This window comes from Burkholderia puraquae, assembly GCF_002099195.1.
GTDB lineage: Bacteria > Pseudomonadota > Gammaproteobacteria > Burkholderiales > Burkholderiaceae > Burkholderia > Burkholderia puraquae.
In genome coordinates, this window is record NZ_NBYX01000009.1 from 1 (window position 1) to 56497 (window position 56497).

The window sequence follows — 56497 nt, forward strand, 5'->3', positions numbered from 1 at the left end:
ACGGCAAGCTGCGCGACGAATTGCTGAATCGCGAATGGTTCCGCAGCCGGGCCGAGGCCAAGGTACTCATCGAACGCTGGCGACAGTTTTACAACGAGCGTCGGCCCCATAGCGCTCATCGCTATCAACCTCCTGCCACGGTCCGTCGAGCCTGGCTGGATTCCGATAATATCGACGCGAGACTCACTGCCTGATTGGTCACAAAATTCCGCCTCAGGTCAAGGTCACGATCGTGAGCCTCAATGACCATCCCGACATTCGGCGCGTGTTCGACGGCTTTCACATCGAGACCGTGCCGATTCAATACACGGTCGGCGGTGGGAGGGGCGTTGAGCGAAACGAGTTGATCATCTTCAGTTGGGATGATGCCGCTCAGCCGGTTGGATTGTTCTAACCGATGATGCCGGGGCGTGCAATCGCGCCGGCATCATACTCACGGATAGGCGAAGGCGGGATAGGAGGCGCTTAAGCAGATGAACATGTCAGGAACGCTGCTTAACGTCGCGCACAGCAAAATATAATTTTTTGGTTTTTGAATTCAGGAGATATCCACCGTGTACATTTTGAAACGAGCCACTCTGCCCAAGCCCTTCAAAGTTAAAGCTGACGCAGACATATCGCTGATTGCCGTCTTTTGCAATGCTCCATTGGGCCAGTGTTGGGTTAAATGAGGTGGGTTTAATTTCACCGTTATTCCGAACGGATATGGATCTGGAAAATCGGTAAATATTACCGGAATAGATCAATGCTTGATCGGATTTTCCGTCTGCGTATCCAATATCGATGCCTTTGTATTTGAATAGGTAACTAGCGTTGAATCCGTCTGCGTAATCATCCTGTTGTAGAACCTCATCCACATCGATGTTTTGGATGGTGACGGAGGGCGCAACCGACTGCGCTAGAAGACAACTTTTAACCAAGCTTTCGCTCGGGGGGGCAGCCCATCCGATGCTGGCGACGACCATGATCGATACAGCGAAAATACTCTTCTTCATCGGTATTCGCTCCCGCGCGTAACGTCTAGGTACTGCTGGTTGTATTTCCAAAAAATTGTGCCGCCGACACCTGCTGTTGAATCGTAAGCGTGATCGTAACGTCCCGTTTCCACCTTTTCGGTCTCCACTTTTTTAGTCTTCTTGTCTTTCTTCTTTATTATTTTGTATAAAATTACGAGTTTTGTCGAATCCTTGATATCGTATATATTGTGGCTCGGGTCGGTAATTTTAATTCCGTGCCTCACCTTAAAATGGTTGTTGTAATTTGTTTTGATGTCCGCGCCATCCCAAAAATAAGCGCCGTTCGATTTATCTGGGCCGCCCGCAAGTGCGTTGCGGGCAGCGTCGATCGCGGCCTGCATGGCGGGATTCTTCGCGATTTGGTCATCCGTCGCCTTCATCATGCTGTTGTAGCGTGCATTGCCATCGCCAACCACGAATGAGAATGTTGGATCGTTTTTTGTAAATGTGGCCATGTCGGAATAGCCTCGCGCATCACGTTGTCGAACAAGCACACTTGCGATAGCCATCATTTCATCGGAATTGTTCTGCAAAGATGCTTCTCCGTAAGCCATCGCTGCAAGTAGCTTTGTCTGGGCATCGACAGGCGGTGCTGCCGCTGGAGCACTGGCAGGCGCTGGAGCACTGGCAGGCGCTGGAGCACTGGCTGGCGCTGCGGGGCTGGCGGGCGCTGGAGAGCTGGCTGGCGCTGCGGGGCTGGCGGGCGCTGGGGTGCTGGCAGGCGCCGCGGGACTCGCAGGCGCTGCAGGACTGGCTGGCTGCTGTGTGCTAGAGGGATTTGAATTGCTCATGCGCTTTTCCTTGCTGAATCTCCTGCAATCCACGTGACTAGTTTTAGGGAAGATTGCCCTGAAACACTCACCGTTTCTCCGGAGGCATATTTTCCTTTTTTCGTGTGGAGATCGTCATCGCTAAACAGGTCGTAGTGATATCCTTCGACCGGCGTGGTTCCATTCTCCAATAACACGAAACTCTGTTCGACAATCTCGTCATCAGAGGAAGTCGCAGAGAAAGCTGGCAACGCATAGCTCATGCTCGCTGGGCCACTAAACGAGTGCTGGCTGCCCTTAATATCGATTTTACCCGGCGCATGAATTTCGATATTGCCATCCTTGATTCGAATATATGCTCCGCCGGATGTCAGCAGAATTTCCTCTTTGGCTACTCCCTCAATCGTCGCCGTGGCCGACAGCACCTTCACCGTCTTCTGCGCGATCAACTCGATGTTGTCGTCCTGCGCGTTCACCTCCACTTTCCCCTTCGCAGCAAACAGCTTCATCCCGGCGTTCTGCACAAACAGGCTGATTTTCTCTGCGACGCTCGCAACTAGCGATTTCCCGCTGGCAATGAATACGCTCTGCCCACTAACGAAATTGGTATGCTGATCGCTCGACACGTGCACCGATTGCTGAGTCGACAATGCAATACCGGAGGGGCTCGCAATCAGCATGAGGGGCTGCCGGAATCCGTTCGCACTGCCGGTGCCACCACCTGCTGTCCTGCCTCCAGCATGTGAGCCTTCTATACGGTCTTGTGTCGCATCGGTAAATTTCTTCAGCGCATCGTGCCCCTCTGCCAGACTTTCTGCCTGATGCGTCTGGCTGGCCTGCGACATCGCTTCGATGGTGCTTTCTGCGTCCACGAGTTGCTGTTGCGCCTCGCGGACGTCAAGCTGCAGGCTGTTTGCATGCTTCTGATGTGTCGTAACGTACAGCCCCTTTGCGGCACGTACGGCACCAGACAAGTCCGTCTTCAAGTCGAAGCCTGAACCAAGAATTGCACCGCGTGTGTTGCCGTTTTGCTCGATCAGATATCCGAGGTGAAGCAAGCTGTTCCCCGTACTGCTGAACAGTCTGGCTCGATTCTGTCCTGTCGCATCGTCAAGGACCATCTCGTTATAACCGCTCCCCGAATACTCCTTCGAACGGTAGCCGGACAAGATGCCATTGCTATGCCATTGCGGCTGAACGCTACCGTTGTAGACACGATGCAGGACTATAGGCCTATCACAATCTCCGCCTATGTAGCCCACTAGGACTTCCTCACCGACTCTCGGAACGTGCACGCTTCCGTAGCCGCCGCCGGTGTCTGACTGCGCGACTCTCACCCAGCACGAGGCATTTGCGTTTCCTGAGTTCTGTCGGTCCCAAACGAACATGACCTTTACGCGATTCAATGCATCCGTGTACACCTCTTCGCCCTGCGGCCCAACGACGATTGCCGTCTCTAACTCCATCGTTGGCTTCTTGTGCTCGAACGGGCTCCTATACGGAACCGTCACGCGCTGCGCCTCGACTTCGACTAGATAAAAACCAGCCGAGCCGTCTTCGTGAGTGACGACCTCTCCCGTTTGTTCGAACTTCGCCTGCGCTAGTTCGCTCTGCAAGCTATACGGAAAGTTCGCTTCGTGATTCGATAACGGCAGGTTGTTCTCAATGTACCGACGCACTTTGATCGCAGCGAATTCTCGCTGCCCGGCTTGATCTTGATCGTGCTCAGGATGGCCAGTGAGAATGAAGCGACGGCCGGCATCGATAGCCCGAACACCTCCGATACCGAGGAATCGCTTTGCCCTCGACTCCCATTCTTCTAGGTGAATCTTCGAAAGATGCTCACCGCGATCCTGGTTCAAATAGGTGTAGGCACCGGTATATTCGTAGACTTCAGTCTGCTCCGGCAAATTTCCTTGACCGGCCGTCGTCGGCAGCGTCGTACCTTTTGGATTGGCCAGAGAGGACGGCGCTTTATAGTCGAACGTGCGTGTCGTGTACACGGTACTCTGCAATGTCCGCGACCCTGCCCATTGCGTAAATGCGGCCGTTTCTCTACTTGTGCCCGATCTCGAGAATCCGACTTGTTTGGGCAAGACCTCATCAAGCGAGTAAATGTCGTCGGTCACGATAAACCTATGCGACTTCCCTTCGTTGTCGTGACGCCAAAAGCCGAACAAGCCTTCTTCTTCCATCAATCGATGGACAAAATTCCAGTCCGTCTCACTCTGACGGCAATACGAGCGCGAGGGTAACGTCTTCACCAAGGCGAATTCGAATTGCCCTCGCGCTTGCGGATGCGCATTGAATACATCGGTGAGGATGGCGTCAACGCTTGTGTCCTGCCAGTACCGCATATCGCTGCGGAATTTGAGGAAATGCATCCATGAAGCAAAAGCCAACTGGTAACTTGAAAGGCTTCCGTCAGAACCAAGTTTGCGAGCTGTATGGATGTATCCGTTGATGGGTAGATAAGACTTGTTCGCTTGCTGCAACCAAAGGGTCATCGGCTGAGCGATCAACGTTTTGAGCTCGATATCGCCTGCCGTGGATACCATGTCGAGCGTGACACTGAAGTCACGGCCAAGCTCGGAATAAGTCACAGCTCTGCGCGGAACAAGCGCATTCTCCGGCAGCGATGGGATGCTCGTCTTGAGCAGGCGATCTTGCTGGATCAGGCCGCCACGAATCGCCTGAGCCACTTCGGTCATGTTCATGCGTTTTCCATCTTGTTGTTTTTTTGCAAGCCCTTGATGGCCCGCGCTCTCACGGGGACGGCTTCCCCGGCTATGTAGCGGCAATTTTAGCAGCGTCGCCCGGTCATGAAATGAAAAGCGGTGTGAGGTTGCGCGTAATGATTCTGACGAACTTGCGCGCAAGCGTGGCGAGGCGCACATGAACATTTTTATGCGAACGTGATTCACCGATCAAAGTCACTTTGGGGGTGGGGTGCTGGGTGGTTAAATTGGATGGTTATTGCGCATATGCCATTGATTAATAATAGATAATGACGGCCTGCAAAGCCGTTTAGGCCGGTTCGACTCCGGCTCGCGCCTCCAGATAAAGCCCCGCTTCGGCGGGGCTTTTCTTTTTTCTGCGTTCGTTGCAGAGGTGGGTCGTGATGCGGGCGGGGCGGGTGCGGTAGCATGGCGCGATCGGCGGGGGGGGAGTCCTGCGCGAGACGTCGAGGCTGTCGATGGCGATACCAGGTGAAGCGAATTGAATACTCCGGGGCTCGAAACGAGAGAGGCGCGGCTATCCGATTGCGCCGCAATCGCGAGGCTGCTGTGCCAGCTTGGATATGAGGCGACGCCCGCACTGATTCATGAAAAGTTGCAGTTCCTGGCCGACAAGCCGGGTGGCCGGGTTTGCGTGGCGACTCTGGGTGGCGAGGTCGTCGGCAGTATCAGCCTGCACATCCTTCCGCTCTTTCATGCTGCCGGAAATCTCGGGCGCGTCACGAGCATGGTCGTTGACGCGCATCACCGGGGATGCGGAATTGGCGGTGCACTGATGGCGGCGGCAGAACGTTGGTTTGAGAGCGGCCGATGCGTGAAGCTGGAGGTGACGAGTGGCGATCAACGCCCGGACGCTCATCGCTTTTATGCGCATCATGGTTTCGTGCGCGACGGGCAGCGGCTCTCCAGGAGCATGCACCCGTAGCACGGTCCGAAAGACAAAAAGCCCGCTATGAGCGGGCTTCTTTTATTTTCGGTGCATGAAGCGAGATGCTCGAGCGGGCTCCGGCGACGCGATGCCGCTCGTTTGTCGCGCGATTCGTTCAGCCATCCACCGGCTGCGTCGGCGTTTCGAGCGTCAATTGATAGAACGCCGCGTCGAGCCACCGGCCGAACTTGAATCCCGCCTGCGTGATCGTGCCCGAGTGCATGAATCCGAGCTTCGTATGCAGTGCGATGCTTCCGGCATTGGTTGCATCGATGCAGCCGACCACCACGTGCACTTGCGCTGCGCGCGCGCGCCGGACCACTTCACGCAGCAGCACCTCGCCAAGCCCGCGGCCGCGCTGGTCGCGATGCACGTACACGCTGTGTTCGACCGTGTACTTGTAGGCGGGAAACGCGCGGAACGTGCCCCAGCTCGCAAAGCCCAGCAGCGTGCCCGACGCGTCGACCGCACCGATGACCGGGAAGCCGCCGGCGCGCTTCGCCGCGAACCAGGCGGCCATCGCTTCCGGCGCACGCGGCTTGTAGTCGTACAGCGCGGTCGAGTTCGCGATCGCGTCGTTCAGGATCTCGAGGATGGCCGGTGCATGCTCGGCCTCGCTGCAATCGATCAGGCGCACGTCGTCGCGCTGTTTCGGGGAATTCATACCAGCTCCTGTGGGCAGTAAGAAGGGCGCGCGCACGGCTGCTGCGACGACGCGTTCATCAGAGGTTCCGCACGCCGGCGGCGGACGCATCGCAGATCACGACGACATAGCGCGCGGCATGCGACGACGGGTTGCTGAAAATCAGCGGCTGGTCGAGCCGCATGGCCAGGCAGTCGCCTGCGTGAAGTTCGTGAAGCGCGTCGCCGAACGTGACATCGACGCGGCCGCTGATGATCCACACCTGCTGATGCAGCGCGCTTTCGCGTCCGCCACTGTCGTACGCGACGCGCGCACCGGGCGGGAAATCCACTTCGACGAGCTGAATCGGCGACGGCCAGCCGGCCGGGGAGAGATTGCGGCGCACATAGCCGGACGCCGGATCTCGCCATTCGGCCTGCTGCGCGCGGCGTGCCAGCGGCTGCGCGGGCGTGTCGCCCTGGTCGCCGCCGAACAGCCCGGCCAGCGAGACGCCGAGCCCGGCGGCAAGCTTGTCGAGCACGACGGCCGTCGGGCTGGCCGATGCGCGTTCGATGAGCGAGATCATCGAACGGCTGACGCCGGAGCGAGCGGCCAGCGCATCGAGCGTGTAGCCTCGTACGGTGCGCAGGTCGCGTACGCGCCGGGCGATGCGTTCATTGATCCCGGTGTCGTCGGCAACGGCGGTGACTGATTCTTTCATGGTGGATTTATTTTCCAGCAAACTGGAATTCGATGTCAACGACACGACGGAATCCGAATGGCTTGCCCGGTGGTCGTGTGCGGCGTAATATACGAATCGACTACGTTTCGTTTAATTGGGGATATATGGGCATCATCAAGATTTCCGAGCATATGCACGAACGGCTGCGCTCGACCAGCACGGCGCTGAGCCGCTCGATCAACGCGCAGGCCGAACACTGGCTGCGCGTCGGGATGCTGGCGGAACTCAATCCGGCGCTGTCCTACGGCGACATCTGCCGGATGCTGATCGAGGCCGAAACACGGGGCGGTGAGGCGGGGCCGGCGGAACCGGTCGAGCACCGCATCGAGCAGGTGGCGTAATGGCGAAGCGCGAAATCCCGATCCGCGGCGCCGCAGAAATCGCCAAGTCGCGCGAAGCCGCGAAGCTCGCGTCGCAGGTGCTGACGATGATTACCGAGCACGTGAAGCCGGGCGTCTCCACCGATGACCTGGACGCTCGCTGCCGCGAATACATCGTCGACGTGCTCGGCGCGATCCCGGCGAACATCGGCTACCACGGTTATCCGAAGACGCTGTGCACGTCGGTCAACCACGTGGTGTGTCACGGCATTCCGACGTCGCGGCCGCTGCGCGACGGCGACATCGTGAACCTCGACATCGCGGTGATCAAGGATGGCTGGTTCGGCGATACGAGCCGCATGTACTTCGTCGGCGAACCGAACGAACTCGCGCGGCGGCTCGTCGCGACGACCTATGAGGCGATGCACGCGGGCATCCGCGCGGTGCGTCCGGGCGCAACGCTCGGCGATGTCGGCTACGCGATCCAGCAGGTCGCGCATCGCGAAGGATTCAGCGTGGTTCGCGAGTATTGCGGGCATGGCATCGGCGATGTCTATCACGACGAGCCGCAGGTGCTTCATTACGGCCGCCCGGGCACCGGCGTGCCGCTTCGGCCGGGGATGATCTTCACGATCGAGCCGATGCTCAACGCGGGCAAGCGCGACACGCGCATGCTGGCGGACGGCTGGACGGTCGTCACGAAGGACCATTCGCTGTCGGCGCAATGGGAGCACATGGTCGTGGTGACGGAAACGGGCTTCGAGGTGCTGACCGAGGATGCGACGCCGCAGGCATTCCCGGCGCTGTCCGGCACGCACGCCGCCTGACGGCCGCTGCGCGCCGCGAAGGGCGGTGCGGCGGCACAGTGGAACGGGCCCCTTTTGCGGGGCCCGTTTCGTTTGCGTTCGAGGTCGCGCGGCGCGATTCACGCGCGAATGCGGCGCCCGGCGGCTCGGGAGATGAACGCGACTCGGCCGCCGCTCAACCGCGCGCCTTGTGCCATGCGGATTCGACAAACACGCGGCACAGCGCTTCCATTCCTCGGCGGTCTTCCTCGTCGAAGCGCGCGGCGACCGGGCTGTCGACGTCCCACACGCCGATCAGCGTGCCGTCGCCGGCCACCAGCGGCACGACGATTTCCGATTCCGACGCCGCGTCGCACGCGATATGGCCGGGGAAGTCATGCACGTCGCGCACGACCTGTGTCTCGCGCGTTTGCGCGGCGGTGCCGCACACGCCCTTGCCGAGCGCGATCCGCACGCAGGCAGGCTTGCCCTGGAACGGCCCGACCACGAGTTCCGTCCCGTCGAAGAAGTAGAAGCCGGCCCAATTGAGACGGTCGAGCGAGTGGTAGACGAGTGCGGAGAAATTGGCCGCGTTCGCGATCAGGTCGCGTTCGGACTCGACGAGCGCGCGCGCCTGCTCGACGAGCGTCGCGTATTGATCGGCCTTGGAGGCGTTGGGGTCGTTGGACAGCGTGAACATGGCGGGAAGCGATCAGGGTGGTGGAATGCGCGATGCGCGTACCGGAGTCTACGGCACGCGCGCATCGTTTGCAGCGCCCGGTCGTGGTCGGTCACGCGTGAAGCGGCGTGCTCAATCGGGTTCGAGCTCGGCAAACCGCTCCGCCAGAAAATCGAGCAGCGCGCGCACCGCGGGCAGCAGCCCCCGGCGCGATGCGAATACCGCATGCACGATCTCGCGGCGCGGCGCCCAGTCGGGCAGCACGGCTGCCAGCTCGCCACGCGCGACCTCATCGCGCACCATCATCGTCGGCAACTGCACGATGCCGACGCCCGCGACGGCCGCCGCGCGCAGCGCGAGCATGCCGCCCGTCACGAAGCGCGGCTGGTGATGGATTTCCGCGTGAGCGCCGTCGGGCCCGCGCAGCCGCCACACGTGCGCGGACTGCGGGGCGCCGTGATCGAGGCTCGGCAGGCGCGCGAGATCGGCGGGAACGGCCGGTGCCCCATGCTCGCGCAGCAGCGCGGGGCTCGCGACGAGGCACTGGCCGCGCTCGGCCAGCACGCGCAGCGCGAGATCGCTGTCTTCGAGCGGCGGCGGGCGCACGCGGATCGCGACGTCGATCCCTTCGCCGACCACGTCGACGCGCCGGTTGGTCGCTTCCAGGTGAATCTCGACGCGCGGGCACGCGACCATGAACGCGGCGATCATCGTGCCGACCAGCGAATCGAGCAGCACGATCGGGCAACTGACGCGCACGATGCCGCGTGGCTCCTCGTGCAGCAGCGCGATCGCCTCGTCGGCGGCATCGGCCTCGACGAGCATCGCGCGGCAATGCGCGTAATAAGTCTGGCCGACGTCGGTGACCGTGAAGCGGCGCGTCGAGCGCTGGATCAGCCGCATCCCGAGCCGTGCCTCGAGCAGCGCGATGCGGCGGCTCAGCTTCGATTTCGGCATGTCGAGCGCACGCCCGGCCGGTGCGAAGCCGCCGTGTTCGACGACCTGTACGAAGTAATAGAGATCGTTCAGATCCCGCGCTTTATCGTTCATGAAATGGAACGCTGAGTGCGATTTTGGCAGTCTACCGGATCGATCGTTCCACCTCTATATTCCTGTTCAGGATGCGAAACACGTGTTTCGCCGCAATTCGGAGAAGGCAATGAAGAAGATCCAGGGTGTGTACAGTGCGCCGCGCGGCCATTGGGTCGGCGACGGTTTCCCGGTGCGTTCGATGTTCAGCTACCAGTCTCACGGCGCGCACCTGAGCCCGTTCCTGTTGCTCGATTATGCCGGCCCGACCACGTTCGAGCCGGGCTCGGCCGCGGCACCGCGCGGTGTCGGCCAGCATCCGCACCGCGGATTCGAGACGGTGACGATCGTCTATGACGGCGAGGTCGCCCACCGCGACTCGACCGGCGCGGGCGGCGTGATCGGCCCGGGCGACGTGCAGTGGATGACGGCCGCGAGCGGGATCCTGCATGAGGAATTCCACTCGGAAGGGTTCACGAAGCGTGGCGGCCCGCTCGAGATGGTGCAGCTGTGGGTGAACCTGCCCGCCGCGGACAAGATGGGGGCGCCCGGCTACCAGACGCTGCTGAACGCCGACATCCCCGTGGTCGAGCTGCCGGACGGCGCGGGGCGTGCGCGGATCATCGCGGGTGAGCTCGACGGGCGACGCGGCCCGGCCCGCACGCATACGCCGATCGACGTGTGGGACGTGCGGCTCGTGGCCGGCGGCCATGCGCGGTTCCCGGTTGCCGAAGGGCGCACGCTCGCGGTGGTCGTGCTGAGCGGTACCGTGCAGGTGAACGGCGAGACGGTCGCCCGTGAAGCGCAGTTCGTGCAGCTCGGCCGCGACGGCAGCGACGTCGAGATCGAAGCGAACGGCGACGCGAAGCTGCTGATCCTGAGCGGCGAACCGATCGACGAACCCGTCGTCGGTTACGGGCCGTTCGTGATGAACTCGCAAGCGGAGATCCGCACCGCGATCGAGGACTTCAACAGTGGCCGCTTCGGCCAGATGCCGGCATGACAGACAGGCCCCGCGCAATGCGGGGCCTTTTTTTGCGCGCGGGCAGCCGGTCGCGCGTCGAGTGCGCTTCGAGGCATAATCGACGATTGCCGCGCGCCGGCCGGCGCGCCCGAATCAGGATCGACCATGAACGCATCCGCTGCATCCCTGAGCGCCGCCGATCTCGACTGGCGCTGGAAATCCTTCGGCGCGCTGACGGCGCGCGAAGTCTATTCGATCCTCGAAGCACGTAGCGCGGTGTTCGTCGTCGAGCAGAACTGCGTGTATCGCGACATCGACGACGCGGACCAGGCCGCATGGCACCTGGCTGCATTCGATCCGGCCGGCCGTCTGGCCGGCTACCTGCGCGTGCTGCTGCCCGATGCGCAGAACACCGACGTGCGTATCGGCCGCGTGCTGACGACCGCCGCATTTCGCGGCGCGGGCCTCGGCAACGAACTGTTGTCGCGCGCGCTCGAGCATATCCGTGCGCAGTGGCCGGATACGCCGGTGAGCCTGCATGCGCAGGCCCACTTGCAGCGTTTTTACGGGGCCTTCGGCTTCGCGCCGAGTTCGGACGTGCACGACGAGGACGGCATCCCGCACGTGTGGATGAGCAGCGCACGCGCGTAATGCGCGATGCGCTGCGCAGCGGTCAGTGCGTGGCGTGTGCCACCGACGGCCGGTCCGCGCGCGGCGCGGCCCGTTCATCGATCAGGCGGCCGCGAGCGGACAGCCGCAGCCAGTGCCGCAGCGCGATCAGCGCGCCGATCACGCTCATCATCGAGCCGGGGATCCACAGCAGCAGGCCGCCGATCTGCTGGTCGCGCAGCGGGCTCAGCCACGTGAACGCACGGCCGCAGATCGAATAGATCGGATACAGCTCGTGCGGCGTGAAGAAGATGAGCGCGCCGAGCGCGATCTGCGGCGGGATCGCCGCGACGACGATCAGGATCCGGCGGCCCGGCGACAACCGCGCGGGCGGCGCGGGACGCGGATCGACGACGAGCCACCAGAACAGCAGCCCGTCGATCACCATGCTCCAGTTCATCACGCGATAGAGGCGCCAGTCGAGCATCGCGATGAAGTGGATCGGCGACAACAGCCAGAAATAGATCAGCCCGACGAACAGCACGACCGCGACGACGGGATGGAACACCACGTCGAGCGTCGCGCGCACGGGCGCCCACGCGAGCGCCGGGCGCACGAAACGCTGCCGCCAGCGAAACGGGATGCCTGCGCGAATCGCCGCGCCCGGATAGGACAGCGCGATGAAGAACGGCCCGAGGTGGTGCAGCACGAGATGCTGCGCGCGATGCAGGAAGAACTCGTGCTCGAAGAAATAGTCGAGCCGCGTATGCAGCGCGATGTAGAGCGCCGTCAGCCCGAACCAGAACGAGAACTGCCGCAGCGGCGACACCTTCGCCTTCTTCACGCCGCGCGCGAACAGCACGGCAGCGGCCAGCACCGCGATCACCACGGTCGGCGACGGTTCCCACGGATCGAGCCAGTACAGGAGGTTCATCGCGCGCGCATCACTTCGCCTGGGCCGGCGATTTCACGGCGAACGGCGCATCGACCGTTTCACCGTCGGAGAATTTCAGGCGCAGGTGCACGGTGTCGCCCGGCTTGATCGCGTGCTTCGGCTCCTCGAGCATGAAGTGGTAGCCGCCCGGCGCGATGTCGACCTTGCCGCGCGCGGGGATCGTCAGCTTGTCGACCATTTCCATCTTCTGCGTCGAGCCGTTCGAAACGGTCTGGTGCAGCATCGCCATTCCGTAGTCGGGGCTGTCGACGTCGACGAGGTCGACCGGCTTGTCGCTGGTGTTCACGAGCGTCACGTAGCCGCCGGCGGGCAGCTTGTTCGGCAGCCAGCGCACCCATGCGTTCTGTGCGGTGATCGCGCCGGCGGCATACGCGTGGGCGCCGGCGCACAGCGCGGCGAGGAGGGCGAACGTCTTGAGTGTCGTTTTCGTTTTCATTTTCATGTCGGGATGAATTCAGGTCGTGGAGGCGGTGTCGATGATCCGGCGCACATCGGCGGCGATGGCGTCGGGTGAGTCGCGGTCGGTCGCAAGCAGGCGGGCGCGGCCGCTCGCGTCGAAGATGTAGACGGCCGAGCTGTGCGTGACTTCGTAGCCGCCGGACGGATCGCGCTTTTCCATCTGGTACGCGACGCGATAGCGCTTCGCGAGCGATTCGATCTGGCGGTCGGTGCCGGTCAGCCCGTGCGCATGCGCGGCGTCGAATGCGGCGACATACGATTGCATTGCCTGCGGCGTGTCGCGTGCAGGGTCGACCGACACGAACAGGATGCGCACGTCGTTTGCCTGCGGGCCGAGCTTCGCCAGCACTTCCATCAGTCGCGCCATCGTTTCGGGGCAGACATCGGGGCAGTGCGTGTAGCCGAAGTAGACGAGCGCGACCTGGCCGTGGAACGCATCGGCGTCGACGGGGCGGCCGTCGCCGCCCGTCAGCGTGAACGACAGGTCGGGCAGGTGGCCGGTAACGTTGGTCAGGTTCCAGCGCGGCTCGTCGTGCGTGCACGCGGCGAGCGCCACGGCGGCGGCGAGGGCCGCGGCCGTGCGGATGAAGCGGGAGAAGCGCCGGTGCGGCGCGCGACGGGCAGACGACATCCTGGAGCTCGATCGGACGGAATGGTAGCCGCGGCGCCATGCGTCGCGCGGCAGGCGGTTGGGACTGTAGCGCAATTCGCTCGCCCGCGCCCTTTCGAAACCCGTACGCGGCGGGCGAGCGGGGCAATATGTCGCAGTTGACGCAGGCGGCGGCGCGATGCCGGCGATGCAGCGGTTTCGCCCATCTCGATGCGCAGGCGCGGTAAGATGCGCACAATTCCATTCGCGCAGTGGCGGCCCGGCGCTTGCCGGCCGACCCTCAGACTATCGAATCGATGCAATCCGTTCCGGCTTCCCTGTCCCTGACCGATACCGCGTTCTTCTTCGACTTCGACGGCACGCTTGTCGAACTGGCGCCGACGCCCGACGGCATTCATGTTCCGCCGTCGCTGCTGACGCTGCTCGACGAGTTGCAGCGCCGCTCGAACGGTGCGGTCGCGATCGTGTCCGGGCGCGGTATCGACAACCTCGACACGTTCCTGAAGATGCCCGGCCTGCCGATGGCCGGCCTGCACGGCGCGGAGCGCCGCGATGCGAACGGCGACACGCAGCGCATCGGCTTCAACGACGAACGCCTGCTGCGCATCGAGCGCGAGCTGGCGGCCGTTGTCGACCGTCATCCGGGCATGCTGCTCGAAATCAAGGGCGCGGCCGTCGCGCTGCACTACCGCAACGCGCCCGAGCGCGAGGCGGCTGCGCGCGCGGCAACCGAGCGCCTCGTCGCCGACTATGCCGACGCGTATGTCCTGCAGCCCGGCAAGATGGTGTTCGAGATCAAGCCGAAGGGCGTCGACAAGGGCCGCGCGCTCGCCGCGTTCCTCGACGAGCCGCCGTTCGCGGGCCGCGTGCCGCTGTTCGCGGGCGACGACCTGACCGACGAGAAGGGTTTCGCGGTGGTCAACGCGCGCGGAGGCCTGTCGATCAAGGTCGGCGCGGGCGAGACATCCGCCCGCATGCGGCTCGATTCGGTCGACGCGCTGCATGAGCAGATCGCGTGCTGGCTCGGTGCGGGGCAGCCGGACGCATGAGTCGCCTCATCATCGTTTCAAACCGCGTCGCGCCGATTTCGGAAGGCGAACCGGCGGCGGGCGGCCTCGCGATCGGCGTCTACGATGCGCTGAAGGAGACGGGCGGCATGTGGTTCGGCTGGAGCGGCGAGGTCGTCGCGTCCGGCGCGCCGCAGATCCGCGTCGAGGAGCACGGGCCCGTCACGTTCGCGACCATCGGCCTGTCGCGGCGCGACTACGACCAGTACTACCGCGGCTTCTCGAACGCGACGCTGTGGCCCGCGTTTCACTACCGTGCCGACCTGATCCAGTACGACCGTCACGAGTTCGAAGGCTACAGCCGCGTGAACGTGTGGCTCGCCCAGCAGCTCGTACCGCTGCTGCAGGACGACGACGTGATCTGGGTGCACGACTATCACCTGATCCCGTTCGCGCGTGCACTGCGCGCGGCCGGCGTGAAGAACCGCATCGGCTTCTTCCTGCACATCCCGTTTCCCGCCGCGCAGGTGCTCGTCAACGTGCCGCCGCATCGCGATCTCGTCGAGTCGCTGTGCGCGTTCGACCTGCTCGGTTTCCAGACCGAACCCGACCTGCGCGCGTTCTGCGACTACGTCGAATCCGAAGCAGATGGCGCGATCGAGCGCGACGGCCACCTGGCGACGGTGCGTGCGTTCGGCCGGACGCTGCGCGCGGCGGCGTATCCGATCGGCGTGCATCCGGACGAGATCGCGTCGCTCGCGCAGGCAGGCGAGCACGGCAAGGCGGTGCGCACGCTCGCGACGTCGCTGCGCGGCCGCAAGCTGATCATGAGCGTCGACCGGCTCGATTACTCGAAGGGGCTCGTCGAGCGCTTCCGCGCGTTCGAGAAGCTGCTCGAGCACGAGCCGTCGCATCGCAATCGCGTGTCGTTCCTGCAGATCGCGCCGTCTACCCGCGCGGAGCTGCGTGCGTACCAGGACATCCGCCTGCAGCTCGAAGGGGAGTCGGGGCGGATCAACGGACGCTTCGCCGAGCTCGACTGGGCGCCGATCCTCTATATCCATCGCCAGTACGACCGCCAGCTGCTCGCCGCGCTATACCGGCTCGCGCGGGTCGGCTACGTGACGCCGCTGCGTGACGGGATGAACCTTGTCGCGAAGGAGTACGTCTCCGCGCAGAATCCGGACGATCCGGGCGTGCTCGTGCTGTCGCGCTTCGCGGGCGCGGCGCGCGAGCTGACGGGGGCGCTGATCGTCAATCCGATCGATATCGACGGGATGGCCGATGCGTTGTCGCAGGCGCTGACGATGCCGCTCGCCGAGCGGCGCACGCGTTATGCGGACATGATCGCGCAGCTTCGCGAGAACAACGTGTCGGTGTGGCGCGACAACTTCCTGCGCGATCTGCAGCACGCATAAGCGGCGGTTTCCCGTGCAATAAAAAAGCCGCAGCGCGCGAATGAACTGAACCCCAAAAGTTGGACGCCAACTTTTGGGGTTTTTTTCATGGCGACACAGACCGAGCAATTCAAGCGATCAGCGGTGAAGCGCTGCGCTTTTTGCCGGCGGGGGCCGGCGCGTCAGGCCACGCGTTCGCCGGTCGGCGTGCTGCCGTCGGGGGCCGGGTGATGGCGGCCGTGCTGTTTCGCGAGCAGGTCGCGGTACAGGCCCGGGCGGTTGCGCAGCACGTCGGGCGCGCCGTCGTCGATCACCTTGCCGTTGTTCATCACGATGATTCGGTCGAAGTTGCGCAGCGTCGACAGGCGGTGTGCGATCGCGATCACCGTGCGGCCGACCATCAGGCGGTCGAGCGCGCTCTGGATCGCTTCCTCGGATGCGCTGTCGAGCGCGGACGTCGCTTCGTCGAGCAGCAGGATCGGCGCATCCTTCAGGATCGCGCGCGCGATCGCGATGCGCTGGCGCTGGCCGCCCGACAGCTTGACGCCGCGGTCGCCGACGATCGTGTCATAGCCTTCCGGCATCGCTTCGATGAACTCCGCGCAGCGGGCGTCGCGCGCGGCGGCGAGCACTTCGTCGCGGGTCGCGTCGGGGCGGCCATATGCGATGTTGTCGTAGATCGTCCGGTGCAGCAGCGAGATGTCCTGCGGCACGAGCGCGATCGCGTGGCGCAGGCTGTCTTGCGTGATCGTCTTCACGTCCTGGCCGTCGACCTGCACGGCGCCGTCCTGCGTGTCGTAGAAGCGTTGCAGCAGCGCGAGCACGGTCGACTTGCCGGCGCCCGACTTGCCGATCAGGCCGACGCGCTGGCCCGGCTCGATATGGAGGTCGAAGTGGTCGAGGATCGCACGACGGTGCGGATACGCGAACGTCACGCGCTCGAAGTCGACGCGGCCACCCTTGGCCGACAGCGGCTGTGCATCGGAGCGGTCCGGCATCCCGTGCGGCTCGAGCAGCGTCTTGACGGCTTCGGACAGGCGCGCGATGTGCTGCGTGACGTCGACGAGCGCGACCGCGAGATCGCGCGTGCCGTGCAGGATCGTGAAGCCGAGCGAGCTGACGAGCACGATGTCGCCTGACGTCGCGCGGCCCTGGTCCCACAGCCACAGCGCCCAGCCGAGCAGGCCGGCGGACAGCATTGCGGTGATCACCGCGTGCAGCAGGCGCAGCTTCTCGAGATAGAGCAGGCTTTGCTGGCGCGCATCCATCTCGGCCTTGACCGTCGCGCCGAAGCGCTTCTGTTCGCGCAGCGTCATCCCGAATGCGCGCACGAGGCCCATGTTGCCGATCACGTCGACGAGCTCGCCGTCGACCGCCGCGGCCTTCGCAGCGAACGCGTGGTGGCGGGCCGAGCCGCGCCCGGCGAGCTTGAACAGGATGACGGACAGCACGGCCGAACAGCCGAGCAGGCCGGCCGCCATCATCGGATTGACGACGATGATCATCAGGATCGCGCCCATCACCGCGATGCACGGCGGCAGCACGTTCCACGCCATCGTGTTCTCCGACGTGTAGACCGCGTTCGACGTGGCCGTGATGCGGCTCGCGAGCGTGCCGGGCTGCTTTTCGGCGTAGTAGGTGGGCGAATGGCCGATCAGGTACTGGAACAGGTCGCGCCGCAAGTCGCCGGTGACCGCGACGAACGTGTGCGCGGCGAACCAGCCGCCGACGCGCCACAGGAGGTTGTCGGCCGCGATCAGCCCGACGAGCAGCGCGAATGCGCTCCACAGCGGGCCGGGATGATGCCGCCCGGTCGCCAGTACGTCGATCAGGTGCTTGATCGCGTATTGCGAACCGAGCGCGCAGCCGACGGCGGCCAGCACACTGCAGAGCACGACCAGGTGGGCGACAGGATGAAGGCGGATGTAGCGGTACAGGAACGCGATCGGCCGGTGCGCGTAGCTCGACAGCTTCGCGTTGTGGGCGTTGCGCTGGGCGGGGGTAAGAGATTCCAAAATATGCGTGCGGTGATTCGGTGATTGAGCGTGGCGGCTGGATCGCATGCCGGCGTTCGCCCGGACTGAATAATCCGGCATTGTAAACAAGGCCGTGCGCTGCGCTGCGCGAATCTTGACTGGGTCAGCGGCTCGCGATCGATTTTGAGATAAAATCCGGCATCCCGTCCTGCCTCATGTGCCGGAATCACGCTGCCGGCAGTCACGGGTGCAAGGAACGCCAAAAGGGCCTTCCACTCTAGAACGGACACCCGAGTCCGCGGGTTGCAAAGTGTTGCACCTTTGTAACAAAGTAAAGTGTTTGAAATGTTGTGCGCCGTATCGGGATTAACCCTAGATAATCGGCTCCGGGTTCGATTCCAGGTTTTTTACGAACCCCTGTCAACGGGTCTTCGTTTCAAACGTTCTATGCCTGTCGCGTCGCCGACGCTCCTTGAGCAGCGCGGGTTTGACGCCCCCGGCAGGCTGATTCGTCCGATTTTCGGACGACATGCATCCAGCCCGGACCGCCGGCAGGTTGCCGACCCATACCTGGTTTTTAGCCGATTTTTTAGGAGTTACGCATGCGAATCGCCCAAATCGCTCCGTTGCACGAAGCGGTGCCCCCGAAACTGTACGGCGGTACCGAGCGAGTGGTGTCCTATCTCACCGAAGCACTCGTCGAGATGGGGCATGACGTCACGCTCTTCGCGAGCGGCGATTCGCAAACTTCCGCGAAGCTCGAAGCTTGCTGGCCGCAGGCGCTGCGCCTCGACCCGACGATCCGCGACGTGATGGCACCGCACATGCTGCTCCTCGAGCAGGTGCGCCGCCGCGCGGAAGAGTTCGATGTCCTGCACTGCCATATCGACTACTACCCGTTCTCGCTGTTCTCGCGCCAGCCGGTCCCGCATCTGACGACGATGCACGGCCGTCTCGACCTGCCGGAACTGCAGCCGATCTTCAACGCATTCAGCGACGTGCCGGTCGTGTCGATCTCCGACAACCAGCGCATCCCGCTGCCGCAGGCGAACTGGCTGTCGACCGTCTACCACGGCCTGCCGGAAAACCTGCTGACGCCGATCCCGAACGTGAAGCCGAGCTACCTGGCGTTCCTGGGCCGCATCTCGCCGGAGAAGCGCGTCGATACGGCGATCCGCATCGCCGAGCAGGCCGGCCTGCCGATCAAGATCGCCGCGAAGCTCGACAAGGCTGACCGCGCGTACTACGAAGAGAAGATCAAGCCGCTGTTCGCGCTGCCGCATGTCGAGTACATCGGCGAAATCAGCGAGTCGGAAAAGACCGAATTCCTGGGCAACGCGCACGCGCTGCTGTTCCCGATCGACTGGCCGGAGCCCTTCGGCCTGGTGATGATCGAGGCGATGGCATGCGGCACGCCGGTGATCGCGTTCAAGCGCGGCTCGGTGCCGGAAGTGATCGACAACGGCGTGTCGGGCTTCGTCGTCGAAGACGAACTGTCGGCCGTCGCCGCGCTCAAGCGCCTCGATACGCTGCCGCGCGAGAAGGTCCGCGCTGCGTTCGAAGCCCGCTTCTCGTCGAAGGTGATGGCGCAGAACTACGTGAAGGGCTACGAGGAACTGCTGCGCCAGAAGCGCCGCACGGTGCTCCGCGAAGTCAACGCAAGCTGATTGCGGGCCGCCGCCGCGCTGCGACGCGCGGCTTGGCCTCGACGCCCCGTCCGGGTTCCCGGCGGGGCGTTGTCACATCCGCGGCGTGGATCTGTTGTATTCTCGCCGCGCCCGACGCTGCGAACGCCCCCCGAAGCAGCCCGGCATGGCATCCGGCCGTCTGTCCAGACGGTAATGTCCCTATAATGGCCGTGCCGTGAAATCCGGCCCCGCACGAATATCCAGAGGAGAGCAGTCTTGGCGAGAACGAAATCCACGCGCGCAGCGCCGGCCCCCGGCGCCGGTGTGATCTTCGCGTTGCGTGCGATCGGTCTCGTGCTGCTCGCGCGCTGGCTGTTCTCGATGTCCCAGATGGGCTATCGCTCGTCGCTGTCGGCGATGGTGTCGTCGCCCTGGGCGTTCGTCTACCTCCTGCTGATCTTCCTGCTGCTCGCGCTGCCGGGCGCCGTCGCGCGCGCCGAACGGCCGTTTCATCCGCTGCCGCAGTGGCTGCGCCAGGCGCTGCGCGTCTTCGCGCTGATCGGTTTCCTGTTCGCGATCTGGTCGATCGGCATGTTCGTATGGGTGGACGGCTGGCGCCTCGCGCTGCATGCGGTGACGGCGACCAATGGCTGGCTCGTTGCCGCACCGGCGCTTTATGCGGCGATCGTCTGGATCTGCCGCCCGCGGCCGCTGTGGCGGACCAACGTGGCCGCGCGCCGCTTCGCGGTCGGTCGTTATGCGATTTCGCTCGACGTGCTGACGCGCACCGCGATCGTCTGGATGGAAAGCCGCAAGGTTGGCCAGTACGACGCGCGCGAACTGTCGGTGCGCTGGCCCGGCCGGGCGGCGCCTGCCGCAGGCGAGGGGGCGATGGACGCGCAGCCGGCCGTCGTGCCGCCGCGCCGCGGCAGCCTGTTCAATCGGCCGAAGGTCGAACTGCTGTGGGATTCGCCGGCGGCCGTCGGCCATAACCGGCAGATCGTCATGCGCGCGCCGCTCGCGACCGAAGGCGACCGCGTCGCCGTGCTCGCACTCGACGCCGCACTCAAACAGATCGTCTGACAAGGCCCGCGCACGGCGTGCGGGCGACACGGAGGCATGATGATCGTCCGCTGGTTGCTGGCTGCCATTCACCTGAGCGCGTTCGGCGTCGCGTTTGCCGCGATCGCGGGGCGGAACCGCGCGTTGCGGCGGCTGATCGCGTCAACGCAGGCGGCTGACCTGCCCGGTGTATTCAAGGCCGACGCCGCGTGGGGGCTGTCGGCGCTCGTGCTGATCGTGACGGGCCTGATGCGCGCGTTCGGCGGTTTCGAGAAAGGCACCGCGTACTACCTGCACGAACCGCTCTTTCACCTGAAGATGACCGCGCTCGTGCTGATCCTGCTGCTCGAGGTCGTGCCGATGCTCGGGTTGATCCGGTGGCGCGTCGCCGCGCGGCAGCAGCAGATGCCCGATCTCGGCCGTGCATGCACCTATGTGCGGATCGGTCATTGGCAGGCGGTGCTCGTGATCGTCATCGTGTTCGCCGCGTCGGGAATGGCGCGGGGGATCGGGCTGGCCGGGTAGGTGCGGTCGGCTAGGGTTGGCCCAGGCGAGGCCGGCCAGGCCCGTCATCGCTACCGCCACCATCCTCCGGATCCGGGTCGACCCGCGTAGCGTCTTCCTCTTCCAGACACCACCAGCCCGACCGCGGGCTGCATCGCTCCTCTCGATTCAGGCCCGACCGGCCGATCCCTGCCGCCCGGTCGGGCCCGTGCTCAGCGCACGAGGCAGGGGCGCTTGTTGTTGAAGGTCCACCCCGGAATCAGGTACTGCATCGCGGCCGCGTCGTCGCGCGTACCGAGCCCGTGCTGCTTGTACAGCTCGTGTGCGACTGCGACGGCATCCATGTCGATATCGACGCCAAGCCCCGGCCGCTTCGGCACCTCCACCAGCCCGTTCTCGATCTTCAGCGGTTCGCGCGTCAGCCGTTCGCCGTCCTGCCAGATCCAGTGCGTGTCGATCGCGGTGACCTGGCCCGGCGCGGCGGCCGCGACGTGCGTGAACATCGCGAGCGACACGTCGAAGTGGTTGTTCGAGTGCGAGCCCCACGTGAGGCCCCAGTCGCGGCACATCTGCGCGACGCGCACCGAACCCTGCATCGTCCAGAAGTGCGGATCGGCGAGCGGGATGTCGACGGCCTGCAACTGCACCGCATGACCCATTTGCCGCCAGTCGGTCGCGATCATGTTGGTTGCCGTCGGCAGCCCCGTCGCGCGGCGGAATTCGGCCATCACCTCGCGGCCCGAGTAGCCGTTCTCCGCGCCGCACGGATCTTCCGCGTAGGCGAGCACGTGATGCTGGTCACGGCACAGCCGCACGGCTTCGTCGAGCGACCACGCGCCGTTCGGGTCGAGCGTCACGCGCGCGTCGGGGAAGCGCTCGGCGAGCGCCGTCACGGCCTCGATCTCGCTCGCGCCTTCGAATACGCCGCCTTTCAGCTTGAAGTCGTTGAAGCCGTAGCGCGCATGCGCGGCCTCGGCGAGCCGCACGACGGCCTCGGGCGTCAGTGCGGCTTCGTCGCGCACGCGTGTCCAGTCGTCGGTTGCGCCGCTGCCGTCGCGATAGGCGAGTGCGGTCTTCGTGCGATCGCCGACGTAGAACAGGTAGCCGAGCATTTCGACGCGCTCGCGCTGCTGGCCCTCGCCGAGCAGTGCGGCGACCGGCACGCCGAGGTGCTGGCCGAGCAGGTCGAGCAGTGCGGCCTCGAGTGCGGTGACCGCGTGGATCGTCGTGCGCAGGTCGAAGGTCTGCAGCCCGCGGCCGCCCGCATCGCGGTCGGCGAAGGTGCGCCGCACGTCGTTGAGCACCGCGTGGTAATTGCCGACCGGCTGGCCGACGACGAGCGCGCGCGCATCGTCGAGCGTGCGGCGGATGCTTTCGCCGCCCGGTACTTCACCGACGCCGGTCCGGCCTGCGCTGTCCTTCAGGATCACGAGGTTGCGGGTGAAGAACGGACCGTGTGCGCCGCTCAGGTTGAGCAGCATGCTGTCGTGGCCGGCGACCGGAATCGCTTGCAGGTCGACGATGCGCGGCGTGTCGTGGGAGGGCGAGGCAGTGACGGCGTTCATGGGCGGCGATGGCGAAAGGGTGGGCAATGCCGTGCGGCAAAAGCTTTGCCGCGCGCGGCGGGAGGTGCGATCATTCGACAACCGACATGCGCGGCGCGCAAGCCCCGCAGGTCGACGCAACCCGAAACGGGGTGGGAGCGACAACCTGACCAGCGGAGCGCAGAACGCGAACGCTGGCTGATCGTAAGACGTGGGACCAGGCGGCGCTGGAATGCCCGCTTGAGTCGACAGGAGATCCGTGCTTTGATCATCAGTCGTCGGATGACTTGTGACGCAGTATAATGAATCATCGGCTTTCGCTCAAACCCCGCGTAAACCCTCGGCTCACATTACGATCATTCAAAAAGGAACCGGCCTCATGTCCGTGCCTACGCTTCCCGCAGCGCCGCGCCGTCGCGCACGCAGCCTCGCACAAGATGTCGTCGACGCGCTGACCGCGCAGATCGAAAACGGCACGCTGCGTCCCGGCGACAAGCTGCCGACCGAAACCGAAGTCATGGCGGCGCAGGGCGTGAGCCGCACGGTCGTGCGCGAGGCGATCTCGCGGATGCAGGCGAGCGGTCTCGTCGAGACGCGCCACGGCATCGGCAGCTTCGTGCTGGAGCCGTCGCGCCGCCGGACGCTCGGCATCGACCCGGCGACGATCACGACGCTGCGCGACGTGCTCGCGGTGCTGGAGCTGCGCATCAGCCTCGAGAGCGAATGCGCGAGCCTCGCCGCGCAGCGCGCGAACGATACCGACCTGGCCGCGCTGCGGCGCGCGCTCGACGCGATCGCATCGGGGGCGGGCGGCGGGCGCGACACCGCGCAGCTCGACTTCCAGTTCCACCTGCAGATCGCGCAGTCCACCGGCAACCGCTATTTCGTCGACATCATGACGCAGCTCGGCACGTCGATCATCCCGCGCACGCGCGTGAATTCGGCCCGCTTTGCCGGCGACGATCTCGAACGGTACGTCGGCCGGCTGAACCACGAGCACGAGGATATCTACGAGGCGATCGCGCGCCACGACCCGGAGGCTGCACGCGCCGCGATGCGCACGCACCTCACCAACAGCCGCGAGCGGCTGCGCCGCGCGCACGAGGCGGCCGAGGCCGAGCGCGACACGCAGGCCAGCTGACGCGCCGGGCGCCGCGGCCCGTCGTGCCGCCGGCCGGTCGAATCGTCAACATCAGTCGTCATACAAGATCGGTATCCCTTCATCGATCACCGGGGCCGGGCGGCGTTTCCGCCGCCGGCCGCCGGCACCGCCGATCAGCCTCCCTTCGTCGTGATCGTCTTCCACGCGCCGCTCTTCACCTGGTACAGCGTCGACATCCCGCTCTTCAGCGAGCCGTCGTTCGCGAACGAAATGCGGCCGGTGACGCCTTCGAAGTCGATCTTCTTCAGCGCCGGGCGATAGACCTTCGGGTCGATCGAGCCGGCTGCCTGCATCGCCTTGATCGCCGCCCAGGCCGCGTCGTAGCCGAACTGCGCGTACGACAGCACGTCGACGCCGAAGCGCTTCTTGAAGCGCTGTTCGAAATCCTTCCCTTGCGGCAGCTCGTCAAGCGGCCGGCCATATTCCCACGCCATCGCGCCTTCGGCGGCGGAGCCCGCGATCTTGATGAACTCGTTGTCCTTCACGCCGCCGCCGCCGACGAACTGCGCGTTCAGCCCGAGCTGGCGCATCTGCTTGATGAAGTTCGCGGCGAGCGAATCGAGGCCGCCGAAGAAGATCAGGTCGGGGTTCTTGGCCTTCAGGCTCGTGATCTGCGCGCGGAAGTCGACCGCCTGGTTGCTGGTGAACTCGCGGCCGATGAGGTTGCCGCCCGCAGCCTTCACGGCCTTCTCGAACTCGTCGGCCTCGCCTTGGCCAAACGCGGTGCGGTCGTCGATGATCGCGATGCGCTTCGCCTTCGTCACGTCGACCGCGTACTTGCCCGCGTTGCCGGCGTTCTGACCGTCGGTCGCGATCACCATGAACATGTTCGCGAGCCCGCGCGCCGTGAGCGTCGGGTTGGTCGCGGCCGGATCGATCACCGGGATGCCGGCCTTGTCGTAGACGACCGAGGCCGGAATCGTCGTCCCCGAGTTGAAGTGGCCGACCACGACCGACACGTTCTGGTCGACGAGCGCCTGCGCGGCCTGCACGCCGATGCGCGGGTCGGCCTGGTCGTCCTGCACGACGAGATTGAAGTGGGCAGGCTTGCCGGCGATCTGCACCTTCTGCGCGGCCGCATCGTCGAGCGCGAGCTGCACGCCGTTCTGCAGATCCTTGCCGTAGCCGGCGTTCACGCCCGTGAGCGGTGCGGCGAAGCCGACCTTCACGTCGGTTGCGTCGGCCGCCTGGGCGGCCTGTTGCGAGAGGAGGGCAAGCGCGGATGCAATGGACACCGACAGCAGGGAATGACGGAATTTCATGTTGTTCCTCTTGTTCGACACCGGCGAGTGGGTACAGCGCGCGCCTGGGCGGGCCGGGCGCGTGCGACGGGCGGGCGGTTCGACCGCTTCTCGGAATCGGGCGGGGAGGTCGGCATCGTGATCCTCGGAAACATCTCCCGTCAGGCTCCGCGAAGAGCCCCGATTGCTTCGATATATAGGTCGCCGATATGCGCGGGTCTTGGAAATTTGTCGCGCATTCGATGCGGATTTGCGCATAGCTTCCGCGCGAGCGGCGGTGGCCGGTATCGGGAGTTTCCCGTCGCGAACGGAACGGGCGGAGAGAAGGGGGCGGTGTGGGGCAAAAACGCGGCGCGGCCCGCCGGGGCCGCACCGCGCGTGGGTCGACGTCAGTCGGACAGCGCGTCCGATGCGGCTTCGGCGTCGTCGTGCGACGCGTGCGTGCGGATCAGCGGGTCGCTGGTGCTCGGGCGGCCCGTTTCGACGTGGCCCGCGAAACGGCGCAGGAAGCCGAGCAGCCGGCCGTCGCTGACGGTCAGGTCGTACCAGCCGTGGCTGCCGCGCAGATCCCAGTAGTCGTCGATCTGCTGGCCCGGCGCGAGGTCGAACGTGCGCGCGCGGCCGTGGCCGTACGCGTTCGTGACCTTGAGCCGCACGGCCTTGTGGCCGCGGTTCATCAGGCGCAGCGTGATGTTGCCGTTCGCGACGTCGTAGCCGTAGATCACCTCGGGGTTCACGTTCGCGCTGCCGACGCCGGTCGCGAACGGGCCGCGGAAATGGCAGTAGAAGCCGTTCGGGCCGTACACGTCGAGGTCGTACAGGCCGAGTGACGCCGCGGCGCTCCACGTGTCGGCGATCCGCTTGCCGGCTTCGACCGTGTACGCCCACGGGCCGTCGAGGCGATTGCGCGACTGCACCTGGAACGCGACGCCCGCCCGGCCCGTGTTCGCGAAGGTCAGCCGGAACAGGCCGTTTACCGATTCGACGCGGCCGTGCACGAACAGCTCGTACGGCAGCGCGCGCGCCGGCCGCAGCCCGGCCTCCTGCTTCGGCAGCTTCTGCAGCACCGGCGGCACGGGGATGTAGTCGGGATGGCGCAGGCGGTCGGGCGGCGCATAGCCGCTCGTGTCCGGCAGCGTCGGCCAGCCGGCGTCGGCCGTCGCGAAATCGAACGCGGCGGTCAGGTCGCCGCACACCGTGCGGCGCCACGGCGAGATGTTGCCTGCCTTGACCGGATACTGCGCACCGAACCGCGCCTCGATGAATTGCAGCAGCGACGTGTGATCGAAGGTCTGCGAGCAGACCCAGCCGCCCTTCGTCCACGGCGACACGACGAGCATCGGCACGCGCGGCCCGAGCCCGTACGGGCCGGCCATGTGCGATGCGTCGCCGGGGAATACCTCGTTGGTCGTCGCGACCGTCGACAGCCCGTTGTCGCGCGACTGCGGCGCGAACGGCGGCTGCACGTGGTCGAAGAAGCCGTCGTTCTCGTCGTACGTGATGAAGAGCGCGGTCTTGCTCCATACGTCCGGATTCGACACGAGCGCCTTCAGCACCTGCTCGATGTACCACGCGCCGTAGTTCGCCGGCCAGTTCGGATGCTCGGAATACGCTTCCGGCGCGCAGATCCACGACACCTGCGGCAGCGTGCCGTTCTTCACGTCCTGCTGCAGCACGTCGAACAGCGTGCCGCCCGCGCTGATGTTGGTGCCGGTGCGCGCCTTGTCGTACAGCGGCGTGCCGGGCAGTGCGGTGCGGTACTGGTTGAAATAGAGCAGCGAGTTGTCGCCGTAGTTGCCGATGTACGGGTTCTGCGTCCAGCCCCACGAGCCGTTCGCGTCGAGCCCCGTGCCGACGTCCTGGTAGATCTTCCACGACACGCCGGCGCTCTCCAGCACTTCCGGATAGGTCGTCCAGCCGTAGCCCTTTTCCTCGTTGCCGAGCACCGGGCCGCCGCCCGTGCCGTCGTTGCCGACGTAGCCCGTCCACATGTAATAGCGGTTCGGGTCGGTCGAGCTCGGGATCGCGCAGTGGTACGCGTCGCAGATCGTGAACGCATCGGCGAGCTGGTAATGGAACGGGATGTCGTCGCGCTTCAGGTATGCCATCGTCGTGGTGCCCTTGTTCGGCACCCACTGGTCGTAGCGGCCCTTGTTCCACGCGGCGTGCATGTCCTGCCAGCCGTGCGGCAGGTCCTGCAGGAACTGCAGGCCGAGCTTGTCGGCGCCGGGATGGAACGGCAGCAGCTCGGCCGGGCCGACCGGCTGGTGGAACACCGACTTGCCGTTCGCGAGGCGCAGCGGGCGCGGGTCACCAAAGCCGCGGACACCGCGCATCGTGCCGAAGTAGTGGTCGAACGAGCGGTTCTCCTGCATCAGGATCACGATGTGTTCGATATCGCGGATGGTGCCGGTGCGGCGGTTCGCGGGAATCGCAAGCGCATCGCGGATCACGGGCGGGAACAGGTTCAGCGCGGCGGCGCCGGCGGTGCCGGCAGCGACGCGCAGGAAGTCACGACGGTTCGATCGGGTCATGGTCGTTATCGTGCGGTAAAGGAGGGAGCCGATTGGCGGGACCTGCTGGAAGGGCGCGCCCCGGTTGCAGGATGCGGCTGCGCCGGGTCGTGCCGCCGCGAGCATAGCGAGGAATCGGTGTCATTCATGTGAAGTCCGGAAACGTTTGCATCCGCATTGCAGCGATTTCGAAGCGGCGTCGGGACACATATCGCCAGCGGTCGCGGTGCGGCAGGGGTGGGACGGAACAGCGATGCGGCGCGGGATGCACGCCGGTGAAGCGGAAGGCGATGCCGGCGCGTCAGGCGTCCGTCACCCACGCGCCGAACCATTCGCTCGGGCGCGCGATTTCGTCCTGCGCAGCGACGAGTTCAAGCTCGTAGCGGCGCGCATCGTAGGTGGCCTTCACGACCGCATGCACGGCAGCGAGCGTGTGCTCGAACGCGGCGCGCACGGAGTCGCCGCGCAGCCGGCATGCGACGAAGATCGCGCTGGTCAGGTCGCCGACGCCGACCGGATGGCGTGGAAACGCGTAAAGCGGGCGCTGGCCGATCCACGCTTCGGTTTCGGTGACGGCGAGCATGTTGAAACGGTCGGCCGGGCTGTTGCGGTCGTGCAGGTGCTTGACGAGGATGATCTGCGGGCCGCGGCGGATCAGCGCGCGGCAGGCTTCGACGGCTTCGGCGACGGTTTCGATACGCCGCCCGGCGAGCTTCTGCAGTTCGGTATGGTTCGGCGACATGCCGTCCGCGAGCGCCGGCATCTCCTGGACGATGAATTCCTCGACGCCGGGCTCGGGCCGGATGCCGCCCGTCTGGCCCATCGCCGGATCGCAGAAGTACCACGCGTTCGGGTTCATCGCCTTCACCGAGCGGACGATCTCGACGGCCGCGCGCGCTTGCGGCGGCGAACCGAGGAAGCCGGACAGCACGGCGTCGCAGCGCTTGAGCGCGCCGATCGCGGCGATGCCGTCGACGAGCTGCTCCATCTTCGCGGCATCGATCGCGCTGCCGGCCCAGTGGCCGTACTGCATGTGATTCGACAACTGGACGGTATTGAGCGGCCAGACGTTGACGCCGAGGCGCTGCATCGGGAACACGGCCGCACTGTTGCCGGCATGGCCGTAGATGACGTGCGACTGAATGCTGAGGACGTTTTTCATGGGAATCGCCTGCACGCGTTTCAGGGTCACGTCACACGATACCCGAGTTCGTCGCGCGCGCGGAAGTCGCGCGGCTCAGGAGTGTTGCGCGCCGTCGTCAGCGCGACCGCGTAGAATCGCGGGGCGCGAGGCGGCCCGGCTGCCCGCGTGCGTCTCCAATCACCGTGATCGCCATGCTTTCGATTCGCAAGATGTTGTTTGCCGCGCGCGCCGCCGTGCTCGGCGCGGGCGTCGCCGCCGCGTGCGCCATGCCTGCCATGGCGGCCGCCGCGTCGCCCGCCGGCAACGACGGGCCCGTGTACGGCCCGCGCCTGGAAGGGTTCGGCTATCCGGCGCCCGTGCATGTGTACACGTTCGTGTCGCAGCGCGAAACCCTCGAGATGGCCTACCTCGACGTTCAGCCGGCGCACCCGAACGGGCGCACCGTCGTGCTGCTGCACGGGAAGAACTTCTGCGCGGCGACCTGGGAGGATACGATCGGCGTGCTGAGCCGCGCGGGCTATCGCGTGATCGCGCCGGACCAGATCGGTTTCTGCAAGTCTTCGAAGCCCGATCGCTACCAGTACACCTTCCAGCAACTGGCGCGCAACACGCATGCGCTGCTCGAATCGGTGGGAGTGAAGTCGGCGACGATCGTCGGCCATTCGACGGGCGGGATGCTCGCGATGCGCTACGCGCTGATGTATCCGAAGGCGACCGAGCAGCTCGTGCTCGTGAACCCGATCGGCCTCGAGGACTGGAAGGCGCTCGGCGTGCCGCCGCTGCCGGTCGACTACTGGTATGCACGCGAACTGAAGACCACGGCCGACGGCATTCGCCGCTACGAGCAGGGCACGTACTACGCGGGCAAGTGGTCGCCGTCGTACGAGCGTTGGGTGCAGATGCTGGCCGGGATGTACCGCGGCGCCGGGCGCGACGCGGTCGCGTGGAATTCCGCGCTGATCTACGACATGATCCTCACGCAGCCGGTGGTCTATGAACTCGGCGCGATCCGCGTGCCGACGCTGCTCATGATCGGCGACAAGGACACGACCGCGATCGGCAAGGACGTCTCGCCGCCCGACGTGCATGCGAAGCTCGGCCGCTATCCGGAACTCGCGAAGCGCACGCAGGCCGCGATCCCCGGCGCGCAGCTCGTCGAATTCCCGACGCTCGGGCACGCGCCGCAGATCCAGGACCCGGACGCGTTCCACAAGGCGCTGCTCGACGGGCTGGACGCCGTGCACCCGCAGTGACGCGGGGCCGGCCGCAGGCGGCCCGGGCGCGTGCCGTCAGCGCGTTTCGCTCGCGAGTTCGTCGCGGATCTGCGCGGTCAATTCGAACGAGCGCAACCGTGCCGCGTGATCGTAGATCTGTGCAGTGACGATCAGCTCGTCGGCCCCCGTCTGCGCAATGCGGTCGCGCAGCTTGTCGCGCACCGTGTCGCGCGAACCGACCGCCGCGAACGACAGCGAATGCGCGACGGTCGCGAGCTCGAGCTCGTTCGCCTCGAGCGCGTCAACGGGCGGCGGCAGCTTGCCCGGCGTGCCGCGCCGCAGGTTGATGAACTGCTGCTGCAGCGACGTGAACAGGCGCCGCGCCTCGTCGTCGGTATCCGCGACGAACACGTTGACGCCCACCATCGCATGCGGCTTCGGCCATGCGGCCGACGGCCGGTATTGCGCACGATAGATCTCGAGCGCGCGCATCAGGTAATCCGGCGCGAAGTGCGACGCGAACGCGAACGGCAGCCCGAGCATCGCGGCGAGCTGGGCGCTGAACAGGCTCGAACCGAGCAGCCACACCGGCACGTCGAGCCCTGCCCCGGGTACCGCGCGCACACGCTGGCCGGGCACCGGCTCCGCGAAGTAGCGCTGCAGCTCGGCGACATCATCCGGAAACGAGTCGGCGCTGCCGATCAGGTCGCGGCGCAGCGCGCGCGACGTGGTCTGGTCGGTGCCGGGCGCACGGCCGAGCCCGAGGTCGATGCGCCCCGGATACAGCGACGCGAGCGTGCCGAACTGTTCGGCGATCACGAGCGGCGCATGGTTCGGCAGCATGATGCCGCCCGAGCCGACCCGGATCGTCTGCGTGGCGCCCGCGACGTGGCCGATCACGACGGCCGTTGCCGCGCTCGCGATGCCGGGCATGTTGTGATGCTCGGCGAGCCAGTAGCGCCGGTAACCCCAGCGTTCCGCGTGTTGCGCCAAATCGACGGTGTTGCGGAATGCCTGGGAGGCGTCGGCGCCGGCCGGAATGGGGGCGAGATCGAGTACGGAAAACGGAGTCATCGGTTGGCCTTCGAACGGGGGAGCGGGATGATGCACTTACGCAACAAATGCCAAGGATTTTGCCAAAGGGTTCCGGAACGTGCTGGAGGCGGTCCGATACCCATGCGCCTTTCAGGGATGCAGGGTCGCATTTGGCGATCGTTGCGGAAATCCATCTAATCGATGATTAATTACCAATCTTTACGGTGATTGGATGTGAATCCGCATCGACCTACAAATTTGCACGAAACGTCTGATTTTCAAGACTGCAATACGCCTGCAAACCGCTTACGCTAATGTAAACGCGGGGGTACCCAAATGGTTCGCCGACTGCGCAGCTTTGCCGGAATTGCACTAGTCCGTTTCTCGTAGTGCCGAGCGCGGGGTGCTGCAGGCTGCTAAAATCCGGCGCCTGCCCATGTTGTGCCGAAGGTGGCCATACGAGTCTTCCCGTATCCCGTCCGGGTGTCGCGCGGAGGTGCACCACGCGAAGCCGGGCTGGCCGAACCCGAAGGATGGGGCGGCCTCCCTCATATACAGACGCTGCTGGAACAAGGAGTCGGGTCGTGCCCGCGTTCGTCGTCGTCGGAATACCGAATCACGCTCAATCACGCTCAAGTGTTCTCCATGGCGTTCAGGTCGCCGGGAGGCGTCGCGCATGACGGCAACCGCAACGATGCTCGACTGGCTGCTGATCGTCTTTACGCTGGCCGCGGCCGGCTACGCGCTCGTCGCCGCGTTCGCGCCGCGGCCGCGTACGCCGCGCACGGCGGTGCGCGACGGCTTCGAGCCGGTCAGCGTGCTCAAGCCGCTATGCGGCGCGGAGCCGCACCTGTACGAAAACCTCGCGACGTTCTGCGAGCAGCGCCATCCGCGTCATGAAGTGCTGTTCGGCGTCGCGTCGGCGGCCGATCCGGCCATCGCCGTGGTCGAGCGGCTGCGCGCCGATTATCCCGAGTGCGACATCACGCTCGTGATCGACACGCGCGTGCACGGCAAGAACCTGAAGGTCAGCAACCTGATCAATCTCGCCGAACGCGCGAAATACGGCCGCATCGTGATCGCGGACAGCGACATCGCGGTGAAGCCCGACTATCTGGAGCGCGTGACGGCACCCCTTGCCGACGTGTCGGTTGGTGTCGTCACGTGCCTGTATCATGCGCGCAGCGTCGGCGGGTTCTGGACGCGGATCGGCGCGCAGTTCGTCGACGCATGGTTCGCGCCGTCGGTCCGGATCACGCACCTCGGCCGCTCGAGCCGCTTCGGCTTCGGCGCGACGCTCGCGCTGACGCGCGACACGCTCGACCGGATCGGCGGCTTTCCCGCGCTGAAGGACGAGCTGGCCGACGATTTCTGGCTGGCCGAACTGCCGCGCCGCCTCGGGCGACGCACCGTGCTGTCGGAGGTCGAGGTCGCGACCGACGTGATCGAGCCGTCGTTCGGGCCGCTGTGGCACCGCGAGACGCGCTGGCTGCGCACGATCCGTTCGCTGAACCCGGCCGGCTTCGCGTTCCTGTTCATTACGTTTACCGTGCCGTGGCTCGCGATCGGCGCGGCGCTTGCGCTGCGTCTCGACGGCACTTTCGCCGGCTCGCTGGCGGGCTGGGCAGCCGTGGTGGGTGCGTTCGGGCGGCTCGTGCTGCACGCGCGCGGCGAGGACGGCTGGCGCGCATTCTGGCGCGACCTGCCGCTCGTCGCGGTGCGCGACACGCTGCTCGCGCTCGAATGGCTCGCGGCCGTGTTCGGCACGCACGTCGTGTGGCGCGGCGCGAGGATGACGGTCGTCGGTGGCGAACGCGCGACGGCGGCCGTGGAAGCAGTGGACGGCCGCTAGGCCGTTCCGACCGAACCCGGCCCGAGGGCCGAGACGCGCAGCGCGGCAGGGCCGCGCGGCGCGACATGACAGAGAGGCGGGCGCCGGCAGGGCGGCCCGCGGTTTTTTGACTGAATCGTTGTGACGAATCGAACTATGCAGGCTACCGGAGCATTCATGAAAACGCTGTTCTTGCAGGCCCCTTCGTATGACGGCTTCGACGGCGGAGCCGGCTCGCGCTATCAGGCGAAGCGCGAAATCCGTTCCTTCTGGTATCCGACGTGGCTCGCGCAGCCGGCCGCGCTCGTGCCGGGCAGCCGCGTCGTCGACGCACCGGCCGACGGCCTGTCGGTCGAGGAAACGCTGAAGATCGCCAACGACTACGACCTCGTGATCATCCACACGAGCACGCCGTCGTTCCCGACCGACGCGATGTTCGCGCAGGACCTGAAGAAGATGAAGCCGTCGATGCTGGTCGGCATGGTGGGCGCGAAGGTGATGGTCGATCCGCACAACTCGCTCACGGCGAGCGAGGCAATCGACTTCGTGTGCCGCGAGGAATTCGACTACACCTGCAAGGAAATCGCCGAAGGCAGGCCGTTCCCCGAGATCAAGGGCCTGAGCTGGCGCGCGAAGGACGGCTCGATCGAGCACAACGAAGCGCGTCCGATCCTCGAGAACATGGACGAACTGCCGTTCGTCGCGCCCGTCTACAAGCGCGACCTGAAGATCGACAACTACTTCATCGGCTACCTGAACTATCCGTACGTATCGATCTACACGGGCCGCGGCTGCAAGTCGCGCTGCACGTTCTGCCTGTGGCCGCAGACGGTCAGCGGCCATCGCTACCGCACGCGCTCGGTCGAGAACGTGCTCGCGGAAGCGAAGTGGATCCGCGACAACATGCCGGAAGTGAAGGAACTGATGTTCGACGACGACACCTTCACCGACGACCTGCCGCGCGCCGAAGCCATTGCCATCGGCCTGGGCAAGCTCGGCATGACGTGGTCGTGCAACGCGAAGGCCAACGTGCCGTACAAGTCGCTGAAGATCATGAAGGAAAACGGCCTGCGCCTGCTGCTGGTCGGCTTCGAATCCGGCGACGACCAGATCCTCGTGAACATCAAGAAGGGCGTGCGCACCGATTTCGCACGCCGCTTCAGCGCGGACTGCAAGAAGCTCGGCATCAAGATCCACGGCACCTTCATCCTCGGCCTGCCGGGCGAGACGCAGGAGACCATCAAGAAGACGATCGAGTACGCGAAGGAAATCAATCCGCACACGATCCAGGTGTCGCTCGCCGCGCCGTACCCGGGCACGACGCTGTACAAGCAGGCCGTCGAAAACGGCTGGATGGAAGAGAACAAGACCATCAACCTGGTGAGCAAGGAAGGCGTGCAGCTCGCGGCGATCGGCTATGCGCACCTGTCGCGCGACGAGATCTATCACCATCTCGAGCAGTTCTATCGCCAGTTCTACTTCCGCCCGTCGAAGATCTGGGAGATCGTGCGCGAGATGCTGACGAGCTGGGACATGATGAAGCGCCGCCTGCGCGAAGGCGTCGAGTTCTTCCGCTTCCTGCGTGCACACGAGGCGTAATCCATGGCGACGCAGCGGGCGGCGCGGGCGCTGATCTTCACCGCGGACGACTTCGGGCTGCACCCGCGCGTCAATGCGGCGGTCGAGCGCGCGCACCGCGACGGCGTGCTGAACGCCGCCAGCCTGATGGTCGGCGCGCCCGCTGCGCAGGATGCGATCGAGCGTGCGCGGCGGCTGCCGTCGCTCGCGGTCGGCCTGCATCTCGTTCTCGCGGACGGGCCGGCCACGCTGCCTGCGCATGAGATTCCCGCGCTCGTCGGCTCCGACGGGCGGTTCGGCGATGCGATGGCGAAGGACGGCTGCCGCTTCTTTTTCCTGCCGCACGTGCGGGCGCAGCTGCGCCGCGAGATTCGCGCGCAGTTCGACGCGTTCGCGGCGAGCGGCCTGCCGCTCGACCACGTGAACGCACACAAGCATTTCCACCTGCATCCGACCGTGCTGTCGCTGATCATCGAGATCGGCCGCGACTACGGGCTGCGCGCGATGCGGCTGCCGTACGAGACGAGCGCGCCCGCGCTGCTCAAGCCGTGGATCGCGCTCGTGCGTGCGCGGCTCGACCGCGCGGGGCTCGCACACAACGACTACGTGGTCGGGATCGAGCATACGGGTGCGATGGACGAGGCCGTGCTGCTCGACGCGCTGACCAAGCTGCCGCCGGGTGTCGGCGAAATCTACTGCCATCCGGCGGAGGCCGGCGACGGCCCGATCACGCCGACGATGGCCGGCTACCGTCCGGTGGACGAACTCGATGCGCTGCTGTCGCCGCGCGTCGCGGCCGCGCTGAAAGCAGCGGGCGTCGCGACCGGCGGCTTTGCCGACGTGTTCGGCCAGCCCGCGGCACGGCGCGGCGCGCAAGCGTCGCGTGCACCGGGAGCGCAGCCGTCATGACCAAGTGGATCAAATGGCTCGGCTGGCCGCTCGGCATCGGCATCCTGCTCGCGCTGGGGCTGCATGAAGGCATCGGCGACGTGTCGCAGATGCTCGCGCGCGCCGGTTACGCGCTGCTGTGGCTCGTGCCGTTCCATGCGCTGCCGCTGCTGCTCGATGCATACGCGTGGCACCTGCTGCTCGACAAGCGCTCGTCGCTGCCGTTCCTGTGGTGGATCGCGACCGTGCGCGAAGCGGTGAACCGGCTGTTGCCGGTGGTCGGGATCGGCGGCGAGCTGGTCGGCATCCGGCTCGCGCGCTGGCAGGTGCCCGACGCGAGCCGCGTGACCGCGTCGGTGATCGTCGAGGTGCTCGTGACGATCGTCGTGCAGTATGCGTTCGCCGCACTCGGCCTCGTGCTGCTGCTCGCGACGACGGACAACATGGGCGGCGGCACGATCGGCCTCGCGCTGCTGCTCACGCTCCCGCTGCCGGTGCTTGGCGTCGTGCTGATGCGCCGCGGCGGGATTTTCCATGCGATCGAGCGTTTCGCGGGCCGCCTGCTCGGCGATTCGCACCGGTTGCTGCAGGGCGTCGACGGCAAGCGGCTCGATGCCGACATCGATGGGCTGATGTCGCGTACGGGCCTGTTGTTCAGCGCATTCTTCTGGCAGCTTGCCGGCTACGTGCTCGGCGCGCTCGAGATCTACTGGGCGCTCGCGCTGCTCGGCCATCCGGTGTCGATCGGCGGCGCGATCGCGATCGAGGCGATGACGCAGGCCGTGCGCCATGCGGCGTTCATGGTGCCGGGCGGCCTCGGCGTGCAGGAGGCGACGGTCGTGCTGCTCGCGCAGATGTTCGGCGTCGACCGCGAGACGGCGCTGTCGCTCGCGCTCGTCAAGCGTGGCCGCGAGGTGCTGTTCGGCTGCCTGGCGCTCGGTTCGTGGCAACTGGCCGAACTCGTGCGCACGCGGCGCCGCATCGGTGAGCTGCCTGCCGCGCCGCGCGCGCCGCAGGCGACGAGTCGCGCGGCCGAGACCGAAACCGAAACGATGCATTGATCACGAGACGGGCCGCGCGCCCGTCTCGCGCTTTTGGCGTCGCGCAGGTATCCTTGCCGCGTGTTTTCTCGACGCGCATTTCTTCCGATGAATTTCCGTTTCCGGCTGCTCCCCGTGACGATGCTGGCCGCCGCGCTGGCGCTGACCGGCTGCGACGACAAGCAAGGCAACCTCGACGTGCAACGTATCAGGGACTTCTTCAACGCGATCAAGCCCGCGCCGCTGCTGCTGAAGGGGCTGAAGGTCGGCGAATCGACCGAGGCCGACGTGCGCGGCACGATGGGCAAGCCCGAGACCGAGCGCGACTTCACCGACGGCTCGAAGCGGCTCGAATACCCGCGCGGCCCGATGGGCAACCAGACGTGGTTCGTCGATCTCGATGCGAATGGCCGCTACACGGGCGCGACCCAGGTGCTGACCGCCGAGAATTTTGCGAAGGTGCGCCCGGGGATGAACGAGGACGAGGTGCGGCGCCTGCTCGGCAAGCCCGGCGACATCGCGCAATATCCGCTCAAGCCCGAGACGGTCTGGAGCTGGCGCTGGCTCGAGGACGGCGTCAACACCGACGCATTCTTCAACGTCCATTTCGGCCCGGACGGGCTTGTCTATACGACTTCGCGCTCCGACATCCTGAAGGGGCGGTAAGCGCAGCCGCAGCCGTCTTCGGCGCTATATCGAAAAAGCGACCGGAAAATTGCAAAAAGTCCGCTTCCCTGCCCGTTATCCGGTTGTCAGGGAGCGGCTTTTTTCCTTTTGAAACAGGGGTGTAGGTCGTAGTCGCAAATGGTGGAGCGAATTGTTGCGACGCAGCAATCGCGTGCAAGGTGATTTGAGGCAATCAATTTCGCTTGCGACTATCCGCGTCAGCCCGGCGCGGGACAGGCATACGCGTCGGCATCCATTCCAACTCTGGAGACGCGCGTGTTCCTTTACGGCTTTGGTCCTGTCCTCTGGGCCGGCACCGTGCAGACCATCGAGCTGTCGGTGCTGTCGCTCGCCACTGCGGTGGCGTTGGGGCTGATCGGCGCGGTGGCGAAGCTGTCGCACAACCGGGCGCTGCGAGCGATCGCGACCGGTTATACGACGCTGATTCGCTCGGTGCCCGATCTCGTCCTGATGCTGCTGTTGTTCTACAGCATCCAGATCTGGCTGAACCAGTTCACCGACCTCGTCGGCTGGGACCAGATCGACATCGACCCGTTCGTGGCCGGTGTGCTGACGCTCGGCTTCATCTACGGCGCGTACTTCACCGAGACGTTCCGCGGCGCGTTCCTGTCGGTGCCGCGCGGCCAGCTCGAGGCCGGCGCGGCTTACGGGATGAGCGGGATGCGCGTGTTCGTCCGGATCATGTTTCCGCAGATGATGCGCTTTGCGCTGCCCGGGATCGGGAACAACTGGCAGGTGCTCGTGAAGGCGACCGCGCTGGTGTCGATCATCGGCCTTGCGGACGTCGTGAAGGCCGCGCAGGACGCCGGCAAGAGCACGTTCAACATGTTCTTCTTCATCCTCGTCGCGGCGCTGATCTATCTCGCGATCACGACCGTTTCCAACCTCGTGCTGATCCAGCTCGAGAAGCGTTATTCCATGGGCGTGCGGCACGCAGAACTATGATCGAGATCCTCCAGGAATTCGGCCAGGCGTTCCTTTACTGGGACGGCCAGCGCCTCTCCGGCCTTGCGGTGACGCTGTGGCTGCTCGTCGCGTCGATTTCGCTCGGCTTCGTGTGCGCGGTGCCGCTCGCGGTCGCGCGCGTGTCGAGGAACAAGTGGGTGTCGACGCCGGTGCGGTTCTACACGTACGTGTTCCGCGGCACGCCGCTCTACGTGCAGTTGCTGCTGCTGTACACGGGCATGTACAGCCTCGAGTTCGTGCGTTCGCACTCGCTGCTCGACGCGTTCTTCCGCAGCGGCTTCAACTGCGCGATTCTCGCGTTCGCGCTGAACACCTGTGCGTACACGACCGAGATCTTCGCGGGGGCGATCCGCGCGATTCCGCACGGCGAGGTCGAGGCGGCGCGTGCGTACGGGATGTCGCCGTTCACGATGTACCGCCGCGTGATCCTGCCGTCGGCGCTGCGCCGCGCGCTGCCGCTGTACAGCAACGAGGTGATCCTGATGCTGCACGCGACGACTGTCGCGTTCACGGCGACCGTGCCGGACATCCTGAAGGTCGCGCGCGACGCGAATTCCGCGACCTACATGGCGTTCCAGTCGTTCGGAATCGCCGCGCTGATCTATCTTGCGGTATCGTTCGCACTCGTCGCGGCGTTTCGCCGCGCGGAGCGCCACTGGCTCGCGTATCTCGCAGCCGCCCGTCATTGAATTCACTTCGAGGAGAGCCAGTTGGCCGAGATCACTCAAACGGGCGCTGCCGCCAAGCTTGCGGCGCTCGACATCCACAAGCGCTACGGTGACAACGAGGTACTCAAGGGCGTATCGCTGAACGCGAAGGCCGGTGACGTCATCAGCATCATCGGCGCGAGCGGCTCGGGCAAGAGCACGTTCCTGCGCTGCATCAATTTTCTCGAGCGGCCGAATGCGGGGCAGATCGTCGTCGACGGCGAGGCCGTGCGCACGAAGACCGACCGCGCCGGCGCGCTCGAAGTCGCCGATCACAAGCAGCTGCAGCGCATCCGTACGAAGCTCGCGATGGTGTTCCAGCACTTCAACCTCTGGGCGCACATGAACGTGCTCGAGAACGTGATGGAAGCGCCCTTGCACGTGCTCGGCATTTCGAAGAAGGAAGCCGAGGAGCGTGCGCGCGAGTATCTGGAGAAAGTCGGTCTCGCGCCGCGCGTCGAGAAGCAGTATCCGTCGCACCTGTCGGGCGGCCAGCAGCAGCGCGTGGCGATTGCGCGGGCGCTGGCGATGCACCCGGACGTGATGCTGTTCGACGAGCCGACGTCGGCGCTCGACCCGGAGCTGGTGGGTGAAGTGCTGAAGGTGATGCAGAAGCTCGCCGAGGAAGGCCGCACGATGATCGTCGTCACGCACGAGATGGGTTTCGCGCGCAACGTGTCGAACCACGTGATGTTCCTGCATCAGGGGCGGACCGAGGAAGAGGGCGATCCGAAGGAGGTGCTGGTACGCCCGCAGAGCGAGCGGCTGAAGCAGTTCCTGTCGGGCAGCCTCAAGTAACGCGACAGGGCAGGTTTCAACCGTGGTACCGGTGTCTCGTCCCGCAGGCGCCACCCGCACGACGCAGGTGGCGATCGTTGCATTGCCGCCCGTGTCGATGTCGGGCGTGGGTCCGATCGTCGATGCGCTGAACCTCGCGAACGAGATCGACGGGCGGCTGCTGTATCGTTGGCAGGTGTGTTCGTGGGACGGGCGGCCCGTGCCGCTCGCCGGCGGTGCGCAGTGGCATGCCGATGCGGCGTTCAACGATGCGATCGCGTGTGACTGGGTGATCGTCGTGTCGGAGCGGTTTCAGCAGTTTGCCGACTATCGGTTGTTTCTCGCGAGTCTCGCGCGGGTCGGGCAGCGCACGCCGATCGTGACCGGGATTCATCATGGCGTGTGGTGGCTTGCGATGGCCGGGCAGCTTTCCGGGTATCGCGTGAGCGTGAACTGGGAGACGTATCAGCAGTTCGCCGAACAGTTCGAGCGGTCGATCGTCACGCAGCAGATCTTCGAGATCGATCGCGATCGAGCCACCTGTGCGGGTGGGCAGGCGACCGTTGACTTCATGCTGGCCATGATTGGCCGGGAGCATGGGCCCGACCTTGCCGAGAGGATCGCCGATGCGCTCGGCGCCGGGACGTTGCGGAGTGGCGAGGAACGCCAACGGATTCCTTTTGTTACCGCGCCCGGTGAGCGGCATCCTCGGTTGAACGATGCTTTGCTGTTGATGGAAGCCAATGTCGAGGATCCATTGACGACCGATGAGATCGCCGAGCTCGTTGGCGTTTCACGCCGGCAACTGGAGCGGCTCTTTCGACAGTATCTCGGGGCGATGCCCTCGAAGTATTACCTCAATCTTCGGTTGCTCAAGGCTCGGACTCAGTTGCAGCGGACCAGCAAGTCTGTCGTTCAAGTTTCTCTCGCCTGTGGGTTTTCTTCTGCCGCGCACTTTTCTAATGCCTACCGTGAGCGGTTTGGCGTTACGCCTCGGGAAGATCGACGGGCGTGGCTCGAGAAGCAGACAGGCGGCGGGAGCGAGCCTCGCGGGGGCGCGCTTGTCGAGCGCGGGGCGAAGGATTGATTTTTTTGGTGGTGCGCTTTTCGTTTGGCGTGAAGCACCTGCGATCGTGTCGGTCTATTAGCGTCGCCCCTGCGCGGGGCGGCGGTTACTTTTCTTTGTCTTGCCAAAGAAAAGTAACCAAAAGAAAGGCGCCCGGATAACGCATGACTTCCCGGTGCCATGGTCCACGAAGTGGCCCTCGCCTAAGTGTCGGCGCCAGGAAAGAACCCGGAGTGGTTCGAGCAATGGTTCTGACACCTCTCACCACCCCACGGAGCGGTATACCGCCCGCTAGCTCCGTCCTCGCTTCGCTCGGCCGACAGGTGCTTCAGCTCGCGAGGTGAGTTCGCGGCTTCTTGCCCGCAGGCGAAGGACAAGTGAACGATGATGGCGCACCCTCGCTACGCACGAGTACGGGCTGCAGTTAGCCAGCAAGACCTATGTACGGTACGACGTACGGCTTGCTATAGAACAGCGCGGCGAGCAACGTTACACCGAAAAATACGCTTCCCCAGCGACAGCCCGCCCAGCGTTTATACGCCACGGCGTTTAATACCGCACATGCGACAGCCGGCCATAGCAGCGTGATGAACATGCCCGCCAGGAACTTCGCGTGAGATGTGCAGTGCTCCATGTCGTTGCTAACCACGCCAGTGAAAATCCGGGTAACGTTGTTGTATTGCCCATGAATGTCGCTTGGTTAGAACCCGGCCTTGCGCCGGGTTTATTTTTCTATCCAAGTGGCTATCTGGCAAGCCATCGGTCGACGAGCCATAGGTAGGGGGCGACGTGAAGCAGTAAATAGATCAGCATGACGAACAATGTAGACGCTGCAAACTTGATGCTCCATCTGCGCAGCGACCAACGCTTATAAGCAAAGACGTTGAGCGTGGCAAAAACGACCGATGGCCATATGACCGTAATGAGCAACGTCGCGATATAAACTGCGTGAGGCGCACAGTGCTCCATGTCACTACAGCCGGCCGATCGTGATTGCAGAGCGTCAGGCCAAGGAATATGGCCGAATACATAGAGGCACGCTGCTGCAACAAGCAAGCCCCACACGACGCCTAGAATAGCGAATGCTATACGTCTCAATTCACCTCCCAGAATAGGATTTCTTTAGATTTCGCGAGGTCCGAAATCACATTCCCGTTTCCCCCGCGAAGCCGCGACAATAGGTCTGGGAACGTTCGCTGACCAAGGCGAAATCGCCAGAACGACGCAAAGGATGGTGTCAGTGTGTCTTGGTTCCACAGGTCGATGTGGCCGCCACTCAGTGCATCGGCTGAGTCGCCGTCCTGACGCCAGTAGCCGAAAAAGTAGATGATACCGGTTCGGTTTTTTACCTTGTCCTGCCAATCTGGACCGGTGATGTTTTCAGGTTTGCCAAGCCCAAGGAATGGGCGAAGCTTCAACCATTCAGCCAGCTCGTAAGCGCGCGTCGCCGTCGCTTTGCCGCCGAGTATCAAGCGGCCCAGAGTCTTCTTGCCAGGCATCGGCTTCAACACGTTTTGAGAAAACGACTTCATGTCGCTGCCGATACTGTGAAACGTAACGCTCATGCGTATCGCGCATTGATTCTCATACTCGCCAGTGGGGTCATCGTAGGGGTCCTTGTTCGGATATACGTTCCAAAGCTCTTGAAAGGACAACGCCTGGAGCTGTACGGATTTCTTTGATTTTGGCGTGTCGTTCGTGCGGACCTTTGTGGAGGGATTAGGCATGGCTTACCCCGCTGTGTTTTTTTGCAATGGCTTCATCGCCCCAATAGACGGTGTAGTTTCCTGATCCGTCGCCGGTGTGGACGCGGGGTAGCTCGCCGCTTGCATCGAGGACTCCAGAATGGATGCGGCCGTCTGTCGTCTCGATGTAATAGGGATAGCCGTCTGGGCCGCCGGAATGACTGCCGCCGCCAGTCTTTACCTCGACCTGTTCGTCGAATGCGCCTTTCTTGACCGACGCGACACCGCCCGTGGTCGTGCGGCTCGAAATGACTTCCCCCAGACCCTTTAGCCGATCCTCACACCAAGCTTCGCCTGCCAGTAACGCGACGATGCTCGGTGGAGTCGAGCAGCCGCACAGAACAATATCGCGATCGAGTGCGACCTCTCCCTGGAACTTGAGTCGATACGGCCCGCCAGCCTTTGCGATGGTGCCCGTGCTTTGACATGCCGTACAGAATGCACTACCGCCGATCAAGGCTGCCTGATGCCCGTGGATCAGGAACGGCGGTCCACTGTACGAGTTGATTTTCCCGCCGCTTGAGAGACTATCGCCACGACCGCAATTCTTCTATTCATTGTTTTGACCCTCTCGGAAAGTAACAATCGTAGTCGCGCCGGGAAAAAGGCCATCTCGATATTGTTTGCGGTGCTCGAGATGGCGCGCGCGGGGTACGTTGTTTGCACATGGGGTGTCGCGCCATTGTGTGCGGTGACTTCCAGAACTGATCGATTGATTCCGTCGTACCAAGGGGCATCCTGGTCGGCCGAGCGAAGCGAGGACGGAGCTAGCGGGCGGTATACCGCTCCGTGGGGTGGTGGAGGGTGTCAGAACCATTGCTCGAACCACTCCGGGTTCTTTCCTGGCGCGGACACTTAGGCGAGGGCCACTTCGTGGACCATGGCACCGGGAAGTCATGCGTTATCCGGGCGCCTTTCTTTTGGTTACTTTTCTTTGGCAAGACAAAGAAAAGTAACCGCCGCCCCGCGCAGGGGCGACGCTAATAGACCGACACGATCACAGGTGCTTCACGTCAAACGAAAAGCGCACCACCCGAAAAGCCCCAAAATACGGCCACCAACCGAAGCCCCCGCCGGGAGGGGGGCAAAATAGACCGAAGAAAGCGCTTCCGATAGAACCCGTCGCAATTCCGCAAGACGCTTGCGTCACCCTTACCTAAACTTGATCCTGTTGAACCCTCTTACGAAACCGAAAGGAACGACCATGACGACCTCGACCGTGACCCGCCAGACATTCGACGAAGTGATGGTGCCGGTATTTTCCCCCGCGCCGTTCGTGCCGGATCGCGCAGAGGGCTCCCGCGTGTGGGACACGGCCGGCCGCGAGTACATCGATTTCGCGTGCGGCATCGCCGTCACGTCGCTCGGCCACGGCCACCCGGAACTGCTGAAGGTCCTGGACGAACAAAGCCGCAAGCTCTGGCACATCGGCAACGGCTACACGAACGAGCCGGTGCTGCGCCTCGCGAAGCGCCTCGAATCGCTGACCTTCGCCGACCGCGCATTCTTCGCGAACTCGGGCGCAGAAGCGAACGAAGCCGCACTGAAGCTCGCACGCCGCGTCGCGTTCGATCGCCACGGCGCCGACAAGGCAGAAATCATCTCGTTCGTGCAGTCGTTCCACGGCCGCACGTTCTTCACGGTCAGCGTCGGCGGCCAGCCGAAGTACTCGGAAGGCTTCGGCCCCGTGCCGGCCGGCATCACGCACCTGCCGTACAACGACATCGAAGCCGCCAAGGCCGCGATCGGCCCGCAAACCTGCGCGGTGATCGTCGAGCCCGTGCAGGGCGAAGGCGGCGTGATCCCGGCCGATCCGGCCTTCCTGAAGGCGCTGCGCGAAGCGTGCGACGCACACGGCGCGCTGCTGATTTTCGACGAAGTGCAGACGGGCGTCGGTCGCACGGGCCAGTTCTACGCGTACATGGACACCGGCGTCACGCCGGACATCCTGACGACCGCGAAGGCGCTCGGCAACGGCTTCCCGATCGGCGCGATGCTGACGACGAACGAACTGGCTGCGCACTTCAAGGTCGGCGTGCACGGCACGACGTACGGCGGCAACCCGCTCGCATCGGCGATCGCCGACAAGGTCGTCGAACTGATCGGCGACCCGGCTCTGCTCGAAGGCGTGCGCGAACGCAGCGTGCGCCTGAAGGGCGCGCTGGAACGCATCAACGCACGTTTCGGCATCTTCAAGGACATCCGCGGCAAGGGCCTGCTGGTCGGCGCCGAACTCACCGCCGCATTCGACGGCCGCGCGAAGGACTTCGTCACCGCCGCCGCCGAGAACGGCCTGATCATGCTGATCGCCGGCCCGAACGTGCTGCGCTTCGTCCCGTCGCTGGTGATCCCGTTCGAGGAACTCGACGAAGGCGTCAAGCGCTTCGAGAAGGCAGTCGAACAAGTGCTCGCCGCACAGGAAGCCACCGCGCGCTGATCGGCGCGCCCATCGCTGACAGGAACCACGATGCTATTTGTTCGCCCCGGCAAACTCACGGATCTCGATGCGCTCGCGCACATGGCGCGCACCGCGCAGCCGGTCCTGCATTCGCTGCCGCACGATCGCGCGGCGCTCGAAGCGCGCGTGGCGCTCTCCGAGGATTCGTTTCGCGCGGAAGTCGACTTCGCCGGCGAGGAGTTCTACCTCTTCGTGCTCGAGGATTCGTCGACGGGCAAGCTGCTCGGCACGGCGAGCATCGTGGCCGCGGCCGGCTACTCGGAACCGTTCTACGCGTTCCGCAACGACGCATTGATCCACGCGTCGCGCGAGCTGCACGTGAACCGCAAGATCCACGCGCTCACGATGTCGCACGAGCTGACCGGCAAGAGCCGGCTCGCGGGCTTCTACGTCGATCCGTCGCTGCGCGGCGACGCGGCCGCGCACCTGATCTCGCGCGCACGGATGATGTACATCGCCGCGAACCGCCGCCGCTTCACGCCGGAAGTGTTCACGCTGCTGCTCGGCGTGAGCGACGGCAACGGCGCATCGCCGTTCTGGGAGGCAGTGGGGCGCAAGTTCTTCGGCCGCGACTTCACCGACGTCGACATCGCGTCGGGCGGCCGCAGCCGCACCTTCATCGCGGAAGTGATGCCGGCGTATCCGCTCTACGTGCCGCTGCTGCCGGAAGCCGCGCAGCGCGTGCTCGGCGAGCCGAACGAATCGGCGCTGCTCGCGTACGACATCCATCTCGAAGAAGGCTTCGAACCCGATCGCTTCGTCGACATCTTCGACGCGGGCCCGGTGCTGACCGCGCAGGTCGACCGCACCGCGTGCATGAAGCACGGCATGGAGCGCGTCGTGCGCGAGGCCGCGCACCAGCAGGGCGACGTGGCCTACATGGTGTCGACGGGCAGCGGCGAATCGTTCCGCTGCGTGCTGGCCGACCTGCCGGGCGATGCGGCCGACGCGCGGGGCGCCCATGCGCCGCTGGCCGGCGACGTACGCGCGGTGCTCGATGTGAAGGATGGCGATGTCGTGCGCTGCGTGCCGCTGCACCGTCGCGACGATGAAGATTTGAAGGGAGACGCAGCATGATCGTCGTTCGGGTCGTACAAACGGGCGACGTCGACGCGCTCGTGTCGCTCGCGAAGGAAACCGGGCCGGGCCTGACCACGTTCAAGCCCGACCGCGAAGCGCTCGCCGCGCGCATCGAACGCACGCGCCGCACGCTCGCGGGCGAGGCGGCGGCCGGCGAGGCCGGCTACTTCTTCGTGATGGAAGAATCGAAGACGGGCGACATCGCGGGCGTATGCGGGATCGAGACGCAGGTCGGCCTCGAGCAGCCGTTCTACAACTATCGCGTGAGCACGGTCGTGCACGCGAGCCAGGAGCTCGGCGTGTGGACGCGGATGTCCGCGCTGAACATCTCGCACGACCTGACGGGCTATGCGGAAGTGTGCTCGCTGTTCCTGAGCCCGCGCTATCGCACGGGCGGCGTGGGCGGCTTGCTGTCGCGTTCGCGCTTCATGTTCATCGCGCAGTTCCGCGAGCGCTTTCCGGAACGCATCTGCGCGGAACTGCGCGGCCATTTCGACGAGGACGGCACGTCACCGTTCTGGCGCGCAGTCGGTTCGCACTTCTACCAGATCGATTTCAACGCGGCCGACTACCTCAGCTCGCACGGCCGCAAGTCGTTCCTCGCGGAACTGATGCCGCGCTACCCGGTGTACGTCGACCTGCTGCCGCAGGACGCGCAGGACGCGGTCGGCCTCACGCACCGCGACACGCTGCCGGCACGCAAGATGCTCGAAGCGGAAGGGCTGCGCTACCAGAATCACGTCGACATCTTCGACGCGGGCCCCGTGCTCGAATGCCACGTCAACGACCTGCGCACGGTGCGCGAGAGCGTCGTCGTGCCGGTCGCGATCGGCGTGCCGGATGCACGTGACGATGCGCGGGGCGGCCATCCGCCGAAGTCGCTCGTGTCGAATACGTCGCTCACCGACTTCCGCGTCGGCGTCGCGCCGGGCGTGGTCGCGAACGGCTCGTTCGTGCTGTCGGCCGACGATGCCGCCGCGCTCGACGTGAAGGCCGGCGATCCGGTGCGCGTGCTGCCGCTCAAAGTCAAACAGGGATAAACGAATCATGACGGAACTCTTCATCGACGGCGCCTGGGTCGCAGGCTCGGGCCCCGTATTCGCTTCGCGCAACCCGGGCACCGACGAGATCGCATGGCAGGGCGAAAGCGCGTCGGCGGCCGACGTCGACCGTGCAGTCGCGAGCGCGCGCCGCGCATTCGCCGGCTGGTCGGCACTCGACTTCGAATCGCGCTGCGCGATCGCCAAGCGTTTTGCAGCACTGCTCACCGAACGCAAGGAAGCGATCGCAACCGCGATCGGCCGCGAGACCGGCAAGCCGCTGTGGGAAGCGCGTACCGAAGTCGCGTCGATGGCCGCGAAGGTCGGCATCTCGATCCAGGCCTACCAGGAACGCACCGGCGAGAAGCGCCAGGACATGGCTGACGGCGTCGCGGTGCTGCGCCATCGCCCGCATGGCGTCGTCGCGGTATTCGGTCCGTACAACTTCCCCGGCCACTTGCCGAACGGCCACATCGTGCCCGCGCTGATCGCCGGCAATGCGGTCGTGTTCAAGCCATCGGAGCTCGCACCGGGCGTCGCGCGCGCGACGGTCGAAGTGTGGAAGGACGCAGGCCTGCCGGCCGGTGTGCTGAACCTCGTGCAGGGCGAGAAGGACACGGGCATCGCGCTCGCGAACCATCGGCAGATCGACGGGCTGTTCTTCACCGGCAGCTCCGATACGGGCACGCTGCTGCACAAGCAGTTCGGCGGCCGTCCGGAAATCGTGCTCGCGCTCGAGATGGGCGGCAACAACCCGCTCGTGATCGGCGAAGTCGAGGATATCGACGCGGCCGTCCATCACACGATTCAGTCGGCGTTCCTGTCGGCCGGCCAGCGCTGCACGTGCGCGCGCCGCATCTTCGTGCCGCAGGGCGAATTCGGCGACCGCTTCCTCGCGCGTTTCGCCGACGTCACATCGAAGATCACGGCGGACGTGTTCGACGCCGATCCGCAGCCGTTCATGGGTGCGGTGATCTCGGCGCGTGCGGCGGCGAAGCTCGTCGACGCACAGTCGCGCCTGATCGAGCAGGGCGCGAAGCCGATCATCGCGATGACGCAGCGCGATCCGCGCCTCGGCTTCGTGAACGCGGCGATCGTCGACGTGACGGGCGTCGCGAACCTGCCCGACGAAGAACATTTCGGCCCGCTCGCGCAGATCGTCCGCTACGCGACGTTCGACGAAGCGATCGAGCGCGCGAACGATACGGCGTTCGGCCTGTCCGCCGGCTTGCTTGCCGACGACGCGAAGGTGTGGGAGCACTTCCGTCGCACGATTCGCGCCGGGATCGTCAACTGGAACCGGCCGACCAACGGTGCATCGTCCGCCGCGCCGTTCGGCGGCACCGGCCGCTCGGGCAACCATCGCCCGAGCGCGTACTACGCGGCCGACTATTGCGCGTATCCGATGGCGTCGGTGGAAAGCACGCAACTGACCTTGCCCGCGAGCCTGTCGCCGGGCCTGCATTTCTGATCGAGGGAACGACGATGAACGCACAAGAAGCCAATTTCGACGGGCTCGTCGGCCCGACCCACAATTACGCCGGGCTGTCGTTCGGCAACGTGGCGTCGCTCAACAACGAAAAGTCGGCCGCGAATCCGAAGGCCGCCGCGAAGCAGGGGCTGCGCAAGATGAAGCAGCTCGCGGATCTCGGTTTCGCGCAAGGCGTGCTGCCGCCGCAGGAGCGGCCGTCGCTGCGCCTCTTGCGCGAGCTCGGCTTCTCGGGCAAGGACGCGGACGTGATCGCGAAGGCCGCGAAGCAGGCGCCCGAACTGCTCGCCGCGGCGAGCTCGGCGTCGGCGATGTGGACCGCGAACGCGGCCACCGTCAGCCCGTCGGCCGACACGAGCGACGGCCGTGTGCACTTCACGCCGGCGAACCTGTGCAGCAAGCTGCACCGCGCGATCGAGCACGAAGCGACGCGCCGCACGCTGTCGACGTTGTTCGCCGATCCCGCGCACTTCGCGGTGCATGAAGCGCTGACGGGCACGCCGGCACTCGGCGACGAAGGCGCGGCGAACCACACGCGCTTTTGCGCCGAATACGGCAAGCCGGGCATCGAGTTCTTCGTGTACGGCCGCGCGGAATATCGCCGCGGCCCCGAGCCGAAGCGCTTCCCGGCCCGCCAGACCTTCGAGGCGAGCCGCGCGGTCGCGCATCGCCACGGGCTGGCCGAAGAGGCGACGGTCTACGCGCAGCAGGATCCGGACGTGATCGACGCGGGCGTATTCCACAACGACGTGATCTCGGTCGGCAACCGCGACACCCTGTTCACGCACGAGCGCGCGTTCGTCAACAAGCAGGCAATCTACGACACGCTGACCGCCGCGCTCGACGCACGCGGCGCGCGCCTGAACGTGATCGAGGTGCCCGATGCGGCCGTGAGCGTGAACGACGCGGTGACGTCGTATCTGTTCAACAGCCAGCTGCTGTCGCGCGCGGACGGCTCGCAGGTGCTCGTCGTGCCGCAGGAATGCCGTGAGAACGCGAACGTCGCGGCCTATCTCGACGCGCTCGCGGCCGGCAACGGCCCGATTCACGACGTGCTCGTGTTCGACCTGCGCGAAAGCATGAAGAACGGCGGCGGCCCTGCCTGCCTGCGCCTGCGCGTCGTGCTGAACGAAGCGGAACGCGCGGCCGTCACGTCGAACGTGTGGATCAACGACACGCTGTTCACGTCGCTCGACACGTGGATCGACCGTCACTATCGCGATCGCCTCGCACCGGAAGACCTCGCCGATCCGGCGCTGCTCGACGAATCGCGCACGGCGCTCGACGAACTCACGCAGATCCTGCGCGTCGGTTCGCTGTATGACTTCCAGCGCTGATTCCCGCATGGCCGCGCTGCTCGACGACTTCCTCTCGTTCACGCTGGCCGGTAGCACGCCGTCCGCAACGGACGGCACCTGCGCCGCCGGCGCCGTGCGCTGGCAATGGCTCGGCGACGGGCTGCTCGCGCTCGAACCGGCTGCAGTCGAGGCCGCCGGCACGGGGCGCGCGAGCGTGCTCGTGTCGGCCGGCGTGCACGGCGACGAGACGGCGCCGATCGAGCTGCTGTCGATGCTCGTGCGCGATCTCGCCTCAGGCGAGCTGCCGCTCGCGTGCCGGCTGCTCGTCGTGCTCGGCAACGTGCCGGCGATGCGCGCCGGCGAACGCTATCTCGACGACGACCTGAACCGCCTGTTCAGCGGCCGTCACGCGCAGGTGCCCGCCAGCCGCGAAGCGCCGCGCGCCGCACGGCTCGAAGCGGCCGCGGCCGCGTTCTTCGCGGCCGCGCCGGCCGGCGCCGCGCGCTGGCACATCGACATGCACACGGCGATCCGCGCGTCGGTGTTCGAGCAGTTCGCGCTGCTGCCGCACACGGGCATGCCGCCGACGCGCACGATGTTCGAATGGCTCGGCGACGCACGCATCGCGGCCGTGCTGCTGCACACCGCGAAGGGCAACACGTACTCGCATTTCACGGCCGAACACTGCGGTGCGCTCGCGTGCACGCTGGAACTCGGCAAGGTGCGCCCGTTCGGCCAGAACGACCTGACGCGCTTCGCGCCGGCCGACCGCGCGGTGCGCAAGCTCGTGTCGGGCGCGCAGCGCGATACGGACGCAGAGGGCGGCCATCCGTCGCTGCCGCGCGTCTTCACGGTGATCGACCAGATCACGAAGCAGAGCGACGCGCTCGAGCTGTTCGTCGCGGCCGACGTCGCGAACTTCACCGCGTTTGCACGCGGCACGGTGCTCGCGCAGGACGGCGACTACCGCTACACGGTGACGCACGACGAGGAACGGATCGTGTTTCCGAACCCGACCGTGAAGCCGGGCCTGCGCGCGGGCCTGCTCGTCGTCGACACGACCCGCGAGACGATCGCGGCGCTCGTCTGACGGTGACCGATTGCGCGTGGCTGCGGCGACCTGCGGCCCGCGCATCGCCCGGCAACCATTCCATTTCCGAGATGAATCCCGCGTGCCGCGCAGACGGCCCGCGCGTCGCGCTTGCGTATTTGCGACATCGTCTTGCAAGTTCGATGGGCTGCCCGGCTGATGTCGGCGCACGCAGTGCAGCATGACGTGCCGGCGGCTGCTTTGCCGTATCGGGCCGCGCGGATTGGTACAATCGCGGCCTTGCGGCTGTTGCGCCGCATCACGGCGCGGCGGCAGCATTGCCGGGGTCATCCGACCCTGCAATGATGCATGCGCCCGTAGTTCCGGAACATTCGAGTATCGAGGAGAACACCTGATGAAGTTGGATTGGCGTAAAGTGGCCGCGCATGCGGTGGTGGCGGCATCGGCCGTGGCGGCAGGCAGCGCGATGGCAGCGGATCTGAAAGAGATCCGTTTCGGCGTCGAAGCCTCGTACGCGCCGTTCGAATACAAGACGCCCGACGGCAAGCTGACCGGCTTCGATATCGACATCGGCAACGCGGTGTGCGCGAAGCTGAAGACGAAGTGCGTGTGGGTCGAGAACGACTTCGACGGCCTGATCCCGGCGCTGCAGGCGCGCAAGTTCGATGCGATCAACTCGGACATGACGATCACCGACCAGCGCAAGCACGCGATCGCGTTCACCGATCCGATCTACACGATTCCGAACCAGCTGATCGCGAAGCAGGGCACCGGCCTGCTGCCGACCCCGCAATCGCTGAAGGGCAAGCGCGTCGGCGTGCTGCAGGGCACGATCCAGGAAGCGTACGCGAAGAAGAAGTGGGCGCCGGCCGGCGTCGAAGTCGTGCCGTACCAGACGCAGGATCTGGCCTATGCCGACCTGAAGTCGGGCCGTCTCGACGCGACGTTCCAGGATGCGGAAGCCGGTGCGAAGGGCTTCCTGTCGAAGCCGCAAGGCCAGGGCTTCGCGTTCGCGGGCGGTACCGTGAGCGACGCCGAGATCCTCGGCTCGGGCGTCGGCTTCGGCCTGCGCAAGAACGACGCGGCGCTGAAGACCGCGCTCGATCAGGCGCTGAAGGAGCTGAAGGCCGACGGCACGATCGACAACCTCGCGAAGAAGTACTTCAGCGTGCCCGTGACGCTCAAGTAAGCGTTGCGTTCAATCGCACGATGTAAAAAAACCGGCCGCTGATGCGGCCGGTTTGTTTTTGGCGGCGGGAAATGATGTGAACCGCGGCGCGGGCAGCGGCCGGCGGCGGCGTCAGGCCGGAAAGAACCGGCCCAGTTCGTGCGCGAGCTCGTTGAGCACGCCCATCTCCTGCTGCGTGATCTTGCGCGCCGGCTGCGCACCCGCCCAGTCGCCGTACAGCAGCGCGACGGTCGTCGTGCCGACGCGTACGGGCAGCAGCACGAACGCGCGGGCGTCGTCGAATGCGTCGAGATACCACGCGGGCAGGCGCTTGAGCATCTTCGGCTCCTGCGCCTGCTCGATGAAGATGCCGACCGAGTTCGAGATCGCGAGATGAAACACGTCCGGCTCGAAGCGCTCGTCGAAGCGCAGCCGGTCGAGCGTCGTGTCGACGCCGGGGCCGAAGCCGAGGCGCGCGGCGAACATGCCGTCGTCGTGACGCACGAACATTACGGTGCGCGTGAACGCGAGGCCGGCCAGCAGGCTTTCCGACGCGAGCGCGAGCACGGGTGTGAGCACGTGCTCGGACGGCAGCGCGCGCAGGTCCGCGAGGCCGGCTTCGAGGCATGCCTCGGGCTCGGCCTGCGCGCGTGCGATTGCATCGGCGTTCGCGCGCAGCTCGACGATCTCGCGCATCACGGTGTCGCTCGCTTCCTCGCGCGCGAGCCGCTCGGCGATCTCGACGAGCGCGTCGGATTCCATGTCGAGTTCCGCGCCGTAGTGCTGCGCGAGCGCCGCGATGCGCGCGTCGCGCTGCGGGCTTGCGGGCATCACGAGCGCGCCCGCGACGTCGGTCGAGCAGCGGCTGATCGTGCGCAGCCAGCGGACGCGGTCGGCCGGGCCGTCGTCGGTCGGATGGCCCGCGTCGCGGTCGTCCTCTTCGTTGCCGAACGCGTCGGCGCGGACCACGTGGTCGTGGTCGGCCATCCCTGCGCGGATCACGTCGGGCAACCGCCAGCGCGCGGCCGCCTCGAGCCCGATCTCGTCGAAGCCGACGCCGAGCACGTCGATGCAGGCGGCCGCTTCGTCGCCGTTCAGCTCGGCCGCGCGGCGCCGGATCCGGTCCCATTCGCTGTCGAGATAACAGACGACGAGCAGCTTGCCGACCTGGCGCATCAACGTGCAGACAACGGCTTCCTCGCCCGCGCGCAGCTCGGCGCGCTCGGTGAGCTTGCGCGCGACGCAGCCGGACAGCAGCGCGCGATTCAGTTCGAGCTTCGCGTCGATGCGCCGCGGCGTACTGTGGTGGAAATGGTCGACGAGCTTGAGCCCGACGACCAGATGGCCGACGGCGTCCATGCCGAGCACCATCAGTGCGCGGGTCACGGTCGTGATGTTGCCGCCGAACGCCATGTACATCGCGGAGTTCGCGAGCCGCAGCACTTTCTGCGTGAGCGCGAAGTCCGACAGCACGACGCGCACGAGCGCGGTGAAGTCGAGATCGTCGTTCTTCATCGCGGCCATCGTCGCGCGCAGCGATTCCGACAGCAACGGGAAATCGCCCCGTTCGTTCATCCGGGCCCACAGCTTGTCGAGCAATGCGGTGCGGGGCAGGTATTCGGTGGTTGACATACGGATCTGTCCGGTTCGCCGCGCGCGTCAGGCGGCGGCGTGCAGGTGCAGTTGCTGTGCCTCGAAGCGCCGCGCGAGCTCCTCGGATGGCAGCGCCTGGCAGACGAGCCAGCCCTGGATATGGTTGCAGCCCATCTCCGTCAGCAATTCGCGCTGCGCCTCGGTCTCGACGCCTTCCGCGACGAGCTCGAGATCGAGCGTCTGCGCGAGGCCGACCACCGCCGACACGATCGCGCGGTCGTTGCGCGAGGTCAGCAGGTTCTCGACGAAACTGCGGTCGATCTTCAGCTTCGCGAGCGGGAAGCGCTGCAGATAAGCGAGGCTCGAATAGCCGGTACCGAAATCGTCGATCGCGAAGCGGATGCCGAGATCGGTCAGCTCCTCGAGCAGCCCCTTTGCCTGCGCGGGATCGTGCATCAGCAGGCTTTCGGTGATCTCGAGCACGATGCGGCGCGGGTCGATGCCCGTCAGCGCGATCGCCTCGCGCACGCTCTGCGTGAAGCGCGGATCGCGGAACTGCTGCGGCGACACGTTGACCGCCACGTACTGCAGCGCGAGCCCCTGGCCGTCCCAGGCGACGAGCTGCATGCACGCGGCCTTGAGTACCCAGTTGCCGAGATAGTTGATCAGGCCGATCGATTCGGCGAGCGGAATGAAGGTCGCCGGCGGCACGAGGCCGTGCACCGGATGGCGCCAGCGGATCAGCGCCTCGACGCCGACCACCGCGCCCGACTGGCTGCGCGTGATCGGCTGGAAATGGAGCGAAAACTCGCCGTTGCGCACGCCGTCATACAGGTCGGCTTCGAGCTTCAGCCGCTCGGCGTCGGCCGGATCGTCGACGGGCGCGTGGAACGCGAGCGCATTGCCGCCCGACGCCTTCGCCTGCGCGAGCGCGTGGTCGGCGCGGCGCAGCAGCGGGCTGTGGTGCTGCGCGCGATGGGGCGCGGCGCGCTCGTCAGGGTAGAGCGCGATGCCGATGCTCGCGGACAGGTGCACGGTCTGCCCCTGGTACACGTAGGGCGCGCGCACCGCGGCCTGCAGCCGGCGCGCGAGCGCATCGGCGGCATTGCTCGCCTGGGTGCGGTCCGGCGCGCCGAGCACGACCGCGAACTTGTCGCTCGCGACGCGCGCGAGCCGCTCGTTCGGCGTGACGAGCGCCTTCAGCCGCTGTGCGGTCTCGCGCAGCAGCATGTCGCCCGCGTCGTAGCCGAGCGCGCGGTTGATCCGCTGGTAGTCGTCGAGGTCGAGCAGCAGCAGTGCCGCGCAGGTGCCGTCTTCGTCGGCGGCCTGCTGCGCGCGCATCAGCGCGGGCACGAGCGCGGAGAGATTATCGAGCCCCGTCATCGGGTCGTGGTGCATTTCGTAGGTCAGGCGCGCCTCGAGCGCGCGCCACGACGACACGTCGAACGCCGCGATCGCGAACCCGTCGACGCCGTGGTGGCGGCTCTTGAACGCGCGAATCTCGACGTCCAGCGGGTAGGTAAGCGACTTGACGATGCACATCGTCGCCTTCTCGACCTGGCCGGAACGCGCGGCGCGCGCAAGCAGGCCTTCGAGCGCCGCGGTATCCTGTTCGGCGATCAGGTCGCGCAGCGTCAGCGTGTGCAGGTAGTCGCGGTGGTAGCCGATGAAGCGCAGGCTGGCGTCGGACACGTACAGAAAGCGCAGCTCGCGGTCGACATGGGCGAGGAAATCCACCGTGCCGACTGTCTGTTCCAGCCAGTTGCGCACGGAGTCGTCGCGTCGCGGCGCGCCGGCGCGCGCGGGCATCAGCGCGCCGCCCGACCAGGCGAAGCGGCGCAGCGTATGCAAGGCGCTGCGCCAGGAGCCCTTGCGTGACGTCTGTTTCCTGTTGGCTTCCATGTTTCTCGCTGACGTGAAGGGCTGGAACCGGTTGTCCGGAAGGAATAACGGCAGGCGGTGCGAAATCTTTAACCGGCCGGCTGCGGATGGTGCTGCCGCCGGACCGGATCGGCCACGCTGGTGTTCGACAGTCGAACACCAGCGTGGCCTACATCGAGGCTGACTTTATAAGAAATGAGGACGCAGATGAAGCGAAAACTGTTGCTGAGCGCTGCCGTGGCGGCGCTGGTGGCCGGCCATGCACTGATGGCGCAGGCGGAACTGAAGCCGGGCGCCGCGGCGCCCGATTTCACGACGCAGGCGTCGCTGGGCGGCAAGACTTACACGTACGCGCTCGCGGACGCGCTGAAGCAGGGGCCGGTCGTGCTGTATTTCTATCCGGCCGCGTTCACGAAGGGCTGCACGATCGAGGCGCACGCGTTCGCAGACGCGGTCGACCGTTACAAGGCTTACGGCGCGACCGTGATCGGCGTGTCGGCTGACAAGATCGACACGCTGACGAAGTTCTCGGTGAGCGAGTGCCGGAGCAAGTTTCCGGTCGCGGCCGATCCGGACGCGAAGATCATCCGGGAATACGACGCGAAGCTGCCGGCGATCGACCGCGCGAACCGCGTGTCCTACGTGATTTCGCCGGAAGGGAAGATTCTCTACGAATACACGAGCATGTCGCCCGACAAGCACGTCGAGAACACGCTCGCCGCCGTGAAGGCGTGGGCCGACGCGCATCCGAAGCAGTAAGCGGGCCCCCGCGCGTCAAAGCGGCCCGCCGTGCGGGCCGCCGGTACGGAACAGCACGCCGCCGCAGCGTGGCGGCGCGCGAGGCCGCTATGCGCGCAATGCCTGCTCGATCGGCACGCTGCCGCCGACGAAGCCGACGATCTTGCGCGAGATGCCGAGCTTGATCGCCTCGATTGCAGCCCAGGCCACATCCTGGCGCGACACGGGCGGGGCGGCTTCGAACCACGCGTCGGTCAGCGCGATCTTGCCGACGCCCGGATCGTCCGTGAGCGGGCCGGGGCGCAGGATCGCGTAGTCGACGCCCGACGCGATCACGCGCTCGTCGCCTTCGCGCTTCATCTGCGAATAGTGGCGCAGCGCGTCCGGGCCGAGTTCGGGACGGTATGCGGACAGCGAGCTGATCACCACGAGCTTCTGCGCGTTGTAAGCCAGCGCGTATTCGGCCGTGCGGGCGACCGCGTCGCGGTCGACCTGCTCCTCTTCGACTGCGCCGTCCGTTTCGGCCGAGCCGGCCGCGTAGATCACGTGTGCGATGCCCTGGAATGCGTGCGAGAAATCGTTCGTCAGATCGGCCTCGACCACCCGCGCGCCCGCCAGCGCATAGCCGTGCCGGCGCACGAGCGCCGTGACCTCGAACTCCGGCTGCTTGAGCAGCAGATCCGCGCAGGCCTGGCCCGTTCGGCCGGTCGCGCCAATCAGCAGTACCTTCGTCGTCATGAGACCGCTCCTTGCTCGATGCGTC

Annotated in this window: 52 protein-coding genes and 1 pseudogene; 32 read left to right on the top strand and 21 right to left on the bottom strand. The window is 65.6% G+C overall.

Translation table 11 applies throughout. The features are described from left to right. Positions 1-194: integrase core domain-containing protein (locus tag B7G54_RS18330; protein WP_085041208.1), on the top strand; the 194-nt coding region annotated here is incomplete at its 5' end. A 35-nt stretch (positions 195-229) separates the two neighbouring features. Further along, a pseudogene (locus B7G54_RS18335) lies at positions 230-394 on the top strand (DNA adenine methylase); the annotation flags it as partial. Positions 395-482: 88 nt separating this feature from the next. Here the strand turns inward: B7G54_RS18335 and B7G54_RS38665 are convergent. Both B7G54_RS38665 and B7G54_RS18340 read right to left on the bottom strand, forming a co-directional pair. Continuing rightward, a complete protein-coding gene (locus B7G54_RS38665) occupies positions 483-995 on the bottom strand; it encodes a hypothetical protein (protein ID WP_133059187.1) in 513 nt (170 codons plus the stop codon). Next, positions 992-1549, bottom strand: a complete 558-nt coding sequence (locus B7G54_RS18340) for a hypothetical protein (RefSeq protein WP_244289378.1) — start codon at positions 1547-1549, stop codon at positions 992-994. Before B7G54_RS18340 ends, B7G54_RS38665 begins: the two co-directional genes overlap by 4 nt. Positions 1550-1605: 56 nt before the next feature. Between B7G54_RS18340 and B7G54_RS38670 the strand changes: the two genes are divergently transcribed. Further along, on the top strand, positions 1606-1788 hold the full coding sequence (locus B7G54_RS38670) for a hypothetical protein (protein ID WP_085040367.1): 183 nt from the start codon (positions 1606-1608) through the stop codon (positions 1786-1788). Between the two features lie 15 nt (positions 1789-1803). Here B7G54_RS38670 and B7G54_RS18350 read toward each other — a convergent pair whose 3' ends face one another. Further along, complete coding sequence (locus B7G54_RS18350; protein WP_085040368.1) at positions 1804-4503, bottom strand: type VI secretion system Vgr family protein; 2700 nt, start codon at positions 4501-4503, stop codon at positions 1804-1806. Positions 4504-5005: 502 nt separating this feature from the next. Between B7G54_RS18350 and B7G54_RS18355 the strand changes: the two genes are divergently transcribed. Further along, the gene (locus B7G54_RS18355) at positions 5006-5449 is read left to right on the top strand and encodes a GNAT family N-acetyltransferase (RefSeq protein ID WP_085040369.1); all 444 of its coding nucleotides are present in this window, start codon (positions 5006-5008) and stop codon (positions 5447-5449) included. Positions 5450-5567: 118 nt separating this feature from the next. On the opposite strand, the gene B7G54_RS18360 is transcribed toward B7G54_RS18355, so the two are convergent. Together B7G54_RS18360 and B7G54_RS18365 are read right to left on the bottom strand one after the other, a co-directional pair. Beyond that, positions 5568-6116 (bottom strand): GNAT family N-acetyltransferase, encoded by a 549-nt coding sequence (locus tag B7G54_RS18360; protein ID WP_085040370.1) that lies wholly within the window; start codon positions 6114-6116, stop codon positions 5568-5570. Positions 6117-6174: 58 nt separating this feature from the next. Further along, positions 6175-6795, bottom strand: a complete 621-nt coding sequence (locus B7G54_RS18365; RefSeq protein WP_085040371.1) for a helix-turn-helix domain-containing protein — start codon at positions 6793-6795, stop codon at positions 6175-6177. 125 nt (positions 6796-6920) lie between these two features. Here B7G54_RS18365 and B7G54_RS18370 point away from each other — a divergent pair, with 125 nt between their 5' ends. Both B7G54_RS18370 and map read left to right on the top strand, forming a co-directional pair. Continuing rightward, positions 6921-7157 carry a ParD-like family protein gene (locus B7G54_RS18370; RefSeq protein ID WP_085040372.1) on the top strand — a complete coding sequence of 79 codons (237 nt, stop codon included), beginning with the start codon at positions 6921-6923 and terminating at the stop codon, positions 7155-7157. Next, positions 7157-7963 carry a type I methionyl aminopeptidase gene (gene map / locus B7G54_RS18375; RefSeq protein WP_085040373.1) on the top strand — a complete coding sequence of 269 codons (807 nt, stop codon included), beginning with the start codon at positions 7157-7159 and terminating at the stop codon, positions 7961-7963. Before B7G54_RS18370 ends, map begins: the two co-directional genes overlap by 1 nt. Before the next feature lie 154 nt (positions 7964-8117). Here map and B7G54_RS18380 read toward each other — a convergent pair whose 3' ends face one another. Both B7G54_RS18380 and B7G54_RS18385 read right to left on the bottom strand, forming a co-directional pair. After that, a complete protein-coding gene (locus B7G54_RS18380; protein ID WP_085040374.1) occupies positions 8118-8621 on the bottom strand; it encodes a GAF domain-containing protein in 504 nt (167 codons plus the stop codon). Positions 8622-8732: 111 nt separating this feature from the next. Beyond that, on the bottom strand, positions 8733-9650 hold the full coding sequence (locus B7G54_RS18385; RefSeq protein WP_085040375.1) for a LysR family transcriptional regulator: 918 nt from the start codon (positions 9648-9650) through the stop codon (positions 8733-8735). A 109-nt stretch (positions 9651-9759) separates the two neighbouring features. Between B7G54_RS18385 and B7G54_RS18390 the strand changes: the two genes are divergently transcribed. Both B7G54_RS18390 and B7G54_RS18395 read left to right on the top strand, forming a co-directional pair. Then, positions 9760-10632, top strand: coding sequence for a pirin family protein (locus B7G54_RS18390; RefSeq protein ID WP_085040580.1), 873 nt, complete (start codon positions 9760-9762; stop codon positions 10630-10632). A gap of 126 nt (positions 10633-10758) precedes the next feature. Continuing rightward, a complete protein-coding gene (locus B7G54_RS18395; RefSeq protein ID WP_085040376.1) occupies positions 10759-11244 on the top strand; it encodes a GNAT family N-acetyltransferase in 486 nt (161 codons plus the stop codon). Positions 11245-11266: 22 nt separating this feature from the next. On the opposite strand, the gene B7G54_RS18400 is transcribed toward B7G54_RS18395, so the two are convergent. From B7G54_RS18400 to B7G54_RS18410, 3 genes are read right to left on the bottom strand one after another with little or no spacing between them, the layout of a single operon-like run. After that, positions 11267-12136: a cytochrome c oxidase assembly protein gene (locus B7G54_RS18400; RefSeq protein WP_085040377.1), complete on the bottom strand. Its 870-nt coding sequence runs from the start codon at positions 12134-12136 to the stop codon at positions 11267-11269. A 10-nt stretch (positions 12137-12146) separates the two neighbouring features. Further along, complete coding sequence (locus tag B7G54_RS18405; protein WP_048249512.1) at positions 12147-12593, bottom strand: copper chaperone PCu(A)C; 447 nt, start codon at positions 12591-12593, stop codon at positions 12147-12149. 18 nt (positions 12594-12611) lie between these two features. Then, positions 12612-13247, bottom strand: coding sequence for an SCO family protein (locus B7G54_RS18410; protein ID WP_085040379.1), 636 nt, complete (start codon positions 13245-13247; stop codon positions 12612-12614). Positions 13248-13522: 275 nt separating this feature from the next. Here B7G54_RS18410 and otsB point away from each other — a divergent pair, with 275 nt between their 5' ends. Then, complete coding sequence (otsB, locus tag B7G54_RS18415; RefSeq protein ID WP_085040380.1) at positions 13523-14275, top strand: trehalose-phosphatase; 753 nt, start codon at positions 13523-13525, stop codon at positions 14273-14275. Continuing rightward, positions 14272-15651 (top strand): alpha,alpha-trehalose-phosphate synthase (UDP-forming), encoded by a 1380-nt coding sequence (gene otsA / locus B7G54_RS18420; protein WP_085040381.1) that lies wholly within the window; start codon positions 14272-14274, stop codon positions 15649-15651. The genes otsB and otsA overlap by 4 nt, the downstream gene beginning before the upstream one ends. Positions 15652-15812: 161 nt before the next feature. Here otsA and B7G54_RS18425 read toward each other — a convergent pair whose 3' ends face one another. Next, positions 15813-17645 (bottom strand): ABC transporter ATP-binding protein, encoded by a 1833-nt coding sequence (locus B7G54_RS18425; protein ID WP_085040382.1) that lies wholly within the window; start codon positions 17643-17645, stop codon positions 15813-15815. Between the two features lie 563 nt (positions 17646-18208). On the opposite strand from B7G54_RS18425, the gene B7G54_RS18430 reads away from it, so the two are divergent. The 3 genes from B7G54_RS18430 (at position 18209) to B7G54_RS18440 (ending at position 20821) form a co-directional block, all read left to right on the top strand. After that, the gene (locus B7G54_RS18430; protein ID WP_006476459.1) at positions 18209-19273 is read left to right on the top strand and encodes a glycosyltransferase family 4 protein; all 1065 of its coding nucleotides are present in this window, start codon (positions 18209-18211) and stop codon (positions 19271-19273) included. Between the two features lie 237 nt (positions 19274-19510). Then, positions 19511-20317: a hypothetical protein gene (locus B7G54_RS18435; RefSeq protein ID WP_085040383.1), complete on the top strand. Its 807-nt coding sequence runs from the start codon at positions 19511-19513 to the stop codon at positions 20315-20317. Between the two features lie 39 nt (positions 20318-20356). Beyond that, positions 20357-20821 (top strand): DUF2214 family protein, encoded by a 465-nt coding sequence (locus B7G54_RS18440; protein WP_085040581.1) that lies wholly within the window; start codon positions 20357-20359, stop codon positions 20819-20821. 191 nt (positions 20822-21012) lie between these two features. Here B7G54_RS18440 and gudD read toward each other — a convergent pair whose 3' ends face one another. After that, a complete protein-coding gene (gene gudD / locus B7G54_RS18445; RefSeq protein WP_085040384.1) occupies positions 21013-22365 on the bottom strand; it encodes a glucarate dehydratase in 1353 nt (450 codons plus the stop codon). Between the two features lie 358 nt (positions 22366-22723). Between gudD and B7G54_RS18455 the strand changes: the two genes are divergently transcribed. Beyond that, complete coding sequence (locus tag B7G54_RS18455) at positions 22724-23485, top strand: FadR/GntR family transcriptional regulator (RefSeq protein WP_085040386.1); 762 nt, start codon at positions 22724-22726, stop codon at positions 23483-23485. A gap of 134 nt (positions 23486-23619) precedes the next feature. Here B7G54_RS18455 and B7G54_RS18460 read toward each other — a convergent pair whose 3' ends face one another. The 3 genes from B7G54_RS18460 to pdxY all read right to left on the bottom strand — a co-directional run bounded on the left by B7G54_RS18460 (position 23620) and on the right by pdxY (position 28422). After that, positions 23620-24768 (bottom strand): branched-chain amino acid ABC transporter substrate-binding protein, encoded by a 1149-nt coding sequence (locus tag B7G54_RS18460; RefSeq protein ID WP_085040387.1) that lies wholly within the window; start codon positions 24766-24768, stop codon positions 23620-23622. Positions 24769-25136: 368 nt separating this feature from the next. Further along, positions 25137-27281: a phosphocholine-specific phospholipase C gene (locus tag B7G54_RS18465; protein ID WP_085040388.1), complete on the bottom strand. Its 2145-nt coding sequence runs from the start codon at positions 27279-27281 to the stop codon at positions 25137-25139. 280 nt (positions 27282-27561) lie between these two features. Then, on the bottom strand, positions 27562-28422 hold the full coding sequence (gene pdxY / locus B7G54_RS18470) for a pyridoxal kinase PdxY (RefSeq protein ID WP_085040389.1): 861 nt from the start codon (positions 28420-28422) through the stop codon (positions 27562-27564). Between the two features lie 173 nt (positions 28423-28595). On the opposite strand from pdxY, the gene B7G54_RS18475 reads away from it, so the two are divergent. Further along, positions 28596-29657 carry an alpha/beta fold hydrolase gene (locus B7G54_RS18475; RefSeq protein ID WP_085040390.1) on the top strand — a complete coding sequence of 354 codons (1062 nt, stop codon included), beginning with the start codon at positions 28596-28598 and terminating at the stop codon, positions 29655-29657. A 36-nt stretch (positions 29658-29693) separates the two neighbouring features. Here B7G54_RS18475 and B7G54_RS18480 read toward each other — a convergent pair whose 3' ends face one another. Further along, positions 29694-30692, bottom strand: coding sequence for an LLM class flavin-dependent oxidoreductase (locus B7G54_RS18480; protein ID WP_085040391.1), 999 nt, complete (start codon positions 30690-30692; stop codon positions 29694-29696). A 637-nt stretch (positions 30693-31329) separates the two neighbouring features. Here B7G54_RS18480 and hpnI point away from each other — a divergent pair. The 9 genes from hpnI (at position 31330) to B7G54_RS18525 (ending at position 40214) form a co-directional block, all read left to right on the top strand. Further along, complete coding sequence (hpnI, locus tag B7G54_RS18485) at positions 31330-32505, top strand: bacteriohopanetetrol glucosamine biosynthesis glycosyltransferase HpnI (protein WP_085040392.1); 1176 nt, start codon at positions 31330-31332, stop codon at positions 32503-32505. Positions 32506-32640: 135 nt separating this feature from the next. Beyond that, complete coding sequence (gene hpnJ, locus B7G54_RS18490; protein ID WP_341866386.1) at positions 32641-34083, top strand: hopanoid biosynthesis associated radical SAM protein HpnJ; 1443 nt, start codon at positions 32641-32643, stop codon at positions 34081-34083. A 3-nt stretch (positions 34084-34086) separates the two neighbouring features. Continuing rightward, positions 34087-34971 (top strand): hopanoid biosynthesis-associated protein HpnK, encoded by an 885-nt coding sequence (gene hpnK, locus B7G54_RS18495; RefSeq protein WP_085040394.1) that lies wholly within the window; start codon positions 34087-34089, stop codon positions 34969-34971. Next, positions 34968-36011, top strand: coding sequence for a lysylphosphatidylglycerol synthase domain-containing protein (locus tag B7G54_RS18500; RefSeq protein WP_085040395.1), 1044 nt, complete (start codon positions 34968-34970; stop codon positions 36009-36011). Before hpnK ends, B7G54_RS18500 begins: the two co-directional genes overlap by 4 nt. An 87-nt stretch (positions 36012-36098) precedes the next feature. Beyond that, on the top strand, positions 36099-36656 hold the full coding sequence (locus tag B7G54_RS18505) for a lipoprotein (RefSeq protein WP_043182057.1): 558 nt from the start codon (positions 36099-36101) through the stop codon (positions 36654-36656). A 276-nt stretch (positions 36657-36932) separates the two neighbouring features. Continuing rightward, positions 36933-37622, top strand: a complete 690-nt coding sequence (locus B7G54_RS18510; RefSeq protein WP_085040396.1) for an ABC transporter permease — start codon at positions 36933-36935, stop codon at positions 37620-37622. After that, complete coding sequence (locus B7G54_RS18515) at positions 37619-38332, top strand: ABC transporter permease (RefSeq protein ID WP_043182061.1); 714 nt, start codon at positions 37619-37621, stop codon at positions 38330-38332. The genes B7G54_RS18510 and B7G54_RS18515 overlap by 4 nt, the downstream gene beginning before the upstream one ends. Before the next feature lie 21 nt (positions 38333-38353). Beyond that, positions 38354-39148 (top strand): ABC transporter ATP-binding protein, encoded by a 795-nt coding sequence (locus B7G54_RS18520; RefSeq protein WP_085040397.1) that lies wholly within the window; start codon positions 38354-38356, stop codon positions 39146-39148. A gap of 22 nt (positions 39149-39170) precedes the next feature. After that, positions 39171-40214 carry a GlxA family transcriptional regulator gene (locus B7G54_RS18525; protein WP_011351458.1) on the top strand — a complete coding sequence of 348 codons (1044 nt, stop codon included), beginning with the start codon at positions 39171-39173 and terminating at the stop codon, positions 40212-40214. 1073 nt (positions 40215-41287) lie between these two features. On the opposite strand, the gene B7G54_RS18540 is transcribed toward B7G54_RS18525, so the two are convergent. Both B7G54_RS18540 and B7G54_RS18545 read right to left on the bottom strand, forming a co-directional pair. Further along, the gene (locus B7G54_RS18540; protein ID WP_085040400.1) at positions 41288-41920 is read right to left on the bottom strand and encodes a type VI secretion system amidase effector protein Tae4; all 633 of its coding nucleotides are present in this window, start codon (positions 41918-41920) and stop codon (positions 41288-41290) included. Then, the gene (locus B7G54_RS18545) at positions 41913-42446 is read right to left on the bottom strand and encodes a PAAR domain-containing protein (protein ID WP_425266506.1); all 534 of its coding nucleotides are present in this window, start codon (positions 42444-42446) and stop codon (positions 41913-41915) included. The genes B7G54_RS18540 and B7G54_RS18545 overlap by 8 nt, the downstream gene beginning before the upstream one ends. Positions 42447-43142: 696 nt before the next feature. Here B7G54_RS18545 and B7G54_RS18550 point away from each other — a divergent pair. The 7 genes from B7G54_RS18550 (at position 43143) to B7G54_RS18585 (ending at position 51543) form a co-directional block, all read left to right on the top strand. Next, on the top strand, positions 43143-44375 hold the full coding sequence (locus tag B7G54_RS18550) for an aspartate aminotransferase family protein (protein WP_085040401.1): 1233 nt from the start codon (positions 43143-43145) through the stop codon (positions 44373-44375). 30 nt (positions 44376-44405) lie between these two features. After that, positions 44406-45473, top strand: a complete 1068-nt coding sequence (gene aruF, locus B7G54_RS18555; protein WP_085040402.1) for an arginine/ornithine succinyltransferase subunit alpha — start codon at positions 44406-44408, stop codon at positions 45471-45473. Continuing rightward, positions 45470-46516 (top strand): arginine N-succinyltransferase, encoded by a 1047-nt coding sequence (gene astA, locus B7G54_RS18560; RefSeq protein WP_085040403.1) that lies wholly within the window; start codon positions 45470-45472, stop codon positions 46514-46516. Before aruF ends, astA begins: the two co-directional genes overlap by 4 nt. A 7-nt stretch (positions 46517-46523) precedes the next feature. After that, entirely contained in the window at positions 46524-47987 is a 1464-nt protein-coding gene (gene astD, locus B7G54_RS18565) for a succinylglutamate-semialdehyde dehydrogenase (protein WP_085040404.1), read from the top strand. A 14-nt stretch (positions 47988-48001) separates the two neighbouring features. After that, positions 48002-49342 (top strand): N-succinylarginine dihydrolase, encoded by a 1341-nt coding sequence (gene astB, locus B7G54_RS18570; RefSeq protein WP_085040405.1) that lies wholly within the window; start codon positions 48002-48004, stop codon positions 49340-49342. Beyond that, positions 49326-50393, top strand: coding sequence for a succinylglutamate desuccinylase (astE, locus tag B7G54_RS18575; RefSeq protein ID WP_085040406.1), 1068 nt, complete (start codon positions 49326-49328; stop codon positions 50391-50393). Before astB ends, astE begins: the two co-directional genes overlap by 17 nt. 355 nt (positions 50394-50748) lie before the next feature. Continuing rightward, positions 50749-51543 carry an ABC transporter substrate-binding protein gene (locus tag B7G54_RS18585; RefSeq protein WP_085040407.1) on the top strand — a complete coding sequence of 265 codons (795 nt, stop codon included), beginning with the start codon at positions 50749-50751 and terminating at the stop codon, positions 51541-51543. A 111-nt stretch (positions 51544-51654) separates the two neighbouring features. Here B7G54_RS18585 and B7G54_RS18590 read toward each other — a convergent pair whose 3' ends face one another. Both B7G54_RS18590 and cdpA read right to left on the bottom strand, forming a co-directional pair. Then, complete coding sequence (locus B7G54_RS18590) at positions 51655-53154, bottom strand: HDOD domain-containing protein (protein WP_085040408.1); 1500 nt, start codon at positions 53152-53154, stop codon at positions 51655-51657. 27 nt (positions 53155-53181) lie between these two features. Beyond that, entirely contained in the window at positions 53182-54924 is a 1743-nt protein-coding gene (gene cdpA / locus B7G54_RS18595; protein ID WP_208864965.1) for a putative bifunctional diguanylate cyclase/phosphodiesterase, read from the bottom strand. Positions 54925-55203: 279 nt separating this feature from the next. On the opposite strand from cdpA, the gene B7G54_RS18600 reads away from it, so the two are divergent. Continuing rightward, entirely contained in the window at positions 55204-55755 is a 552-nt protein-coding gene (locus B7G54_RS18600) for a peroxiredoxin (protein WP_085040410.1), read from the top strand. 87 nt (positions 55756-55842) lie between these two features. Here B7G54_RS18600 and B7G54_RS18605 read toward each other — a convergent pair whose 3' ends face one another. Continuing rightward, on the bottom strand, positions 55843-56472 hold the full coding sequence (locus B7G54_RS18605; RefSeq protein ID WP_085040411.1) for an SDR family oxidoreductase: 630 nt from the start codon (positions 56470-56472) through the stop codon (positions 55843-55845). Positions 56473-56497: the final 25 nt, after the last annotated feature.

Bases quoted from the DNA above. Each gene is read 5' to 3' on its own strand.
- B7G54_RS18605 (WP_085040411.1), bottom strand. From the start codon at position 56,472: ATGACGACGAAGGTACTGCTGATTGGCGCGACCGGCCGAACGGGCCAG.
- hpnJ (WP_341866386.1), top strand. From the start codon at position 32,641: ATGCAGGCTACCGGAGCATTCATGAAAACGCTGTTCTTGCAGGCCCCT.
- B7G54_RS18365 (WP_085040371.1), bottom strand. From the start codon at position 6,795: ATGAAAGAATCAGTCACCGCCGTTGCCGACGACACCGGGATCAATGAA.
- cdpA (WP_208864965.1), bottom strand. From the start codon at position 54,924: ATGCCCGCGCGCGCCGGCGCGCCGCGACGCGACGACTCCGTGCGCAAC.
- B7G54_RS18440 (WP_085040581.1), top strand. From the start codon at position 20,357: ATGATCGTCCGCTGGTTGCTGGCTGCCATTCACCTGAGCGCGTTCGGC.
- B7G54_RS18405 (WP_048249512.1), bottom strand. From the start codon at position 12,593: ATGAAAACGAAAACGACACTCAAGACGTTCGCCCTCCTCGCCGCGCTG.
- B7G54_RS18380 (WP_085040374.1), bottom strand. From the start codon at position 8,621: ATGTTCACGCTGTCCAACGACCCCAACGCCTCCAAGGCCGATCAATAC.
- B7G54_RS18390 (WP_085040580.1), top strand. From the start codon at position 9,760: ATGAAGAAGATCCAGGGTGTGTACAGTGCGCCGCGCGGCCATTGGGTC.
- B7G54_RS18350 (WP_085040368.1), bottom strand. From the start codon at position 4,503: ATGAACATGACCGAAGTGGCTCAGGCGATTCGTGGCGGCCTGATCCAG.
- B7G54_RS18505 (WP_043182057.1), top strand. From the start codon at position 36,099: ATGAATTTCCGTTTCCGGCTGCTCCCCGTGACGATGCTGGCCGCCGCG.
- aruF (WP_085040402.1), top strand. From the start codon at position 44,406: ATGCTATTTGTTCGCCCCGGCAAACTCACGGATCTCGATGCGCTCGCG.
- B7G54_RS18460 (WP_085040387.1), bottom strand. From the start codon at position 24,768: ATGAAATTCCGTCATTCCCTGCTGTCGGTGTCCATTGCATCCGCGCTT.
- B7G54_RS18465 (WP_085040388.1), bottom strand. From the start codon at position 27,281: ATGACCCGATCGAACCGTCGTGACTTCCTGCGCGTCGCTGCCGGCACC.
- astB (WP_085040405.1), top strand. From the start codon at position 48,002: ATGAACGCACAAGAAGCCAATTTCGACGGGCTCGTCGGCCCGACCCAC.
- hpnK (WP_085040394.1), top strand. From the start codon at position 34,087: ATGGCGACGCAGCGGGCGGCGCGGGCGCTGATCTTCACCGCGGACGAC.
- B7G54_RS18540 (WP_085040400.1), bottom strand. From the start codon at position 41,920: ATGCCTAATCCCTCCACAAAGGTCCGCACGAACGACACGCCAAAATCA.
- B7G54_RS18475 (WP_085040390.1), top strand. From the start codon at position 28,596: ATGCTTTCGATTCGCAAGATGTTGTTTGCCGCGCGCGCCGCCGTGCTC.
- B7G54_RS18600 (WP_085040410.1), top strand. From the start codon at position 55,204: ATGAAGCGAAAACTGTTGCTGAGCGCTGCCGTGGCGGCGCTGGTGGCC.
- map (WP_085040373.1), top strand. From the start codon at position 7,157: ATGGCGAAGCGCGAAATCCCGATCCGCGGCGCCGCAGAAATCGCCAAG.
- B7G54_RS18395 (WP_085040376.1), top strand. From the start codon at position 10,759: ATGAACGCATCCGCTGCATCCCTGAGCGCCGCCGATCTCGACTGGCGC.
- B7G54_RS38665 (WP_133059187.1), bottom strand. From the start codon at position 995: ATGAAGAAGAGTATTTTCGCTGTATCGATCATGGTCGTCGCCAGCATC.
- B7G54_RS18500 (WP_085040395.1), top strand. From the start codon at position 34,968: ATGACCAAGTGGATCAAATGGCTCGGCTGGCCGCTCGGCATCGGCATC.
- B7G54_RS18515 (WP_043182061.1), top strand. From the start codon at position 37,619: ATGATCGAGATCCTCCAGGAATTCGGCCAGGCGTTCCTTTACTGGGAC.
- otsA (WP_085040381.1), top strand. From the start codon at position 14,272: ATGAGTCGCCTCATCATCGTTTCAAACCGCGTCGCGCCGATTTCGGAA.
- B7G54_RS18370 (WP_085040372.1), top strand. From the start codon at position 6,921: ATGGGCATCATCAAGATTTCCGAGCATATGCACGAACGGCTGCGCTCG.
- B7G54_RS18550 (WP_085040401.1), top strand. From the start codon at position 43,143: ATGACGACCTCGACCGTGACCCGCCAGACATTCGACGAAGTGATGGTG.
- hpnI (WP_085040392.1), top strand. From the start codon at position 31,330: ATGACGGCAACCGCAACGATGCTCGACTGGCTGCTGATCGTCTTTACG.
- astE (WP_085040406.1), top strand. From the start codon at position 49,326: ATGACTTCCAGCGCTGATTCCCGCATGGCCGCGCTGCTCGACGACTTC.
- B7G54_RS18590 (WP_085040408.1), bottom strand. From the start codon at position 53,154: ATGTCAACCACCGAATACCTGCCCCGCACCGCATTGCTCGACAAGCTG.
- pdxY (WP_085040389.1), bottom strand. From the start codon at position 28,422: ATGAAAAACGTCCTCAGCATTCAGTCGCACGTCATCTACGGCCATGCC.
- gudD (WP_085040384.1), bottom strand. From the start codon at position 22,365: ATGAACGCCGTCACTGCCTCGCCCTCCCACGACACGCCGCGCATCGTC.
- B7G54_RS18430 (WP_006476459.1), top strand. From the start codon at position 18,209: ATGCGAATCGCCCAAATCGCTCCGTTGCACGAAGCGGTGCCCCCGAAA.
- astD (WP_085040404.1), top strand. From the start codon at position 46,524: ATGACGGAACTCTTCATCGACGGCGCCTGGGTCGCAGGCTCGGGCCCC.
- B7G54_RS18400 (WP_085040377.1), bottom strand. From the start codon at position 12,136: ATGAACCTCCTGTACTGGCTCGATCCGTGGGAACCGTCGCCGACCGTG.
- B7G54_RS18410 (WP_085040379.1), bottom strand. From the start codon at position 13,247: ATGTCGTCTGCCCGTCGCGCGCCGCACCGGCGCTTCTCCCGCTTCATC.
- B7G54_RS18360 (WP_085040370.1), bottom strand. From the start codon at position 6,116: ATGAATTCCCCGAAACAGCGCGACGACGTGCGCCTGATCGATTGCAGC.
- B7G54_RS18455 (WP_085040386.1), top strand. From the start codon at position 22,724: ATGTCCGTGCCTACGCTTCCCGCAGCGCCGCGCCGTCGCGCACGCAGC.
- otsB (WP_085040380.1), top strand. From the start codon at position 13,523: ATGCAATCCGTTCCGGCTTCCCTGTCCCTGACCGATACCGCGTTCTTC.
- astA (WP_085040403.1), top strand. From the start codon at position 45,470: ATGATCGTCGTTCGGGTCGTACAAACGGGCGACGTCGACGCGCTCGTG.
- B7G54_RS18480 (WP_085040391.1), bottom strand. From the start codon at position 30,692: ATGACTCCGTTTTCCGTACTCGATCTCGCCCCCATTCCGGCCGGCGCC.
- B7G54_RS18585 (WP_085040407.1), top strand. From the start codon at position 50,749: ATGAAGTTGGATTGGCGTAAAGTGGCCGCGCATGCGGTGGTGGCGGCA.
- B7G54_RS18385 (WP_085040375.1), bottom strand. From the start codon at position 9,650: ATGAACGATAAAGCGCGGGATCTGAACGATCTCTATTACTTCGTACAG.